This window comes from Streptomyces sp. NPDC019937 (assembly GCF_040631655.1).
Lineage (GTDB): Bacteria > Actinomycetota > Actinomycetes > Streptomycetales > Streptomycetaceae > Streptomyces.
On record NZ_JBEYAL010000012.1, the window covers coordinates 115,344 to 172,499 of the forward strand.

A 57,156-nucleotide genomic window follows, 5' to 3' on the forward strand; every position below is an offset into this window, starting at 1 on the left:
CGTATGTGGTGGCGGTGGACGAAGCGCTGGCCGCGCAGGGGTTGCTGATCGAAGCGGCGAAGCTGCTGTGGCAGGACGGCCCGCCGGAATGGACTCAGGAGTACCGCGAGTTGCAGGCGGAGGCCTTGTCGCTGTGGGTGTACTCCACGCACATCCTGCACGGGTTGCTCCAAACCGAGGACTACGCACGGGCAGTGTTCCGGTCCGTACGCCCCAGCCTGGACGAGGAGGGAGTTGAGCTCGCCGTGCAGAGGCGGCTGGCGACACAACAGCTCCTGCACCGCAAGCCTGCTCCCAGGCTGGTCTTCGTCCTGGAAGAGGCCGTGCTGCGGAAGATGACCGGCGGCCAGCAGGTCTGGGAGGGCCAGTTACGCCATCTGATGAAGTGCACCGAACTCCACAACCTCCAGCTACAGATCATGCCGAACTCCCGCGAGACAAACGCTGGCGTCGAGGGCCCGTTTGTCTTGCTGGAGACGCCAGACCACCGCACGCTTGGTTACGTTTCCGGCCAGCAGGGCAGCTACTTTCTCGCTGACCTTGAAGACGTGAGCATGCTCAGCCATCGCTATGGCACGATCCAGTCGCAAGCACTCGACCCCGAGTCATCGGTGGCCTTCATCGAGCGATTGTTGGCAGGAGACGAATGAACACCGAACTGGTTTGGTTCAAGAGCAGCTACAGCGGCGGACAGGACGAAGCCTGCGTCGAAATCGCCGTCGCATGGCACAAGTCCAGCTACAGCGGCGCCCAAGGCGAAGCATGCGTCGAGGTCGCCGCGTGCCCCGGCGCCGTACATGTCCGCGACTCCAAGGACACCGCGATACCGGCCCTCACCGTCCCCGCACCCGCCTGGGCGGCCTTCGTCGCCTTCGCCGCCGCGCGCGACGCGGACTGATTGTCAGTGGCCCCTCCTACGGTCTGAGCAGTGGGACCCGGCGGGCAAGGCCGCGGGTCCGTCCTGAGGAGGGGTCTGCCGTGTCGACGACGTATCTGGAGCTGTCGCAGGAAGGCGAAGGCGCGCACAAGTTCTACGAGGTCGCCGTCGACGGGCTGACCGTGACGGTGCGGTACGGGCGGATCGGCGCCGCCGGGCAGACGCAGACATCGACGTTCGCCACGGCGGAGAAGGCGAACGCCGCCGCCGCGAAGAAGCTCGGGGAGAAGGTCCGCAAGGGGTACGCCCCCGCCGTTCCCGGGCAGCGGGCCCCGCGCCGGGTGACCCGGCGCCAGGTGACCTCCGCTCCGTCCACCGCGCGTGCCGTGGCTCCCGTGCTGTGGCGGTTCCGTACCGGCTCGTCGGCCTTCGGCATCCACGTCGATGACGACCGGTGCTGGGTCGGCAACCAGGCGGGGGATGTCTTCACCCTGGACCACGACGGTGGCGTCCTCGCCCACTTCAACCTGCCGGACGGGGTGAAGTGCCTGGTCGCCGACGACTTCTGGATCTACGCGGGCTGTGACGACGGCAAGGTCTACGACCTGTCCTCGAAGCTGCCGTTCGCGGCGTACGACATCGCGGCCGACATCGACATCTTCTGGCTGGACATCCATGAGGGCGTCCTCAACGTCTCGGACCAGGACGGCCGGCTCACCGTCATCGACCACGAGGACGAGCACCAGTGGGCCCGCCGCAGCGTGGGCCGGGGCGGCTGGATGGTCCGCGCCGATGGCCGGGCCGTCTACCACGGCCACGAACAGGGCGTCACCGCCTACGCTCCCGACGGCGGCGGCGAGCTGTGGCACAGGCAGACGACGGGCAGCGTTCTGTTCGGCTGGCAGGAGGACGACAGCGTGTACGCGGGGACCGGGCGCCACGTGGTCCAGCGGCTGTCGAAGGCGACCGGCGTGATCGAGGCGACCTATGCCTGCGACGGCGCGGTGTACTCGTGCGCCACCTCGCCCGGTGGGCGGTTCGTCTTCGCCGGTGACTCGGCATCGTCCGTCTACTGCTTCGACCAGGACGGCACACGCCTGTGGAAGCTCGGCACGGGCGGGGGCTCGGCGCTGTCGATGCAGTACCGCGACGACCGGTTGTACCTGGTGACCACGGACGGCTCGCTGGTGTGCGTGGACGCGAGTGAGGCGGCCATCTCGGCGGCGCATCAGGGCACGGTCCCGGCGGTGCGGGACGTCAAGCTCGCCGCCGCGCTGCCGACCTACGCCCCGGCCACGGCCGTGGGATCGGTGGCCACCGTCGCCCAGCCCCCGGCCGGGTCGGTCGTCGTCGAGTGCGTCCAGGACGGTGGCCGGGTCCGGGTGCGCGTGGTGTCCGAGGGCTACGACCCGTCCTGGAAGGTCCAGTTCCCGCGCGCGATACGGGAGCCGGGGGCGCGCTATGTCGTGGACACGCTGCACGCGGCGGCCGGGGGCTTCTACCGGGTCCGCGGTGACATCCGGCGGCTGCTCTGACGGACGACCGGATGCCGGGCCCCCGTCGCCCGGTGCGGCGGAGCCAGGCGCCGGGCAGCCGACAGCCGGTGGCGCGGCGCCCTACCAAAGAACCCCGGTAGAGAACTCCCACCCACCCACCCGCCCAACTCATCACCCCATCGGGTGACTTGGGCGCGAATATGCCAAGAGTCGGGTTAGTCTCGCCGCAACAACCTCACAACGACGTCGGCCCCCGCCGGGACTGCCATCCCAAGGCGAGGGCCTGACCAAACCAGGAAGTCGAGACCTTCCCGATGGCTGATACCCAGTCTAGTGCGCCCGTGCGCGCTCGCGCCGACGCTCCCGCGTCCGGCGTCACCCACATCCGCACCCGGCACACCGCCAATTACACGGTGCTCTCGAATCGACTCGCCCAGCGGGCGGGCAGTGCGGTGACCGTCGGCGTCGCCGCGTACATCCTGTCGCTGCCCGACGGCGCCTCCATCCGCATCGACGCGCTCTGCGCCCACTTCAAGGAGGGCCGGGCCCGGATCTCCGCCGCGCTCAACGAGTTGGAGGCGGAGGGCTGGCTGGAGCGGAGGGTCGAGCGCGGACCGGGCGGGCGGATCGTGACGCGGACGTTCGTGTACGACGCGCCGGGGCGTACGGAGAGCGACGCGCCGTCGTCCGTCCCTCCGGCCGAGGTGCCGGAGCCGGCGCAGAAGCCGGAGCCGGGCGCCGCGCCCGATCCCCGGGCCGCTGCCGTCCTCGGCTCGCTGCGCCACCGGGACCGGCGCTTGGTCCTGTCCGCGCGGGAGACCGCCGCGCTGGCGCCCGCCGTCGCGGAGTGGCTGGACCGTGGCGTCGGGCCGTACGAGATCGCCGAGGCGCTGACCTCCGGGCTTCCCGACCGCATCGACCGCCGTCCGGCGCGGCTGCTCGCCTACCGCCTGGCCGCCCTGCGACCGCCGGAGCCTGCCGCCGCCCCGGCGCCGACCCGCCCGGTGCCCTTCCAGGACTGCGACGGCTGCGACCGAGTCTTCCGCGCGCCCCGTCCGGGACGGTGCCGCGACTGCCGGGAGAGAGCGGCAGCCGACCCGGCGCCGCTCGCCGCTTGACCATGACGTGAACCAACGCTCTCCAACCTGGAAAAGGTATGACCGCATGACACCGACACACGGCGGCGCCCCGCCCTCGACTGCTGCGAACGAGGGCGCACATCCGCCACGCACCATTCGCGATCTCCGCGGTGCCTTGCCGGAACACCAGCAGCACCTTTTCGACTCGGAGTTGGAAAATGCCGGGTTCGAAGCCCTGCCTGCGGTGCTCAACAGATGGATCACATTGGGGATCGACGGATTCGAAGAGTTCCTCCTGTCCACACCATTTGAAGGCCTGGAATTCGGTTCGCGCTCGTACGACACGGAAACAGGTCTCGAGTGAACCGCCCACACGCTCTGCTGTGCCTGGGCCAGCTGTCCCGGAAGGATCATGACGTCCCCTTGCGACGACGCCCTCTGGAGCCGCAGGGCGCCGGTAGGCTGGAGCGGTCCGACGAGCGAGGAGAGGCCTTCCGCATGAGCAGCCAACCTGTGAATCACGACGGGCCGATCATGCCGATGCCGGCACTCACGCTCCCCGCTCTGCGCGCCGCAGTCGCCAGCCTGGCACCTGGCAAGCTGTCGGAGCTGATCGCCGAGATGCAGCAGGCGTTCGACCGTGCCGGTCAAGATGGCAGCACCGCGCCTATTCGCTTGTTCTACCGCCGGTGGGCCACCTTCGTCGCCATCGAGAGAATCCCGGAGCGCGCAGCTCGCATGCACGCTGCGGAGCAGGTGCTGCACGCCAGCGATAGCGCGGAGGAGCGGCAAGCGGCAATCCACGAGATCGGGGCCATCGTGCACGTCGCGGAGCGCGAAGTCGAAGCGCTGGAGACCGGGTGAGCGACTGGACGTGGGAATACATCTCCCACGATCTCGGCGAGAGTCTGGCTCCTCCGGTCCGAGCAGAGGTTGAGCGAATAGCAGCCGAGCTGGCCGTGGTCAACTCCATGGTGTACCTGGAAGGGGCTTCCTGCCAAGGTCTGTCACCTGGGCTGCGGGTCGAGTACGGGAGCGCTGCGGACGGGACGCACATCATGCTGAGCTATCTGACCAACGTGCGCGGAGAACGCATTGTCATCGTCAGCGTGACATCCGTCTGACAACTGGCATCGAACCACAGGCGGCCGGCGGCGGGGGGCCCGCCGCCGGCCGTACCGGTTACCGGATGAACCGGGCTACCGGGTGAAGTGGAAGATTCCCCATGTCACGTGGTTGTTCCTGCCGCCCTCGACCCAGTTGGTGAGACCTTTCTTCATGTGGGCGAGGTAGTCGGCGCTGACGTGCTCCGCCAGGCCCTCTGTCTCCTGGCGGCGGGTCTCCTCCAGGACCCGGGCGTAGTGCGCGATCAGGTGGTCGCGGTGCTCCTCAAAGCCGCCGCCGACCTCGGTGAAGCCGAGGCGGGCCAGTTCGTGGCGGTAGAAGTCCGGGGAGCCCATGGTGTCCAGGTGGATGCGGTCCAGGATGGGGCGCAGGGTCTCGGGCGGGCAGCCGTCCGCCGCCATGGGGTCGGTGAAGATGAGGTGGCCGCCGGGGCGCAGGACGCGGGCGGCCTCCGCCAGGGGACGGGTGCGGCTGCCGCTGTGCAGGAACGCGTCCTGGGACCAGACGACATCGACGCTGTTGTCCGGCAGCGGGATGGCCTCGAAGGAACCGTCCACCACCTCGATGATCTCGCTGAGCCCGCGCTCGGCGTTGATCGCGCGGTGCCGCTCGTTCTCCACCTCGCTGAGGTTGAGCGCGGTGACGCGGCAGCCGTAGGTCTCGGCGAGATAGCGCGCCGAGCCGCCGAAGCCGGATCCGAGGTCGAGGACGCGGGAGGACGGGGTCAGGTCGAGGCGGCTCGCCATGCGGGCCACGGTGCGCCTGCTGGCCTCGGCGATCGGCTCGTCGGGCCGGTCGTAGAGACCGATGTGGATGTCCTCGCCGCCCCAGACGCGCCAGTAGAACTCGTCGGCGTCCGTGGAGTTGTAGTAGGCGCGGGCGGTGCCGACGGTCGCGGAATAGTCCGGGGTCGGCTCGTCCGTCGCGATGTACTCCTTCTCCGCGACGTGAATGAAGAAGTCGGGCCGCTCCTCCCGGTAGGTGTGCTGGAAGTCGCCGTACGTCTCGATCCGCTGGAAGCCGACCTCCTGCATGAGCCGCCGCGTGTAGTCCTTGCGGAGCGGAAACATGTTGAGGTGGTAGACGGATTCGTCGGGGAAGCTGTAGCGCATGCGGCACAGCCCCTCGTCGACGTGCTCCGGCTCGACCGCGACGTCTTCGCCGCAGTAGTAGTACACGTGCTTGCTGGTGAAGCCGTTGTCGAGCATCGCGTCGTAGTTGCGGTGGTCCAGGATGAGGATGCCGTCGTGCTTGAGCATCGCGTAGAACTCGGCGAGGGCCTTGCGCCGGTCACGCTCCGAGAAGAGGTGCGTGAAGGAATTGCCGAGACAGACGATGGCGTCGTACTGGCCGTGCACATCGCGGTTGAGCCAGCGCCAGTCGGCCTGGACGACGCGGAGGATGTGCTCGCCGTGCTTGAGCCCGTTGTCGAACGCCTGGGCGAGCATTTCGGCGCTTCCGTCGACGCTCGCGGTCTCGAATCCGGCTTCCAGGAGCCGTACCGAATGAAACCCGGTCCCCGTGGCCACATCGAGGACCGTCTTTACGCCACGCTCCCGCAGGAGGTCAATGAAGAACGTACCCTCACTTTCCGATCGCTTTTCCCAGTCGATGAGCGAGTCCCATTTTTCAACGAAGCTTGGTACGTACTCCTCGGTGTAGTGATCGGTGTCCCTGACCTCGAATGGATTGTCTCCGAATTTCTGGACAGATCGCGCAGAAATAACGAAACCTCCGGTGCTGAGACAGCGGACAACGGCACCCGTGTCCAGAAGTGCGCCTCCCCGAAGTCGCGTGATCTATGCCACCCACGAGGCCAATTGTATGTAAATACCAGGGAACACGGACGGGCCTATCTGGAATACACCGCTTTATGCTGTTCTTTAGCGTTTCGCCCCGTTACGCCTGTACGGCGGGGCGGGACCGCTCCGTCGCCGCGATGGTCGCCGAGCCCACGACGCGGGTGCCGTCGTAGAGCACGATCGCCTGGCCCGGGGCCACTCCGCGGACCGGCTCGGCGAAGGTCACCCGCAGCTCGCCGCCGACCGGCTCGGCCGTCACCTCGGTCTCGCCGCCGTGCGCGCGGAGCTGGGCGGTGTAGGTGCCGGGGCCGGTGGGCGCGGCGCCGCACCAGCGGGGCTTGATGGCGGTGAGCGCCGAGACGTCCAGGGCCTCGGCGGGGCCGACGGTGACCGTGTTGTTCACCGGGGAGATGTCCAGCACGTACCGCGGCTTGCCGTCGGGCGCCGGGTGGCCGATGCGCAGCCCCTTGCGCTGGCCGATGGTGAAGCCGTACGCGCCCTCGTGGGTGCCGAGCTTGTGGCCGCCCTCGTCGACGATGTCGCCCTCGGCGGTGCCGAGGTGACGGGCGAGGAAGCCCTGGGTGTCGCCGTCCGCGATGAAGCAGATGTCGTGGCTGTCGGGCTTCTTGGCGACGGCCAGACCGCGCCGCTCGGCCTCGGCGCGGATCTCGTCCTTGGTGGTCAGCGTGTCGCCGAGGGGGAACATGGCGTGGGCGAGCTGCCGCTCGTCCAGCACGCCGAGGACGTACGACTGGTCCTTGGCCATGTCGCTGGCCCGGTGCAGCTCCAGTGCGCCGTCCTCGCGGCGGACGACCGTGGCGTAGTGGCCGGTGCACACGGCGTCGAAGCCGAGCGCGAGGGCCTTGTCCAGCAGCGCGGCGAACTTGATCTTCTCGTTGCAGCGCAGGCAGGGGTTGGGGGTGCGGCCCGCCTCGTACTCGGCGATGAAGTCCTCGACCACGTCCTCGCGGAACCGCTCGGCCAGGTCCCACACATAGAACGGGATGCCGATCACATCGGCGGCCCGGCGGGCGTCGCGCGAGTCCTCGATGGTGCAGCAGCCGCGGGCGCCGGTACGGAAGGACTGCGGGTTGGCGGAGAGCGCGAGGTGGACGCCGGTCACATCGTGGCCCGCCTCGGCCGCCCGCGCGGCGGCGACCGCCGAGTCCACGCCGCCGGACATGGCGGCGAGGACGCGCAGGCGACGGCCGTCGCGGGGACCTGTGGGCGCACCGGGGAATTCAGTCATAACCCAGCCAGCATAATTCGCTCCGCTGGGAACGAATAACGGGTTCCGCGCTCAGCCGGCGCGGACGCTCTCCAGCACGCGTCCGGCCAGGTCAAGGGCCTGATCGGCATCCTTGGCGAGATAGGACAGCTCGACGAAGCAGTGCTCGACGCCCGCCTCCCGCTCCGCGCGCGTGATCGTGGCCGCGATGTCCTCGACCGAGGCGTCAGCGTCGGGGTTGACGCGGAGGATCGCGCCGAAACGGGCCGGATCCCGTCCCTCCCGCTCGACGGTCTCCCGCAGCCCGGCCAGGTTCCGGGCGAGGGCGGCGATCTGGTCGGTCCCGGCGTACTTCGCGCCGACGAGCGCGATGGGCAGCCAGCCGTCGGCGCGCCGGGCGACCCGGGCGAGGGCGGCGGGGGCGAAGGCGCCCAGGTAGACCGGTGGGCCGGGGCGGCCGGCGGGTTTGAGGTCGATGTGGCTGGCGGGCACGGTCCAGTGTTCGCCGCGGTACTCGACCGGGTTCGTCGTCCACCAGGCGGTGAGCACGTCCAGGCATTCGTCGAGCCGGCGGCCGCGCTCGGCCATGGGGATGCCCGTCGTCTCGTACTCCTCGGGCGACCATCCGGTGCCGAGGCCGACCAGCAGACGTCCCGCGCTCAGCAGGTCGACGCTGGTGAGGGAGCGGGCGAGCAGCGCGGGCGCGTACCAGGGGGCGTTGATGACGTTGGTGCCGAGCTGGACGCGTTCGGTGACCGCGGCGGCGGCGGCCAGCAGGGCGAACGGGTCCAGGGCGGAGCGGAATTCCGGCGGGATGACATCCGTACCGGCGTAGCCGACCTTCGGATCGACCGGGGCGAGCAGCCGGTCGCCGACCCACAGGCTGTCCGCGCCGAGCGCTTCGGCCTGCTGCGCGAACCGTGTGACGTGCTGCGGATGGTGGGCAAGATCACCGAATTGGGGAAGGGTGAACCCGACGCGCATACGGCGGCTCCTCGTCGACTCGTTGTCCTCGGGCTACGGGTGATCCTCGCCGTTGGTTCAATATTCAGCTACCCGTCGGCGTACGGTTCGCGCCATGATCCGCAAGCGGCGGAACCGCACGCGTGGGCTCGCGCGTTGAAGCCTGCGTGAGCGAAACCAACGGCGGCGTGCGCCGCCGCATGAGCCGGCGCACGCTGCTGCTGGGCGGTACCGCGGCCGGTCTCGGCGCGGCCGGGATCGCCGGGTATGCCGCGCGGGACAGCCTGGAGCACCTGTGGTGGCGGATGCCCGGTGAGCAACGGCCGCGGAAGGAGGGCGCCGTCGACCACCCGGGCGCGGACTGGGTGGCGGCCTCCGGGGCCAACTACCGGCGCGCCGACCGGCCGTACGACTACACGGTGGACCGGGTGGTGATCCATGTCGTGCAGGGCTCCTACGAGGACGCGCTCAAGGTCTTCCGGGACCCCGGGCACCGCGCCGCAGCGCACTATGTGGTGCGCCGCGACGGGCACATAGCGCAGACGGTCCGCGAGCTGGACGTGGCGTTCCACGCGGGCAACCGCTCGTACAACGAGCGCAGCGTGGGCATCGAGCACGAGGGGTTCGTCACCCGGCCGCAGGACTTCACGGACGCCATGTACCGGTCCTCGGCCCGGCTGACCGCGGCGATCTGCGAGCGCTACGGGATGGAGCGGGACCGCGAGCACATCGTGGCCCACTCGGAGGTGCCGGGTACCGACCACACCGACCCCGGCCGCCACTGGGACTGGGACCGCTATCTGGAGCTGGTGCGGGCGGTGCGGATCGCCACGTGAGCGCGGGGGTCGCGTCGCTCAGGCGATCTCGCCCGTCGGCAGCGCGGTCCCGCCGGTCAGCTGAGTCCCGCGCTGCGCGCCCGTTCCACGGCCGGGCCGATCGCCTCCGCCACCGCCTCGACATCGGCCTTGGTCGACGTATGGCCGAGCGAGAAGCGCAGGGTGCCGCGCGCCAGGGCCGCGTCGGTGCCGGTGGCCAGCACCACATGGCTGGGCTGGGCGACCCCGGCGGTGCAGGCCGAGCCGGTGGAGCATTCGATGCCCCGCGCGTCCAGCAGCAGGAGCAGCGAGTCGCCCTCGCAGCCGGGGAAGGAGAAGTGGGCGTTGGCCGGGAGGCGGCCGCCCGGATCGGGGTCGCCGCCGAGGACCGCTTCGGGGACGGCGGTGCGGACGGCGGTGATGAGCGCGTCGCGCAGCGCGCCGATCTCGCGCGCGAACTCCTCGCGGTGCTCGGCGGCGTACGCACCGGCCACGGCGAAGGAGGCGACGGCGGGGACGTCGAGGGTGCCCGAGCGCACCTGGCGCTCCTGGCCACCGCCGTGCAGGACGGGCACGGGGGCGTACTCGCGGCCCAGCAGCAGCGCGCCGATGCCGTACGGACCGCCGATCTTGTGGCCGCTGACCGTCATGGCGGCCAGGCCGGAGGCGGCGAAACCGACGTCGAGCTGACCGAAGGCCTGGACCGCGTCGGCATGCAGCGGAACATCGAACTCCGCCGCTACGTCGGCGAGTTCGCGCACCGGCTGGATGGTGCCGATCTCGTTGTTGGCCCACATGACGGTCGCGAGGGCGACGTCCGCGGGGTCGCGGGCGATCGCCTCGCGCAGCGCCTCCGGGTGGACGCGCCCGTACGCGTCGACCGGCAGCCACTCGACCCTCGCGCCCTCGTGCTCGGCGAGCCAGTCGACCGCGTCGAGCACGGCGTGGTGCTCGACCGGGCTGGCGAGCAACCGGGTGCGGGCCGGGTCGGCGTCGCGACGGGACCAGTAGAGCCCCTTGACGGCGAGGTTGTCGGCCTCGGTCCCGCCCGAGGTGAAGACGACCTCGCTGGGGCGCGCGCCCAGTGACTCGGCGAGGGATTCGCGGGACTCCTCGACGGTACGGCGGGCCCGCCGGCCGGCGGCGTGCAGGGAGGACGCGTTACCGGTGACGGCGAGCTGGGCGGTCATCGCCTGCACCGCCTCCGGAAGCATCGGGGTGGTGGCGGCGTGGTCGAGATAAGCCATGGTGAGCTCGATTCTACGAGCCGTGGGGCGAGGCCGTACCGGGTGCGTGGACGCGGAGTGCGCGCGGCCCCTTTTTTCTTCGGTAAGGAGTGTCTAGAGTTTTACTCATGACAGCCGCTGATGACTGGGAACTGGACCGCACGTATCGCAGCGCCTCCGGCGAGGTCCGCTGGGCCGTTCTGGGCGCGCCGGACGCCCCGCCGGTGGTGCTCCTGCACGGCACGCCGTTCTCCTCGTACGTCTGGCGGGCCTTCGCCCGCGCCCTCGCCGACCGGTGGCGGGTGTACGTCTGGGACATGCCGGGCTACGGGGCCTCCGAGAAGCGAGCTGGTCAGGATGTCTCACTGGCCGCGCAGGGGCGGGTCTTCGGTGAGCTGCTCGACCACTGGGGGCTGACCGAACCGACCGTTGTCGCTCATGACTTCGGCGGGTGTGTCGCGCTGCGGGCGCATCTGCTGCACGGGGTGCGCTACCGGCGGCTGGCCCTGGTCGATCCCGTCGCCCTGCCGCCGTTCGGCTCCGCCGCGTACCAGCTGTTCGGCGGTCACCTCGAGGTCTTCGAGCGGTTGCCGTCGGCGCTGCATCGGGCACTGGTGCGGGAGTACATCGGGTCCACGGGTGGGCCGGGGCTGCGGTCGGAGGTTCTGGAGCGGCTCGTCGAACCGTGGTGCGGGGAGTCGGGGCAGCCCGCCTTCTACCGGCAGATCGCGCAGAACGACCAGCGGTTCATCGATGAGATCGAGGGACGGTACGGGGAGGTTTCGGTGCCGGGGCCGGTGCTCGTGTGCTGGGGCACGGAGGATGCGTGGATTCCGGTCGCGCACGCGGAGGAGTTGGCGGCGCGGATTCCGGGGGCGCGGGTGCGGTTGATCGAGGGCGCGGGGCATTTGGTGCAGGAGGATGCGCCGGCGGAGCTGATGGCCGCGGTGTGGGGGTTTCTCGGGGAGGGGTGAGGTGGCGGTGCCGGTGCGGGTGGGGTGCGCCTGCGGCGGGCTACTCCCCCACCCCGCCCCTTCCCGAAACCGGGGCTGCGCCCCACACCCCGCCGGGGCTCCGCCCCTGGACCCCGGCCCTCAAGCGCCGGACCGGCTGGGAGCGCCGGACCCAAGCGCCGGACCGGCTGGGAGCGCCGGGCCCCCCGCCCCCGGCCGGCGGCTTCAAGCACCGGGCCGGATGAGGGCTGCGGGAGCTTCACCGCGGGGCCGGGGACTGGGCGGCCTCGCGCCGGGACGTGGGCCGAGGCGCCGGACGGCCCTGCGTGCGCCAGATGCTCGCGGCGCCGCGTGCCGCGAGATCACCCCCGCATGCGCAGCAGCTTGGCGGCCAGGAGGGCGATGTGGCGGCGCCAGGCGGTGAGGGAGCGGATCCGCTCCTGCTCCGCGTCCGGCGGGCCGGTCTGGGTGAGGATGAGGCGGGCGCCGTGGCCCGTGCCCTGGGCCAGTTCCCAGCGGACCCGGCCGGCGGGCCGCCCGGCGCGCTCCCAGTCGTAGGACAGCGTCCGGGGCGGCTCGGCCTCGGTGATCGCGCCCGCCGGGACCCCCTCGGTGCGGAATCCGAACGGCACCGGCTCCCCGGCCGTGAGCCCGGCCGCGCCGGTCTGCCCGGCCAGCGCCTGCCACACCGTCTCGGCGGGGCGGACCAGTTGGCGCTCGAAGCGCAGCCGCCAGCCGCCGTCCTCGGTGGTCTCCACCGCGCCCTCGGCCAGGCCGAACGCCTCGACGTACGACTCGTGCAGCTCGGCCATGTCGCCCGGGGCGGACTCCTCGCCGTCGAGCAGCGCGGCGAGGGTGGTGATGCAGGCGTGCCAGCCGGAGGCGAAGCTCGCGGCGCCGAAGCGGTCGCCGAAGGTGTGGGTGAGGGTCAGCAGACAGCCGTCGCCGTCGGGGCGCAGTTCCCAGCGGAGCTGGTCGTCGCCCCAGGTGAAGGCGAAGACACGGGGCGGGTCCAGCTCGGTGACCACGCCCTCCATGTCGGGGGCCTCCCGGCCGGGGAAGACGAAGCCCATCCGGCCGCCGACCTCGAGGTCCACCCGGACCTCGGAGGGGAACCAGTGGGCCAGTTCGGCCGGGTCGGTCAGGGCCTGCCAGACCCGCTCCGGGGGATGGGCGATGCGGCGCTCCAGGCGCAGGGCCGAGCGGCCGCCGCCGGACTGGCTGAGGGTGTCCTTCATGGCTCTTCTCCGTCGAGGTGGCGTTCCAGCGCGTCGAGGCGGTCGGTCCACAGCCGCCGGTACGGGGCGAGCCAGGCGTCGATCTCGGCCAGCGGCTCGGGGCACAGCTCGTACCACCGCCGCTGGGCGTCCCGGCGCACCCGCACCAGCCCGGCCTCGCGCAGCACCCGCAGGTGCTTGGAGGTGCCGGGCTGGGTCAGCCCGAGCTGGTCGGTCAGCTCGCCGACCAGGCGGGGGCGCTCCAGGAGGAGGTCCAGGATCTGCCGTCGGCTCGGCTCCGCGAGCACGTCGAACGGTATGGGCATGAAGGAGAATATAGCTTGCGCGGTATATAGCCGCAAGGGAATGTAGCCTCGGTCAGACGTCTTCGGTCGCCGTGCTGCGACGGTTCCACGCGCGCGGCGCCCGCCATCCGTACCGCATCGCCGCCAGCCGGGCGACGAAGGCCACCACGGCCGCGAGGGCGCTGGTGGCCCCGGAGAGCGCGCCGAAGTGGATGAGCAGGGCCGCTATGGACGCGCCCACGATGGCCGGGACGGCGTACAGGTCGCGGTCCCAGCGCAGCAGCGAGGGCACCTCATGGGCGAGGACGTCGCGCAGCACGCCGCCGCCGACCGCGGTCGCCATGCCGAGGGTGACGGACGAGGTCAGGCCGAGCCCGTGCTGGTGCGCCTTCACGGTGCCCTCGACGCAGAACAGCCCCAGCCCGGCCGCGTCGAAGACGCCCACCGCCCGGGTGATCCGCTCGACCTGGGGGTGCAGGAAGAAGACGATGACGGTGGCGACGAGCGGGGTGAAGAAGTAGCCGAGGTCGACGAAGGCGGCGGGCGGCACCGCGCCGATCACCAGGTCCCGGAACACCCCGCCGCCCAGCGCGGTGGCCTCGGCGAGCACCGCCATGCCGAAGACATCGAAGTTCTTGCGCACCGCGAGCAGCGCACCGGAGATCGCGAAGACGAAGATCCCGACGACCTCGAACGCGTGCTGGACGGACGGGGAGACCAGTTCGATGAGCACCCGACATTGTTATCCGACGATGCCGCCGCGCCCGCCCCGTCTCAGCTCTCGGTCTTCTTCGTCGCGCTCCGCACCGGTCCGGCGACCTGGCCGGGTGCCTGGCCGGGCGCGTTCTCGGGGTGGTGGCAGGCCACCTGGTGGCCGGTGGCGAGCGCCACCAGCGGCGGTTCCTCCCGCTTGCACACCTCGGTCGCCTTCCAGCACCGGGTGTGGAAGCGGCAGCCGGACGGCGGCGAGATCGGCGAGGGCACATCGCCCTTGAGCAGGATGCGCTCGCGCCGGGCGCGCCGCCGGGGGTCGGGCACCGGCACCGCGGAGAGCAGCGCCTTGGTGTACGGGTGCATGGGGGTCTCGTACAGGGCCTTGCGGTCGGCCAGTTCGACGATCTTCCCGAGGTACATCACCGCGATCCGGTCCGAGACGTGCCGGATGACGGACAGGTCGTGCGCGATGATCACGTACGTCAGGCCCAGCTCGTCCTGGAGGTCGTCCAGCAGGTTGACCACCTGGGCCTGGATGGAGACGTCCAGCGCGGAGACCGGCTCGTCGGCCACGACCAGCTTGGGCTTGAGCGCGAGCGCCCGGGCGATGCCGATGCGCTGCCGCTGGCCGCCGGAGAACTCGTGCGGATAGCGGTTGTAGTGCTCGGGGTTGAGGCCGACCAGCGCCAGCAGCCGCTGCACCTCCGCCTTGATGCCGCCCTCCGGGGTGACGCCCTGCAGCCGGAAGGGCGCGCCGACGATCGCGCCGACGGTGTGCCGGGGGTTCAGCGAGGAGTACGGATCCTGGAAGATCATCTGGACGTCGCGGCGCATCGGGCGCATCGAGGCGGTGCCCAGGTGCGTGATGTCCTTGCCCTCGAACTCGATCTTCCCGGAGTTGGGTTCGAGCAGCCGGGTGATCAGCCGTCCCATGGTGGACTTGCCGCAGCCCGACTCGCCGACCACGCCCAGGGTCTCCCCCTGGCGCACGTCGAAGTCGAGGCCGTCGACCGCCTGCACCGCGCCGCTCTGGCGCTGCAGCAGCCCCTTCTTGATGGGGAAGTGCTTGACCAGGCCGGACACCGTGAGCAGGGGCTCGGCGGTGGTGGTCGCCTGCTCCGGGACCGTCATCTTCGGATCCTTCACGTCTTTCGTGCCCTGGGAGTCCGTCGTCACAGCTTCGGCGCAATCTCTTCGGTCCAGATCCGCGTACGGTCCTCCCGCGCCATGTGGCAGGCGGAGAAGTGCTCGTCGCCGTCCCGCACCTGGCGCAGCTCCGGCCGCTCGGTGCGGGTGATGCCGCCTTCGGGGACGTCGGCGTACGGGCAGCGCGGGTGGAAGGCGCAGCCGGACGGGACGTTGATCAGGCTGGGCGGGGAGCCCTTGACCGGAATCAGCCGCTCGGTCTGGTCGCGGTCGATACGGGGCATCGAGCCGAGCAGCCCCCAGGTGTAGGGGTGCTGGGGCTCGTAGAAGACCTTCTCGGCGGGTCCCCGCTCCACGCACCGGCCCGCGTACATCACCAGCAGGTCGTCGGCGAGTTCGGCGACCACGCCCAGGTCGTGGGTGATGACGATGACCGCGGAGCCGAACTCCTTCTGCAGATCCCGGATGAGGTCGAGGATCTGCGCCTGGACGGTGACGTCGAGGGCGGTGGTCGGCTCGTCGGCGATGAGCAGTTCGGGGTTGTTGACCAGCGACATCGCGATCATCGCGCGCTGGCGCATCCCGCCGGAGAACTCGTGCGGATAGCTGTCCACCCGCTTGTCCGGCTGCGGGATGCCCACCCGGTCGAGCATCTCGACCGCGCGCTTGCGGGCGACGTCCTTGGCGACGTCGTGGTGGACCTGGTACGCCTCGGTGATCTGGCGGCCGATCGTGTAGTACGGGTGCAGCGCCGACAGCGGATCCTGGAAGATCATCGACATCTCGCGGCCGCGCAGCTTGCGCACCTCGTCGGGGTCGGCGCCCAGCAGTTCCCGCCCGTTCAGCCAGATCTCCCCGGAGATCCGGGCCTTGCGGCGGCCGTACTGGCCCGCGGTGTGCAGCCCCATGATGCCGAGCGAGGTGACGGACTTGCCGGAGCCGGACTCGCCGACGATGCCGAGGGTCTTGCCCTTCTCCAGCCGGAAGCTGAGCCCGTCCACGGACTTGACCAGCCCGTCGTCGGTCGGGAAGTGGACCCGCAGATCGCGCACTTCGAGGAAGGCCGTCGGGGCGGGCGAACCGGCCGCGGCCACCTCCCCCACGGCGGCGGTCCGGGTCTCCCCCGCGGCGTCGGCCGGGGTCTTGCCCGCGGCGTCGGGCGCGGGCTTGTTCAGATCGGTCATCCGAGCCTCACTCGTGGGTCGATGACGGCGTACAGGAGGTCCACGACGAGGTTGGCGACCACGATGCACAGCGCGGCGATCAGGGTGACGCCCAGGATGACCGGGAGGTCCTTGTCGCTGATGGCGTTCACCGCGAGCCGGCCGAGGCCGGGCAGGTTGTAGGTGCTCTCGGTGAGCACCGCGCCGCCGAGCAGCGCGCCCAGGTCCAGGCCGAGCAGGGTGAGGATCGGGGTCCAGGTGGAGCGCATCGCGTGCCGCCCGATGACCGTCCGTTCCCGCAGCCCCTTGGCGCGGGCGGTGCGGATGTAGTCCTCACCCATGATCTCCAGCATGGTGGCGCGGGTGAGCCGGGCGTACATGGCGGCGTAGAGGAAGGCGAGCGTGATCCACGGCAGGATCAGGCTTTCGAACCACTTGGCGGGGTCGTCGCCGAGCCCCTTGTAGTCCACGTCGACCCACTTCAGCTGGTAACTGAAGATCGCCAGCGAGAGCAGACCGGTGAAGTAGATCGGCAGCGAGACACCGGCGAGCGCGGCGGTCATCGCCGAGCGGTCCCACAGGGTGCCCCGGCGCAGCGCGGAGACCACACCGGTGGCGATGCCGCCGACCAGCCACAGCAGGCACGCGCCCGCAGCGAGCGAGAGGGTGACCGGCATGGCGTCGGTCAGCTGCGGCCACACGGCCTGCTCGGTGCGGAAGGAGTAGCCGAAGCAGGGCATCGGGCAGTGGGTGACGTCCGAGCCGTTGGCGTAGTCGCGGCCGACGAACAGCCCCTCGACGAAGTGCCAGAACTGCACCAGGAGCGGATCGCTGAGCCCCAGCTTCTGCCTGATGCCCTCGATGGCCGCGGGGTCGGCCTGTTTGCCGACGAAGAGCAGCGCGGGGTCGGAACCGGCCCACTTCGGGATCACGAAGAAGATGGCGAAGGTCGTCAGGGTGACGACCAGCAGCATCATGACGACGGCGGACAAGCGCCGGATGACGTAAGCAAGCACTGTGCGCGGCCCGGTGGCGGTCCCGTCGCCCCTCGAACCGGGGTTCCGGGACCGCCACGCGCGGCCATCACCTGCCCTTCGGGCCTATCGGATGAAGCGACGGTGGGGGTGGGGTGGCTGGTGGCCGGCCGTCACTTGACCCCGAGGGACACGTAGTCGTACCGGCCGTTGTAGGCCGAGGACGAGTAGGCGTTGGTCAGCCGCGAGCTGCGCCAGGTGATGTTCTTCTCGTAGAGGAACGGCATCGCGACGGCCAGGTCGGCGACCTTGTGGTTCATCTCCGTGTAGATCTGGCCGGCCTTGGCGGGGTCGGTCTCCTTGAGCGCGTCGTCGAAGGCCTTGTTGATCGCGGCGTCGTTGGTCTCGGAGACGTTGTAGTTACCGGTCTGCTCGATGAAGCGGCCGTCGAACAGCGGGCGGGAGAAGCCCTGGCCGGTCGGGAAGTCGGGGCCCCAGCCGGTCATGTTGAGGCCGTAGCCGCGCTTGTGCATCACGGACGGGGAGCCGGTGATGCCGGCGGACGAGCCGCCCTCGATCTCGTTGATGTCGAGCTTGATGCCGACCTTGCTCAGCGACTCCTGGAGCGCCTCGGCGGCCGCCGTCTCGTTCGGCTGGTCGGTGCGCGAGACGATCTTGGCGGAGAAACCATTCGGCTTGCCGCACTGCTTCAGCTCGTCCTTGGCCTTGGCCGTGTCCGGCTTGCCCTTGCGCTTGATGACGCCGTACGGGTCGTAGTCGTCCGAGCCCTTGACGGTCTTGGGGAGCATGTTGGGGGCGAGGTCACCACCGGCCTGCGGGCCGCCGCGGGTGGTCTGCAGCTGGGTGTAGTCGGCCGCGTAGAAGACCGCCTTGCGGCAGTGGATGTTGTCGAACGGCTTCACCTTGGTGGCGAGGTCGACGTACCGGACGAAGTTGGTGTTCATGTTGTCGACGTTGCCCTTGTGCTCCTTGAGCGCGGCGGCGCGGCCGGACTGGCCCATGCCGGTGGCGCTCAGGAAGACGTCGTAGTCGCCCTTGATGAGCAGCTTGTCGATGGCTTCCAGGTTGGAGTTGAAGGTGACCGTGACCTGGTCCGGCAGGGCGGCGCGGACCGGGTCGGACGACTTCTTCCACTTGTCGTTGCGCACCAGGGCCAGGCTCTTGCCCGGGGTGAAGGACTGCACCTTGTACGGGCCGGAGGAGAACGGCCGGTTGGTGTACTGGGCGCCGGTGTCCTTCTCCCGCTTGACCGGGGAGCCGGTGGGCATCGCGAGCATCTGCTCGAAGTCACCGTTGGGCTGGGCGAGACGGAAGGTGATGGTCTTGTCGTCCGGCGTCTCGATCGCCTTCAGCCCGAGCTTGTCCTTGGACTTGTCCTTGTACGGGCCCGGGTACTCGCCCTTGGGGTCGAGGACCTGGCGCAGATAGCCGGGGCCGCCGGAGACCACGTCCTTGGCCCAGATGCGCTCGATGCCGTACTTGATGTCCTTGGAGGTGATCGGCGAGCCGTCCTCCCAGGTGATCCCGTCGCGCAGGGTGTAGGTGTACGTCTTGCCGCCGTCGCTGATCTTGCCGGTGGAGGTGGCCAGGTCGGGGACCAGCTCGTTGGAGGCTTCACCCGGCTTCGGCGCGTACGTGATGAGTTGACGCGAGTAGAAACGGGCGAAGTCCCAGGCGAAGCCGTAGTACTGGCGCTGCGGGTCGAGCGAGTCGAAGTTCTGCTTGTTGATGAACTTGAGGGTGCCGCCCTTCTTGGTGGACTTGTTGGCGACGCCCTTCGCCCCCGCGTTGAATCCGGCACCGGAGGATTTCTCGTCGCTGCCGCCGCCGCACGCCGCGGTGGCGAGCAGGGCGCAGACGACAGCCGTCGCGCCGACGATCCGCCTGCTTCTCGACGAACGTAGGGGTTTCATGGTTCCTGCAACCTCCGGGATAGCGGTACGTGGCATGGCGCGGGGAAAGCTTCGGGGAGCCGCCTGACATCCGCGGCCGGGGCGTCTCAACGGGTGCCCTTGGGGTCGAGGGCGTCGCGGACGCCATCGCCGAACAGGTTGAAGGCCAGCACGGTGATGAAGATCGCCGCACCCGGGATGATCATGAACATGGGGTCGTCCTCGTAGGTGCCCACCGCCTTGGAGAGCATCTGACCCCAGGAGGCGGTCGGCGGCTTCACGCCCGCTCCCAGGAAGCTGAGGGCCGCCTCGGTGAGGATGTTGGTGGGGATCATCAGCGTCGCGTAGACGGTGATCGGCGCCACCAGGTTGGGCAGCAGCTCGCGGAAGAGGATGTAGCGGCGGCCGGCGCCGAGGCTGCGCGCGGCCTCCACGTACTCCTTCTCGCGCAGCGACAGCGTCTGGCCGCGCACGATGCGGCCGACGTACGGCCAGCCGAAGAAGCCGATGACGCAGACCAGTACCGCGATGCGCACCCCGCTGCCGGTCAGGCCCAGCAGGTCGTTCGGGAGCACCGAGACCAGGGAGATGATGAACAGCAGCTGCGGGAAGGCCAGCAGCATGTCCATCACGCGGCTGATCACCGAGTCCACCCAGCCGCCGAAATATCCGGCGATGATGCCGAAGACGGTGCCGAGGACGACGGCGACCAGGGCCGCGAGGAAGGCCACCAGCAGCGAGATCCGCGCGCCGTAGACGACGCGGCTGAACACGTCGCGGCCGTTGGAGGGCTCGACGCCGAAGAGGAAGTCCGAACTGATGCCGCCCAGGCTGCCCTTGGGGGTGCCGAAGAGGGGGTCGATCTCCTCCTGGTGGAAATCGTTGGGCGGGTGGCCGAGCAGACTCACGATCAGCGGCGCGAAGATCGCCACTAGCACGAGGAAGACGACCACGGCTCCGCCCGCAAGCGCCAACTTGTCGCGTTTGAGGCGTCTCCAGGCGATCTGTCGCAGCGATCTTCCCTCGACCGATGCCGTGACCGCATTCGCCGCTACATCGGCAGTCGCGACCGGCTCTGCGTCGGCGCTCGTGCCGTGCAATGGTGCCGTCATCGTGGTGGGGACCCCTCTCGACCGGTGGTGACCGGCCCACGACTCGCCGCTGTGGCGGCTTAAGTTCACAAGGTGAGCGAAAGGGGTCGTTTTATGGAACCGCGCCCCTTGGAGCGGGAGTCTTCATCGCGTTTGTGATCACCCGCCAGTACCCACGGGCAATGGATGCCTAACCGTGATGTGCGGTAAGCGGTTCCGGTATACGGACAGTTGTGACCCGTGAACGCATCAGTAACAACCGCCCCACCACGGGCGATGCGCGGTGGGGCGGTGCGGAAGCCGGCTCAGCGCGCCCGGCGGCGCGGCGGCTCAGTAGGCGTGACGCGGCGGCGGATAGCCGTACCCGTACGACGGGGGCGGCGGCGGGGGCGCGGCGTTGTAGGCGTCGCGGTCGAAGAACGGCCGGGCGTGGGCCCGCATCCACATCGCGACCGGGTCGTGCTCGTCCGACAGCTCGACCGTGGAGACCGGCAGCCCCTCCGGCACCACGCCGACCGACTGCTGCATCATCAGCCGCACCGACTCCACGGCCTGCTGGCCGTTGTCGTACAGGTCGAGCCCGATGGCCAGATACGGGGCGCCCAGCGCGGGCTGCACCCAGGCCCGGCGCAACGAGCGCACCGCGGCGGTGCGGTGCGCGTTCTGCCCCAACAGGGCGTAGAACTGCGGGATTTCGATGGCGGGCTCGGTCAGCCGCAGCGGGCCGGCGGGCAGCCGGTCCAGCCCGCCCGCGATCCGCCGCAGATCGAGCCAGGGGATGCCGACGCCGCCGCCGGGGGCGTGCGGGTTGAGCCACAGGCCGTAGTGGTCGCGGTAGAGGGAGTCGGCGATCCGGCGCGCGTCCACCACCTCGTGCGCACGATTCCAGCCACTGGCGGCGAGTTCCTGGGCGGAGGTCACACACGGTGCGTAACCATGGCCGTCCACGTCCATGTTGCCGTACTGGGCGTCGGGATCGCCGGGCGCGCCGTGCCACAGCAGCATCCAGACCTGGCCCTCGGCGAGGGCGTGCAGCAGCGCCTCGTAGGCGTCGTACCGGCCGGGAGCGACCTGCTGCAGCATTCGCTCGACCTGACCGGCAGCCGCCCCCCAATCCGCGCCCGCGCTCACCTGGGTCCGCCCCTCTCTCGGCCTTGCCCGCACCTCACCGGGACGCGCGCCGCCCCGACTGGTCATCCAACCAGCTTACGGGCCCCCGTGGCCGTCCCCGGAGTGCGTCACAGGTCACGGTCGTAGAACGGCCGAACGCGCTCCAGCATCCAGGTGGCCACGGGATCACCCTGCGCGACGTCCAGCGCGACGAGCTGAACGATCCACGGCACCGGCACCGCCCCGAGTGCCCGGCCCAGCGCCTCCACCGCGAGGGCCTGCCCCTCCGGGCCCGGCGCGTCCAGCTGCACCCCGACGAAGAGCGCAGGCTGATCGCCCTCGACGCTGGCCAGCGCGCGCCGCGCGGTGCGTACCCCGGGCTCCTTCGTGAACTCGATCCCGGCGGCGGCCAGGAAGTCGACCGGCTCCTCCTGCCAGTCGGGCTCGAACAGCCGCACCCGGCCCCCGCGCGCGGGGCCGTCCAGCTCGCTGCGCCCGGACTTGCACAGCTCCTCGACCGCGGACGGCGGCAGCGGGACGCCGACCGGCCCGTCCGGGTTCACCGCGATGCCGAGCTGCGGCGGCAGCCCGCGGGCGAACTCGACGGCCGGGGCGATCGTGAACGACATGTGGGCGCCGACGATCTGCAGGAACTGCTGCTCGGAGCTGAAGACGGGCACGTAGGCCTGGCCCTCGATCTCCAGGGTGGGCAGGTCGAGGCTGCGGCTGTCGGGGCCGCCGCCGTTCGGCAGCGGGATCCAGACAAAGCTGCGGGCGAGGGTTTCGACGATCCGCGCTCCCGCACCCGGCACCCCGATCGAGGCCGCGAGCACCTCTTCCAGCTCATTGCCGGGGAACGCCGGATAAGCGCCGTCGGGAAATCCTCCGTGAGCGGGGGTTGTGCCCTGGTGCTCCGGGATACTCATCTTCGTCCAACCGCCATCTCGTCCGACCTGCACGAGCACCCTAACGGCTGCGCGGCGGAAGGCCATGGGCCGCCCGGGCATCTCCACAGCACTTCCTCACGCCGGAAGCACGACCGGAGACGGCCTCACCACGGCGTCCTCACGCTCCGTCACACCCAGATGGCCGAATTTCGCCCGTCCGTCGGCCTGGTGCCCGACTCGTATGTCACTCGAAGGAGATGCCCCGCAGCACGCTCGCGGTTGCCCGGTCCAGCAGAACGGCCGAAGCGCAGCCCTCGGGCGGCTGCCCGCCCTCCACCCGCGCCACCAGCCGGCGCATCGCCCGCCGGTGCCGCCCGAAGGCGAAGCCGGAGACGCCCCGGCCGCGGGCGGCCTGGCCCTCCAGGGCGACCGCGGGGTCCACGTCCAGCAGCACCAGATGCAGCCCGCGGCCGGTGCGCCGGGCGTCCCGGGCCAGCCAGCGGCGCACCCAGGGCTGCGAGCCGCAGTCGTGGACGACGACGCTCGCGCCGGAGGCGAGCGCCCGGCGCAGCCCCGCGTAGTGGGCGCAGCGGACCAGCGGCCGGTAGACCGCGTACGGCAGCCAGCGCGGCATGCGTCTTTCCCACGCCTCCCGGGTGTGCTGCGAGTCCACCCGGACCACGGCCGTGCCGCTCGGGTCGGCCCCGGGGACCACCCGGTTGATCAGGGTGGTCTTGCCGCTGCCGGGCAGCCCGGAGGCGATGATCAGGTCACGTGCCGGGTAGCGCAGCTCCGCCCCCACTCCGCCGCGCAGGTCGTGCACGGAGCGCCGGTCCGGTCTGACCGTGCCTCCTGAGCGCGTCCGCTCCTGCCGCGCGGGCAGGGTTCCTCGGGTGGTCGCGAATGTTCCCTGCCCGTGCACCGTGATCGTCCTCCAAGGTCGGTCAAGCGGCTGCGTACCCCGAGAGTGTCAAGAAAAGGTAATGTCCATCAAGGAGGCCCCGGCGCGACCCCGCTCACAGTGGGGGGTTCCCTTCCGGAGCGGACATGCGATGATGGCCGCGCCAACTGCATACCGGCCGCTCGAATCCGCGCGGGAGAGTCCTTGGTCACCGGCAGTCCGCCGGTCTTCCCAAGGCGCCGAAGGAGCAAGCCCTCCCTTGAATCTCTCAGGCCCCGATACCGCACGGACGAGGCAGATCTGAAAAGCGGGCCACTCACGGTGGCTCCACCCAAGGTGCAAGCCGGCCAGCCCCGCAGCGCGGGATGGGTCACGGCGAACCTCTCAGGTTCCGATGACAGATGGGGAGGACGCTGTGCCGTCCTTGTCGTCCCATCCGCCCCACCCGTCCCGTCATCGCCGTGATCATGCCCCTGGGAGCCGCACCATGACCGACGCCCCGCCCACGCCCCGCCGCACCGCGCTGGACGCGGTCCACCGTGCGCTCGGCGCCACCATGACCGACTTCGCGGGCTGGGACATGCCGCTGCGGTACGGCAGTGAGCGCGATGAGCACACCGCGGTGCGCACCCGCGCCGGGCTCTTCGACCTCTCCCACATGGGTGAGATCGCTCTCACCGGGCCGCAGGCCGCGGACGCCCTCGATTACGCCCTGGTCGGCCATCTCTCGGCGCTCGCCGTGGGCCGCGCCCGCTACACCATGATCTGCGACGGCGAGGGCGGCATCCTCGACGACCTGATCGTCTACCGGCTCGCCGAGCAGGAGTTCCTGGTCGTGGCGAACGCCTCGAACGCCCAGGTGGTGCTGGACGCGCTGACCGAGCGCGCCACCGGTTTCGACGCCGCCGTACGCGACGACCGCGACGCGTACGCGCTGATCGCCGTCCAGGGGCCGCAGTCCCCCGGGATCCTCAAGGGGCTGACCGACGCCGACCTGGACGGGCTGAAGTACTACGCGGGGCTGCCGGGGACCGTCGCGGGCGCGTCCGCCCTGATCGCCCGCACCGGCTACACCGGCGAGGACGGCTTCGAGCTGTTCGTCGCGCCGGACGACGCCGAGCGGGTCTGGCAGGCGCTGACCGAGGCGGGCGCCCCGGTGGGCCTGGTGCCGTGCGGGCTGTCCTGCCGGGACACGCTGCGTCTTGAGGCGGGGATGCCGCTGTACGGGCATGAGCTGAGCACCGACACGACCCCGTTCGACGCGGGGCTCGGCCGGGTGGTGAAGTTCGGCAAGCCCGGTGACTTCGTCGGCCGCGGGGCGCTGGAGGCCGCGGCGCGCGAGGCCGAGGCCCGGCCGCCGCGCACGCTGACCGGCCTGGTCGCCGCAGGCCGCCGGGTGCCGCGCGCCGGGTACGCCGTGGTGGGCCCCGACGGCTCGGAGATCGGCCGGGTCACCTCGGGCGCCCCGTCCCCGACGCTGGGGAAGCCGATCGCCATGGCGTACGTGGACGCGGAGCACGCCGCGCCCGGCAGCCCGGGGGTGTCGGTGGACATCCGCGGTACCGGGGAGCCGTACGAGGTGGTCGCGCTCCCCTTCTACCGCCGCGAGCGCTGAAGCCCCCGTCTCACCACTGAAGACCCGTTTCCCAAGCACTCCCCCCCATCCAGGAGAATCGGACCATGAGCAACCCCCAGCAGCTGCGCTACAGCAAGGAGCACGAGTGGCTGTCGGCCGCCGACCAGGACGGCGTGTCGACGATCGGCATCACCGAATACGCGGCCAACGCGCTCGGCGATGTCGTGTACGTCCAGCTCCCGGATGTCGGCTCCACCGTCGCCGCCGGTGAAACCTGCGGCGAGCTGGAGTCCACGAAGTCGGTCAGCGACCTGTACGCGCCGGTCTCCGGCGAGGTCACCGACATCAACGAGGACGTGGTGAACGACCCGGCGCTGGTGAATTCCGCCCCCTTCGAGGGCGGCTGGCTGTTCAAGGTGAAGGTGACGGACGAGCCGGGCGACCTGCTCTCCGCCGAGGAATACGCCGCCTTCTCCGACAACTGACCCTCCTACTTCGATCGGGACCCTGATGTCGCTTCTCAACAGCTCCCTGCACGAGCTCGACCCTGACGTCGCCGCTGCTGTCGACGCCGAACTCCACCGCCAGCAGTCCACCCTCGAAATGATCGCCTCGGAGAACTTCGCCCCGGCCGCGGTCATGGAGGCCCAGGGCTCGGTCCTGACCAACAAGTACGCCGAGGGCTACCCCGGCCGCCGCTACTACGGCGGCTGTGAGCACGTCGACGTGGTCGAGCAGATCGCCATCGACCGGGTCAAGGAGCTCTTCGGCGCCGAGGCGGCCAACGTCCAGCCGCACTCCGGCGCCCAGGCGAACGCCGCCGCGATGTTCGCGCTGCTCCAGCCCGGCGACACCATCCTGGGTCTGAACCTGGCCCACGGCGGCCACCTCACCCACGGCATGAAGATCAACTTCTCCGGCAAGCTGTACAACGTGGTGCCCTACCACGTGGACGCCGAGACCGGTCTGGTCGACATGGACGAGGTAGAGCGCCTGGCCAAGGAGCACCGCCCCAAGCTGGTCATCGCGGGCTGGTCGGCGTACCCGCGCCAGCTGGACTTCGCCGCGTTCCGCCGGATCGCGGACGAGGTCGGCGCGTACCTGATGGTCGACATGGCCCACTTCGCGGGCCTGGTGGCGGCCGGGCTCCACCCCTCGCCCGTCCCGCACGCCCACGTCGTCACCACCACCACCCACAAGACCCTCGGCGGTCCGCGCGGTGGCGTGATCCTCTCCACCGCCGACCTGGCCAAGAAGATCAACTCGGCGGTCTTCCCCGGTCAGCAGGGCGGTCCGCTGGAGCACGTCATCGCGGCCAAGGCGGTGTCCTTCAAGGTCGCGGCCGGCTCCGCCTTCAAGGAGCGCCAGGAGCGCACGGTCGAGGGCGCCAAGATCCTCGCCGAGCGGCTGACGCGGGCGGACGTGACCGAGGCCGGCGTCTCCGTCCTCTCCGGCGGCACCGACGTCCACCTCGTCCTGGTCGACCTGCGCAACTCGGAGCTGGACGGCAAGCAGGCCGAGGACCGCCTCCACGAGGTCGGCATCACGGTCAACCGCAACGCCATCCCGAACGACCCGCGGCCGCCCATGGTCACCTCGGGTCTGCGGATCGGCACCCCGGCGCTGGCCACCCGCGGCTTCACCGCCGAGGACTTCCGCGAGGTCTCGGACATCATCGCCGAGGCGCTCAAGCCCGCCTACGACGCCGACGCGCTGAAGGCGCGGGTCACCGCCCTCGCCGACAAGCACCCGCTGTACCCGCACCTGTCGAAGTAACCCGGTCCCTCCCGGCCTCCCGGGATCAGGACCCTGGGGGGCGCGCCCACCCGGCGCGCCCCCCGCACCGCACCACCCGCACGCACCCCCGTGCAGACGAAGGAGTCCCCGGTGGCCATCTCCGTATTCGATCTCTTCTCGATCGGCATCGGCCCGTCCAGCTCGCACACCGTCGGCCCGATGCGGGCGGCCCGGATGTTCGTCCGCCGGCTGAAGAACGAAGGGCTGCTGGCCCCCACCGCCTCGGTGCGGGCGGAGTTGTTCGGCTCGCTCGGCGCCACCGGCCACGGCCACGGCACCCCCAAGGCCGTGCTGCTCGGTCTGGAGGGCCACTCCCCGCGCGATGTCGACGTCGAGGCCGCCGACGGCGAGGTGGAGCGCATCCGCGCCACCAAGCGGCTGCGGCTGCTCGCCGCCGAGATCGACGGCGGCCACGAGATCGACTTCGACGAGTCCGACCAGCTGATACTGCACCGCCGCAGGTCCCTGCCGTACCACGCCAACGGCATGACCCTCTTCGCGTACGACGAGACCGGCCATCCGCTGCTGGAGAAGACCTACTACTCGGTCGGCGGCGGCTTCGTCGTGGACGAGGACGCGGTCGGCGAGGACCGCATCAAGCTCGACGACACCGTCCTGAAGCACTCCTTCCGCACCGGCGACGAACTCCTGCGGATCTCCCGCGAGACCGGGCTGTCCATCTCCGCGCTGATGCTGGAGAACGAGAAGGCCTGGCGCACGGAGGAGGAGATCCGCGCGGGCCTGCTGGAGATCTGGCACGTCATGGAGTCCTGTGTCTCCCGCGGCCTCACCCAGGAGGGCATCCTGCCCGGCGGCCTCAAGGTCCGCCGGCGCGCCGCCAACGCCGCCCGCGCGCTGCGCTCCGAAGGCGACGCGCCCGCCCGCGCGATGGAGTGGGTGACGCTGTACGCGATGGCGGTCAACGAGGAGAACGCGGCCGGCGGCCGCGTCGTCACCGCGCCGACGAACGGCGCCGCCGGGATCATCCCGGCCGTTCTGCACTACTACACCCGCTTCGTGCCGGGCGCCGACGAGGAGGGCGTCATCCGCTTCCTCCTCGCCGCGGGCGCCATCGGCATGCTCTTCAAGGAGAACGCCTCCATCTCCGGCGCCGAGGTCGGCTGCCAGGGCGAGGTCGGCTCCGCCTGCTCCATGGCCGCCGGCGGCCTCGCCGAGGTGCTGGGCGGCACCCCCGAACAGGTCGAGAACGCCGCCGAGATCGGCATGGAACACAACCTGGGCCTGACGTGCGACCCGGTCGGCGGTCTGGTCCAGATCCCCTGCATCGAGCGCAACGGCATGGCGGCGGTCAAGGCCGTCACCGCCGCGCGGATGGCGCTGCGCGGCGACGGCCGCCACCATGTCTCCCTCGACAAGGTCATCAAGACGATGAAGGACACCGGCGCCGACATGAAGGTCAAGTACAAGGAGACGGCACGGGGCGGGCTCGCGGTCAACGTCATCGAGTGCTGAGGGGAAGCCCGTGACGTCGGCCGATCCGCCCGCGCTGCGGGTGCCGGTCGGGCAGGGCGCGGACCGCTGGGCCAGCCGTGCGACGAGCCGGCGCGTCCTCCTCGTGGTGCACAACGTCACCGCCGCCGGACGCCTGCTGGACGTACTGCCGCTCTTCCACGACGACTTCCGGGTGCAGCTCCTGGTCACCTCGACGGGGTCGTCCGCGTTCCAGGGCGGGATACGCGAGCTGTTCGCCGATCTGGAACTGCCGGTGCTCCCGTGGGAACAGGCGCTGGCGACACCGGTGGACCTGGCGATCTCGGCGAGCTTCGGGGGTCAACTGCACGGATTGCGGGGCAAGTTGACCGTTTTGTCCCACGGGGTGGGATACACTAAGAGGCTGGCAAACCAAACCAAACCAAACCAAACCGGACAGGGCGGGGCGGGGACGGACGGGGAGCCGACCTTCGGCCTGTCGCCGGAGTGGCTGCTGGAGGACGGCGAGCCGTTCGTGGACGGGCTCGTCCTGTCCCACCCGGAGCAACTGGAGCGGCTGCGGCGCGCCTGCCCCGCGGCCGCGGCCGCGTCCGTGCTGGCCGGTGACCCCTGCTTCGACCGCATGCTGGCCGCCGTGCCGCACCGGGAGCGGTTCCGGCGCGCGCTGGGGGTGCGCCGGGGTCAGCGCCTCGTCGTACTGAACTCCACCTGGAACCCGGAGGGCTTCTTCGGCAACGGCGGCGACCAGGACGTCCTGCCCGGTCTGCTGCCCCGGCTGGCCGCCGAACTGCCCGCCGACGACTACCGGCTGGCGGCCGTGCTGCACCCCAACATCTGGTACGGCCACGGACCGGGCCAGATCCGCGTCTGGCTGGACCGGGCCCTGCGCAGCGGGCTGACCCTGATCGACCCCGTGCACGCCTGGCGGCAGGCCCTGCTCGCCGCCGACGCCGTCGTGGGGGACTTCGGGGCGGTCTCGTACTACGGCGCCGCCCTGGGGACTCCCGTACTGCTGGCGTCCGCCGCGCGGGACCGGCTCGATCCACAGGCTCCGGTGGCGGCGTTCGTCCGGGACGCGCCACGGCTCGATCCGCACGGCCCGCTGCGGGATCAGGTGGAACGGCTGCTGGCGCGGCACCGCCCCGCCGCGGGCCCGGCCGAGTTCACCAGCTCCGCCCCCGGCGCGTCGGCGGCGCTGCTGCGGCGGCACTTCTACGCGCTGATGGACCTGCCCGAGCCCATGGGCCCCGCGCTGCTGGAGGGGCTGACCCTGCCGCGGTACGACCCGCCGCGGCGTACGGCGCCCCTGACCGTCCGTACGCGGGTGAGCGGGGCCGACGTCCGGATCGAGCGCACCACGGGCCACCCGTACGGGGCGGACGGCGAGGCCCACCTCGCCGTCCACGAGGACACCCGCGACCCCGGCGACCTGACACGGGCCGACGTGATCGTGCGCGAGGGCCCGCCGGACGATCCGCGCCTCGGCGGCGCGGAGGGCTGGACGGCGGAGGTGCTGCGCCGGTACCCGGGCTGTGCGCTGGCCGCGTACGTGACCGGGCCGGACCGGTGCGTCGTGCGGGCGCGGGGCCGCGATGGCGTGCTCCGGTTGTCGGCCGTCGCGGACACGGACGCGGATCCCGCGGCGTACGCGTCGTCGCTGTACGCGTGGCAGGCGGGCGGGGTCTCCGTGCCGACGACGTTGCGGGTGCACGCGGCCGGTGGGGTGCACACGGTGCGGGTGGTGCGCGGGTGAGGGCAGGGGGGTGCCCCCGGCCCGCTTTCGCTGAGGGGAAGCCGCTCGCTACGTCGCGCAGCGCGTGCGCAGGCGGGCCAGGTAGCCGAGGTGAGGGGCGGCCTGCTCCGGGGTGAGGAGGCGTTCCGCCTCGGCGATCTTCATCAGGGCGTCGGCGTCGTCTCCGGCGTCGTGCAGCGTCTCGGCGAGGTCGGTGAGGGTGCGGGCCAGGTTGTACGCCTCGCCCCGCTCCGCGAAGAAGTCCCGCGCGGCCTCCAGCCGGAGGCGGGATTCCGCCGGGTTCCCCATGCCGCGCAGGGCGCGGCCCTGGTGGCGCCGGATCAGGGCGAGGGCGCGCAGCAGGTCCCGGGCGCCCTCCCCGCCCGCGCCGATGCGCCCGTAGACGCGCTCCGCCTCGGCGAACCGTTCGTACGCCTCCTCGTACCGCCACTGGTACAGGCACAGCAGGCCCAGCATCTCCACGGACGACGCCTCGCCCCGCGCGTGGCCGGCCGCCCGCTCACCGGCGACGGCGGCGCGCACCGCGCGTTCGGCCCGTTCCCACTGCCTCAGCTCGCCCAGGCAGTGGCCGAGCTGGAAGTGCAGGGCGCCCGCCAGGCGGGTGCCGGGGTGGTGCTCGTCGGCGCAGCGGGCGGCGATGCGGAGGGCGGGCAGCGCCTCGTCCACCTTCCCGGCCTTCAGCTGCAGCGGCCACAGTGTGCGGGCCAGGCGCAGCGCGGTGTCGATGTGCTGGTACTCCTCGGCGACGGAGACCGCCTGGACCAGGTTGGCCGCCTCGGCGAGCAGCACGGTCATGCCCTCACCCTCGCTCCCGTACGGGGTGCCCTCGGTGGGGGCGGGCTCGGTGCGCCAGCTCTGCGCCAGGGCGGCGTGCGCGGCGTGCAGCGCGCGGTTGAGCAGGCCGTCGAGCGCCCGGGACACCGCAGCGGTGCACTCCGGGATGCCGTGCTCCGGCCCCGCGGCGTCGGCGAGGTGGCGGCGCACCTCGGGCCGGAAGCGGTAGCGGCCGTCCGCCACGGGGTCCAGCAGCTGGACGTCCGCCGCCTCGGCGAGCATCCGGGCGGCGTCCTCCGGGGCCGTGCCCGCGGCGTCCGCGGCCAGACGGGCGTCGATCGAGGGCCAGCCGCCCAGCGCGGTCAGGCGGCACAGCCGCGCCGCCTCCGGCCGCAGGCGGCGGCAGGCGTCCCGGGCCGTGCCGCGCACCGGGTGCCCTCCCGGTGCCGCGAGGGGCGGTTCACCGGTGAGCAGGTGCCTCGCGGCGGCCTTGAGCGCGAAGGCGTTGCCCGCGCAGCCGTCCAGCAGCGCGGGCATGTGCGGCTTGGCCCGCGCGACCGGCTCCGGCCCGGCCACCGTGCGCAGCAGCCGCACCGCGTCCCGGTCCTTCAGCGGGGGTACGGCGATCCGCTCGGCCTCCAGCAGGAACGCCGGGCCGGACACGACGACCAGCAGGAACACCTCCGGGGTGGCCGGGATGAGGCCGCGGACCTGCGCGGCGGAGGAGGCATGGTCGATCACCACCAGCGCCCGGCGGCCCGCCGTCAGCCGCCGGTACGCCTCTTCGCGCCCCGCCTCGGTGGGCGGCATGCTGCCGGGCTCGACGCCCATCTGCCGCAGCAGGCGCAGCAGGACGGTGGCCGGTTCCAGTCCGTTCTCGCCGGGGGCGTCGCGCACGTCGACGTAGAACTGCCCGTCGGGGTACCGCGCGATCCGGTCGGCACCCCAGTGCAGCGCCACCGCGCTGGTGCCGATCCCGGGCGGCCCGTACAGCAGCGCGACCCGCGGCCGCCCCGCGGCGGCCCGGGTCGCCTCGCGCCGCAGCTGCCGCAGCACGCCCTGACGGTCGGTGAAGTTCCGCGTGGCGGGCGGCAGTCCGGGCCCGGGCCGCAGCGCCACCTGGGGCAGACTCCGCGACAGCTGCGCGAACTCTTCGCTCCGCCGGGGGTCCTCGCTCAGCCGCGGATGCATCTGACGCGCCAGCAGCTCCCAGCCCTCCGGGGTGCTCGGCAGCGGCGTCTCCCGCCCCAGGGTCCGCCGCACCAGCGCGCCCGTCGACACGAGCACCTGCTTGCCGACCTCTCCGGCGGCCCCGTTGCCCACCGCCGTGAGAAACGCGGTGAGCGCACTCACCGTCACGATCTCGAACACACCAGCCCCTCCCCTGGTACCTGGCCGTGGCCCCTGCCGGACTGTATCCCCCAAGGCATCCCGCGCGCGGCGAGGACATGATCAACACCCTATCCACGGCCGCGACTCCGCTCCGGTACGGCAGGGGCGGTCAGCCGGAGTCGGTCCCTTGCCGGGGGTTCGCGGAGTCGAGGAGGACCTGGAGGTCCAGTACGAGAAGCAGGGAGTACCGCTCCAGGGAGGCCAGGTTTCTGAAGATCGTGCGCGCGAGACTCTCCTGCCGCGTCACGTCCGACGCGAAGTCCCGGATCGACAGCAGCGAGTCGTACTTCTCGAACGGCATCCCGCGGTCTTCCTCATACTCATGCGAGAGTTCGACCTCGACTGCCGCATGCCCGAGGTGAGCGGAATAGTCGATGAACTCAGAGTCCACTGCCCGGAGATCAGCACCGCAGGCGAACGAAATATCCGAGATGAGACGCTGTTCGGGCCGACCCGGATGAATGAAGATGTAGTGATACTCGCTCATGACTTCCCCTATGGCCACCTGAGATCGAATCCGTCACCAATGATCCGAATGGAATTCATCCGGTCAGGCGGATTGTTGCGCAGGAACTTTCCCATCCCCTCTCGCGCCCCGCCCTCGCCCAGCCCGCTCCCCCGTGCGTCGACGACAGCATCCCTGGACTGCTTCTTCGCTGTATTGAGAGTATTCTTCACGGCATTAGGAGCGGCGCCCGGCTGGAGGGTCTTGAATTCCGTCGGCACTCCATCCACGAGAGCATCGGGGGTCTTGACACCGTCCACAGGTGACTCTTTGAGCGCCTTGACGTTCCTGCCCTCGGACTGCAATGTCTCGGCTATTCTACGCTCCTTGGGACTGAACGCCTTTTCGGTCTCATCGATGGTTCCCTCACCTGGCCCCTCCGGGCCCTGGGAGCCTTCGCCTTCTCCCCCGGTGCCGCCCGAAGACGCCGCGGCCATCAGCACGATGCCCAGGGCGCCGTAGACGGCCGCGTGGACGGCGGCTTCCCGGGTGATGGCGAATGCTCCCGCTCGGGCGCCGCCCACCAGCGCGAGGCCGAGGCCGCCGCCGGAGGGCAGGAGGGCGAGCAGGGACAGCAGGAGGAGGGCGAAGCCCAGGTAGGTGGTGAAGTCGTTCAGCGCGTCCAGGAGGTGGAGGTTGTGGATGAGCGGGGTGGACGGGGACGCACCGTCCGCCAGCCTCAGCAACAGCAGCGCGCCCGTGACGCAGCCGCCCACCGCGGTCCAGATCCGGAGGCGGATCAGGGCGAGCACCTCGCCGTGGGGGAACCCGCGGGTCGTCCGCCAGGCGCGCAGCAGGCGGGCGAGCCGCCAGGCGGTCCAGAGCAGGCCCGCGATCCCGAAGCCGATCAGGACGTACGGGCCGTCGCCCGAGGTGAAGTACCCCCGCACGGCGGCCCCGGCGGGGAAGGAGCCGACCGCCAGGAAGAGCAGCGCCGGGAGCGTCAGGGCGAGGGAGATGAGCACGAGCCAGGCGCGCCGCGGGTCGCGCAGGCCACGCGCGGCCCGCGCCACGGTACGTAAGCCGACGCCCCGCCAGGCGTGTTCGCGGTCGGAGGCGTCGATCTGCGCGGCGGACCAGGCGACCGTGCGGTGCAGCGACTCGGCGCCGGGGTACGGCGGGCCGCCCGCCAGCCCGTAGAGCAGCGACCGCCGCAGCCGGGCGAAGCGCAGCGCGATCAGCGTGGACCAGGGCACGCACCACGCCCCGTACGCCGCGAGCGCGCCCGGCCCCGACCGCCCGGCCCGCTCCGCGGGCAGCAGGACGTCCGGCGCGTACCGCTTGCCGCGCCGCACCTGCCGCAGGTCGGCGGCCATGGCGACCGCCAGGCACCCCAGCGGTACGGCCCACAGTGCCCCCTCGAACGCCTCGACCCGCGAGGCGGCGTCCCGGTCGGCCGGGTGCGCGGCGGCGTAGTTGGTCAGCATGTGCAGCACGGACGCGGCGACCGGCGGCAGGAGGCCGAGAAGACGCGCCCAGCCCCGCCCGCGCAGCAGCACCCCGACGCCGAGTGCCGCGAGGGCCGTGTAGACGAGGTGGGGGCTGGTGGCCGCGCCGGGGGTGCGGTCGCCGAGTTCCAGCACCCCCTGCGGGGCGGGGAACCAGGCGGAGAAGACCTGCCCGGCGCCCGGGATGTACGGCGCCCGGAGGCTGTCGGGGATGGCCCAGCCACCGGCCGGGTGCGGAATGGCCCGCCCCGCGTCCAGCCCGTACCGCGCCACCGCCTCCAGCAGCCCGAACCCGGCCCCCAGCGCCGCGCCCAGCACGACGTAGTCGGTGAGCCCTGCCTGCCGGCGGATCCTGACGTTCCACGCCATGAGCAGCAGCGGCGCGAGCTTGACCAGCTCCTCGATGACCGGGTCGGCCGTATAGCTCGCGGCCTTCACGACCTCGGTCAGCGACTCCCCGGTCGCCCCGGCGACCCCGCGCGTGTACGCCACCTCCAGCAGCGCCGCCGCGACCCCGCACCCGTAGACGCCGACCGCGATCGCCGGCAGCCCCGTGGACACCCGCATCGACCGGGCCGGCGAGGACAGCACCAGCAGTTGCGCGACCCCGTACACGGTCGCGGCCACCATGAGCAACGCCACGCCCAGCCCCCCAACGGATGGTCGATCCGGAGAGCGAGGCTAGGGGTTGATCATGAGCGCGACAAGGTCATTTCCGGGCCGCGCTCACCAGGTGAGAGGCGCCGCTGAGGGGGAACCCCTAGCCCAATGAACGGCAAGACGAGCGCAGACGGTGGACATGACGAGGGGCGGACGGAGCAGGGGCGGCGCAGGGTGGGGTGGTCCGGGCGGCTGCGGGAATGGGGGCGGCGGGCGGCGGGCACGCACGGGCCGGAGCGGGAAACGCTGCTGCTGATCGGCAAGAGCACGCTCGCGGCCGCCCTCGCCTGGTTCACGGCGAAGGATCTGCTGCACGCCCAGTCCCCCGCGTTCGCCCCCTTCTCCGCCGTCCTCATCATGAACGTGACGGTGTACCAGTCGATCGCGCAGTCCCTGCGCTATGTCGCCGCGGTGGTGACGGGGGTGGCGGTCCAGGCGGCGCTGGGGTTTCTGGCCGGTCCGGATCCGGTGACGTTCGTCCTGGTCGCCGCGATCGCGCTGACGATCGGGCAGTGGAAGGCGCTGGGGGCGCAGCGGTCCCAGGTGGCGACGGCGGCGTTCTTCGCGTTCTCCACGTACGTCTCCGCGACGGGCAACGAGGAGCGGGCCACCCAGCTGGGGCAGATCATCCTGCTGGTGCTCATCGGCTGTTCGCTCGGGCTGCTGGTCAACGTCGTGCTGGTACCGCCGCTGCGGTACCGCAGCGCGGAGTACGGCATCCGGGCGCTGGCCGGGGCGCTGGAGACGCTGCTGGCCGACATGGGACCGGCGATGCGGGACGGGGAGTTCGCCGAGGAGCACGCGCGGCACTGGCGTGCGCAGTCCAACCACGCCCAGGCGCTGGTCGCGCAGGCGAGGTCGGGTCTGCAGACCGCGGAGGAGAGCGTTCCGTTCAATCCGCGGCGGCTGCTGCCCCGGCACCGGGGGCGCACGTCGTTCGCGAACTACCGCGCCGTCCTGGACGCGCTGGAGCGGGCCGCGTATCAGCTGGCGTCGCTCACCAGGAGCCTGGAGCGGTGGCGCGAGGAGGAGCGGGACGACTCCTACCGGCGGTTCCTCCGGTGCCACGGCACGTTCCTGGGGTCGGTGGAGGAGATCGTACGGGTGCTGGCCCAGCTGGACGATGAGCGTCTGTCGGACCAGGCCACGCAGTTGTGCGAGCTGGCCGACGAGATGCAGCGGCAGCTGCGGGCCGTCACCGAGCAGGCGGAGAGCGACAACCTGCCGCTGGGCGATCCCGCACGGCCGTACGGGGTGCTGGTGGTCGAGGCGAACCGGTTGACCGAGGAGTTCCAGTACACCTGCGACGTGCTGCACACTCATGTCCAGGGTGAGCCAAGGCCGGGGGCATAGCACGGCGGCGCTGGAAAAACACGAATTTCCCTACCAAATCAGTCGCTTGTGCAAATACCGTGCGTGACGCCCACAGCGTTGCGTAGGGTTCTGGACCGGGCATGACAAGGGAGACGCCCGTCCCTTTTTCAACCTCCCCTTGAGGCAGGAACCATGCTGCACGGCATCGACGTGAGTTCGCACCAGTCCAGCTTCGACACGGACGGACTGGCCTTCGTCTTCATCAAGGCCACCGAGGGCCGGTCGTACATCAACCCGAAGCAGTCCTCCCAGGCCGCCCGGGCGCGGAAGGCAGGGTGCGTCGTCGGCTTCTACCACTTCCTGTGGCCCGGGAACATCGCCGCGCAGGCCCGGTATTTCGTCGAGAAGTGCGCCTCGGAGAAGCACGACCTGCTCGCCGTGGACTGGGAGACCACCGGCTCGGGGACGCGCGCCAGCAACGCGGAGAAGGACCGGTTCATCCGGGAGGTCAAGAAGCTGCGGCCTACGCACCGCGTGATGCTGTACTGCAACCGGAACTTCTGGCTCAACCACGACACCACGTCGTACGCCGGGGACGGGCTGTGGATCGCCGACTACGTCTCGGCGGGCAAGCCGCGCATCAAGGCCAAGTGGCGGATCCACCAGTACGCCGACCGGCCGGTGGACAAGAACGTGGCGGACTTCTCCAGCAAGGCCTCGCTGAAGACCTGGGCCACGGTCACCCGGGTGGCGAACGCCATCGAGGATCTCGTGGACGGGGACGACGAGGAAGAGCGCCAGGAGGGCGAGGCGACGGCGCGGCCCGAGACGACGGGGCAGGCCGAGGCGAAGGGGCAGCAGCCCGAGGCGGAAGGGCAGAGCCAGGCGTAAGGGGCGAGTGAGGGCGGGCGCGAAGGGGTGGCCGCCGGGGCGTTGTCAGTGGGGGCGCCTACGCTGCCGGGTATGAGCTACGCAGACCTGCGCGAACTCCGCAGCGCGCTCACCACCGCGTCCGACATCGCCTTCTCCCTCGACGAGGCGCCCTCGGGCCAGGAGACCGAGCTGCTCACCGACGCCCTGCGCCGGGCGCTCGCCGCGGCCGGCGCGCTGACCACCGAGCAGGGGACGACCGGCTGCGCCCAGCATCCGCAGGGCGCCGTCGACCCGCTGTACGGGGACCCGGAGGATCCGCTGCCGCCCGGCTACGGCCGCTGCCTGCTGTGCAACGACCGCAGGCGGCGGGCAAGCGCACGGCGGCGCGGCTGGCGCTGACGCGCCGGCGGCGCCGCCGTGCGGCCCGGGCCGGACCCGATGGGTCAGCCCTTGTTCTGAGCGGCCCAGAACTCGTCGAAGTTGAGCAGCCCGTCACCGTTGCCGTCGTGGGCGTTGATCACGGCCTGGGCGACGGGCTCCGTGACATACGGGTCACCCAGCTGCGCCATCACGCTCTTGTACTCGGCCGCCGTGATCAGCCCGTCCCCATTGAGGTCGTACCGCTCGAACGCCTTGCGCGCCGCCTCGATGTCCGCCACCTGTTCCGCCCCTTTCGTGCGTGAGTCTGACCCGCACAGATTAGCGGCCCCCGGCCGGCGGCCCGCCCGGCGTCCACAGGTCAGCTCTGGCTGACCAGCTCCATGTAGCGGTCCCAGTCCCACAGCGGACCGGGGTCGGTGTGGTCGGCGCCGGGGACCTCGCTGTGGCCGATGATGTGGTCACGGTTCCTCGGGATGCCGAAGCGGTCGCAGACGGCGGCGGTGAGGGCGGCGGACGAGGCGTACATCTCATCGGTGAACCAGGCCGGGTCGTCCACCCACCCCTCGTGCTCGATGCCGATGCTGCGGTTGTTGTAGTCCTTGTTGCCCGCGTGCCAGGCGACGTCCTTCTCGCGGACGAACTGCCCGATGTAGCCGTCGGCCGAGGCGACCATGTAGTGGGCGGAGACCTGCTTGGCCGGGTCCTGGAAGATCTTCACCGCGTCCGGGAAGGTCTCCTGCGTCACATGGATGACGACGAAGTCGATCGGATAGGTCGTGGGGCGGCTGGAGACGCGGTAGTTGGAGGTGGAGGCGGGGATCCAGTGGGTGGGGGGATAGGCGGCGGCGCGGCGGGGGCGTCTGTCACCGGCGTGGGCGGTGGCGGCGGTCGCGGCGAGTCCGAGGGCGGCGGCGCCGAGACCGGCGCCGGTGCGGAGGAGGGTGCGTCGGGTGGGGGCAGGGCCGTGCGCTTCCATGGGGGGCTCCCGAATGCAGTGCCGGTACAAGGAATCTGACGGGATGTGACGCGCGTAGCGCGGTTCCATGGTGAGGCGTCGGCAGGGCCATGCCAAGAACCGACAGGCAAAGAAAGAATGCGCGTCTCGGTCTGAACCACTGGCAATTCCGCGCTGTCACCATCAAGAGATGAACAGCAAGGGAAACTCACACCTTTACCCGCCATTAACAAGGCAAGTGTCACAGCTCACCTTGGATTGAGTTGGAGGTGTTCTGCCGGTTCTGCAATAGTCAGGGCAGCGACCCCCATTGACCCGGGCCAGGTCGTTCCCCCGAATGCCGCGGAGCCACACCCCTTCCGCTCCGCGGCGGGGCGGACAGAGGTCCCCGAACCGCCGCACACGGCGGTGGGGACCTCTGCCCTTTGTCTCCCGGTTCACCGGATCACTTCACGCGCCCTCGGCCACCCGCATCTCGAACCAGGTGGTCTTGCCGCACGGCAGCAGGTCCACGCCCCAGCGCTGGGAGAGCTGATCCACCAGCATGAGGCCGCGCCCGCTGGTGTCGAGCGCCCCCACCGGCAGCAGACACGGCAGCCCGCGCGACGGATCGCGCACCTCGACCCGGATCCAGCCGCGACGGCGCAGCATCCGCAGCCCGAAGGTGCGGGCGCCGGTGTGGCGTACGGCATTGCCCACCAGTTCCGAGACGAGCAGCACCGCGTATTCGGCGAGCTGACAGGCGAGCCCCCAGTCGCGCAGCACCACGAATTCGGTCAACCGGCGGGCGGTGGCCGCGGATTCGGGCCGGGACGGCAGCCGCACCTCTTCGTCCGCAGGATTCCCGAACAGTTCGAGCGCCCTGAGAGCCGGATCCTCCTCGGCGGACGGAAGCCGCCGAACCGCAGCCGTACCCGTGCGCTGCTGCGGCTGCCCCATTCCCTCCAAGCCCGCCATGCCCCCCATGATGGCCGCCCGAAAGGCCGTCCGGGGCGGAACCAGGGGATTCCGACCACCGGAGCCCCAGGCTCCACAAACCGATCCCAGCTATGCCATTGACAGCGCAGTGAGCCAAAACACCCCACCTGACCAGCGATGTCACCGCGCGTATAGGTGATCACCCAGCGTACCGGAACCGGCCATCGGGCGGCCGCGCGGCAGGCGAAGAAATTCGCCCGCACGGGGCATACCGGCGCGGCCGGGAAATCCCCGTCAGGAGAACCGGGCCTTGCCCGGGCCGTCCTCGACGAAGCTCCGCATCCCGATCTCCCGGTCCTCGGTGGCGAACAGCCCGGCGAACCAGTTCCGTTCGATGGCGAGCCCGGTGTCGAGGTCCGTCTCGAGACCCGCGTCCACCGCCTCCTTGGCGGCGCGCAGCGCCATCGCCGGGCCCTTGGCCAGCTTCGCCGCCCAGGCGTGGGCCTGCTCGTACACCTCCTCGGCCGGTACGACCCGGTCGACCAGCCCGATGGCGGCGGCCTCGTCGGCCTTGACCTGACGGCCCGTGAAGATGAGGTCCTTGGCCCGGGACGGGCCCACCAGGCGGGCCAGGCGCTGGGTGCCGCCCGCGCCCGGGATCAGCCCGAGCAGGATCTCGGGCTGGCCGAGCTTGGCGTTCTCGGCGGCGATCCGGAAGTCGGCGCACAGCGCCAGCTCGCAGCCGCCGCCGAGGGCGTAGCCGGTGACGGCGGCGACCACCGGCTTGGGGATGCGGGCGACGGCGGTGAACGCGTCCTGGAGGTCGCGGGAGCGGGCCACCATCGCGGCGTGGTCCATGTCCCGCATCTCCTTGATGTCCGCGCCCGCCGCGAACACCTTCTCGCCGCCCCAGAGGACCACGGCCCGTACGTCGTCCCGGCGGGTCACCTCACCGGCGAGTTCCCGCAGCCGGTCCTGGGTGGCGACGTCGAGCGCGTTCATCGGGGGGCGGTCGAGGCGGAAGGTGGCCACGCCGTCGGCGACCTGGAGATTCACAGTCATGGGCCGCAGGTTAGTGGGCCGCGGACGGGGAGCGCCCCGGTGCGCTTGGTCACAACCGCTTGGTCACAACCGGGGCGCGGCCGGGCCTACGCCTTCCACTTCTCCCAGGACATGTTCCAGTCGCTGAGCCCGTTGCCCGGCTGGATGGTCTCGTCGTCCGAATGCTTCACGATGACCACGTCCCCGATGAGCGACTGGCCGAAGAACCAGGCCGCCGGGGTGGACGGATCGCCTCCGCCGCGCTGGTCGAAGAGGCCGACGCAGCCGTGGCTGACATTGGCCGAGCCGAAGGTGGGACGGCCCGCCCAGTAGTTGCCGTGGAGGAAGGTGCCGGAGTCCGACAGCCGCATCGCGTGCGGCACGTCCTTGATGTCGTACTCCCCCTTGAAGCCGACCGTCGCGCCGTCCATCCGGGTCACGACGAGCTTCTCGCTGATGACCATGATGCCGTTGTACGTCTCGTGGCCGGGCGCGCCCGCGGTGATCGGGAGCGTCTTGAGGGTCTTGCCGTCCCGCTTGATCTTCATCGTGTGGGCCTTGGCGTCCACGACGGATATCTGGCTGCGGCCGATGGTGAACTTCACCGTCTTGTGCTGCTCCCCGTACACCCCCGGGCGGCCCTCGACGCCGTCGAGGTCCAGCTTCAGCGTCACCTTGGTGCCGGGCTTCCAGTACGTCGAAGGCCGGAAGTCCAGCCGGTCGTTGCCGAACCAGTGGCTCGCGATCGGCACCGACGGGGAGGCGCTGACCTCGACGGCCTTCTCGACCGCGGCCGGGTGGGTGATGCCCCGGTTGAAGCGGAGCGAGACCGGCATGCCGACGCCGACCGTGGAGCCGTCCTCGGGGCTGTAGACGCCGACGAACGTCTCCTTGGGCTTGAGCGTGGTGAAGGTGGTGCGCTTGCGCGCGGCGCGGCCGTCCGCGTCCTTCGCGAGGGCGTCCACCGTGTACGTCGTGGCGGCGCGCAGACGGCCGTCCGGCTGCCAGCTGGTGCCGCCCCCGGTGGTCTTCCCGGCGACCGCGTGGCCCTTGTCGTCCTCGACCTTCACGGACGTCAGTGTGCCCTTGGCCGCGGTGACCTTGAGCGCGCCGCCGGTGTCGACGCCCTTCGCGCCGTCCCCCGGCTCGACCGACACCTTGGCCCGGGACGGCCGCGGCTTGGCGGCCTCGGTGTCCTTGGCCTTGCCGTCGTCGCCCGAACCACCGCCTCCGCCGCACGCGGTCACCAACGCCAGCAGCGCGCCGAGCAGCAGCGCGAGAAGTCCCCTGCGACCCCGCACGGGCGCCACCCCCGATATCCGCCGCATCTTCACCACAGCAATCTCCCCTCTGCGGAGCCGCAGTCCCCCGCGGCGGCTCCGACACGCCTGACGCGCGCGAGGCGCGCCTGCCGATAGGTAATCACATCGCACCGACAGCGGGATCGTTTGCGAGGGTTACGGTTCTGTCCCAGGTGGGAGCGGTCCCGTGACCGGCCGCAGGACCGGTGACGGGCACACCCGGCGCGGACACGTGAGGGCCGGCGGGATTGCGGGCACAACAGGGTAGGGGGTGTCTTGTGGATCAGGCCGGATCAGCGAGCGGCGTCTGGTGCGGTGCCTCGCAACCCGCGTGAGGAGAGCGCAGCGGCGCTGCGTGCGACGAGCGCGGGGCCGCGAGGTGCCGCCAGCCGCGGGAGCGGCTGATGTCACAGCGGCGTCGGGAGTCCGGCATGATCCGCAAGGCACCCCCTGAACCGGGCACAGCCGGACGCGGTCGGGACGCCGCGGGGCGGTACCGCCCGGTCCGTCGGGCTCCGGACGGGAGGTGCGGAGCCCGGTCCCGTGCGAGCCGCCGGAGGCGCATGTGTCGAAAGCAGCCGAGCAGCACACCCTGGAGCCCTCCGACGGCTTACCCGACCCGCCCGCCGCCGGGCCCGCGCTCCGCCGCCCCACCGCGCCCGCGCCGCTGCCCGCCCCGCGCGGCGGCACCCCGGCGGCCGGGCCCGCCGTCTGGCCGGGCAGTCCGCAGCCGCTCGGCGCGCGCGTGCACCGGGGGCCCGGGGGCGTCCCCGGCACCAACTTCGCGCTGTGGGCGGGCGGCGCGGAGGCCGTCGAGCTGTGCCTGTTCGACGACGACGGCGCGGAGACCCGCCACCCGCTGACCGAGCGGACCCATGAGGTCTGGCACGGCTTCGTGCCCGGCGTACTGCCCGGCCGCCGGTACGGCTACCGCGTGCACGGCCGCTGGGACCCGTGGACCGGCGCCCGCTGGAACCCGGCGAAGCTGCTGCTGGACCCGTACGCGCGCGCGGTGGACGGCGACTTCGGGCCGCCCGGCGGTCCGCTGCCCGCCGAGGTCTACGGCCATGTGCGGGACTGGCCGCAGCAGCACGTCGCCGACACCGTACGGGACGAGCGCGACTCGGCCCCGTACGTCCCCAAGGGCGTGGTCGTGGACGACGACGCCTGGGGCGGGCCGCCGGACGAGTGGACCGACGACCGCCGGCCCAAGACCCCCTGGGCGGAGTCGGTGATCTACGAACTCCATGTGCGCGGCTTCACCATGCGCCACCCCGGCGTCCCGCCCGCGCTGCGCGGCACGTACGCCGGGCTCGCCCACCCCGCCGCGGTCGAGCACCTGACCCTGCTCGGGGTGACGGCGGTGGAGCTGCTGCCGGTGCACCAGTTCGCGCACGAGGACCATCTGCTGCGGCGGGGCCTGCGCAACTACTGGGGCTACAACTCCATCGGCTACTTCGCGCCGCACGCCGGGTACGCGGCCACCGGCACCCGGGGCCAGCAGGTGGGCGAGTTCCGGCGGATGGTGCGCGCCCTGCACGCCGCCGGGATCGAGGTGATCCTCGACGTCGTCTACAACCACACCGCCGAGGCGGGCGAGCTGGGCCCGACCCTGTCGCTGCGCGGCATCGACAACCGCGGCTACTACCGGCTCCAGCAGGACCCGCGCCGCTACGCCGACTTCACCGGCTGCGGCAACACCCTCCAGACCTTCCGGCCGCACGTCCTCCGGCTGATCACCGACTCGCTGCGCTACTGGGTCACCGAGATGGGCGTGGACGGTTTCCGCTTCGACCTGGCGAGCGCGCTGGCCCGCTCCCCGCACGGCGGCGGCACGGGGGTGGACATGCTGTCCCCCTTCCTCGCCGTGATCGCCCAGGACCCGGTGCTGCGCCGCGTCAAGCTGATCGCCGAGCCCTGGGACGTCGGCTCCGGCGGCTACCAGGTGGGCGCGTTCCCGCCGCTGTGGGCCGAGTGGAACGACCGCTACCGCGACGCCGTACGGGACTTCTGGCGCGGCGCCCTGCCCGATGCGCGCGACCTCGGCTACCGGCTCTCCGGCTCCAGCGACCTGTACGGGCACGGCGGCCGCGGCCCGTGCGCCTCGGTCAACTTCATCACCGCCCACGACGGCTTCACCCTGCGCGACCTGGTGAGCTACGAGCGCAAGCACAACGAGGACAACGGCGAGGGCAACCGCGACGGCACCCACGACAACCGCTCCTGGAACAGCGGCGCCGAGGGCGAGACCGACGACCCGGACATCCGCGCCCTGCGCCGCCGCAGGCTGCGCGGACTGCTCGCCACCCTGCTGCTGTCCACCGGCGTCCCGATGCTCGTCGCGGGCGACGAGATGGGCCGCACCCAGGGCGGCAACAACAACGCGTACTGCCAGGACAACGCCACGGGCTGGGTCGACTGGTCGCTGCTGGACGACCCCGGCTGGCAGGCGCTCACCGACCTCACCGCCCGGCTGATCCGGCTGCGCCGCGCCCACCCGGTGCTGCGGCGGCCCGACTTCTTCTCCGGCCGCGCCCGGACCCCGGACGGGGTGCGCGACCTCGCCTGGTTCACGCCGCGCGGCGAGGAGATGACCGAATCCGACTGGTACGCGCCCACCACCGCCCTCGGCGTCCACCTCTCCGGCCGCGACCTGCCGCAACGGGACGCGGGCGGGGCGCCGGTGACCGACGACACCTTCCTCACCCTGCTCCACGCGGGCCCCGCACCGATGGCCTTCCGCCTGCCCGGGCCGCCGTGGGCCGCGGGCTACGAACTCCTCCTGGACACCTCGCGCGAGGAGCAGGACGCCGCACCCGGCGCACGGTATCCGGCGGGTGCCTCGATCGAGCTGCCGGAGCGCTCGGTTCTGCTGCTGCGCGCCCTTGCCTCCGCGGACCTACGCCGAAAAACCGAGTGAGCACTGTCAGTGGCGGACCGTAGTCTCGCCACTGATGGCTGCGACGACGACACCACCCCGGGACCAGGAGAGCGGAGCCGCCCCGCGGCACCGCTCCACCACCCGTTCCCTGCTGCGGCTGTGGCCGTATGTGCGCCCGGTGCGGGCCCGGCTGTTCACTGCGGCCGCGGCCGCGGTCGTCGCCTCCTGCCTGGGCCTGGTCATCCCGCTCGTCCTCAAGTGGATGGTGGACGGCCCGGTCGCCGGCCGCGACCCGGGCGGGGTGTGGCTCGGCGGTGCGCTGCTGCTCGCCCTCGGGGCGGCCGAGGCCGGGCTGTTCGGGCTGCGGCGCTGGCTGGTGGCGCGGCCGCTGGCGTCCGTCGAGGCCTCGATGCGGGCCTCCCTCTACCGCCACCTCCAGCGGCTGCCGGTCACCTTCCACGACCGCTGGGCCTCGGGCCAGCTGCTGTCGCGCGCCACGACCGATCTGATGCTGCTGCGCATGTTCCTGGCCTTCCCGCTGACCTTCCTGGTGGTCAACGGGGTCACCATCCTGGTCGGCTTCGCGATCCTGCTGGCGCAAGCGTGGACGCTGGGGCTGGTGCTGCTGGTCCCGGCCGTGCCGCTGATGATCCTCTGTTCGCTGTTCGAGACGCGCTATTCGGCCATCGCCCGCAGCGTGCAGGACCAGACCGGCGATCTGACGACGGTCGTCGAGGAGGGCGTGCTCGGCATCCGCATCGTCAAGGGCTTCGGCCGCCACCGCAGCCAGGCGCGGGCCTTCCGCGCCCTGGCCGAGCGGGTGCGGGCCACCGAGCTGCGCAAGGCGGGGCTGCTGGCCACCATCTGGGCGCTGATCATGACCCTGCCGGAGCTGGCGATCGGCGCGGCCCTGGTCCTCGGCACCATCCAGGTCGCCGACGGCGACCTCTCGGCGGGCACGCTCGTCGCCTTCCTCTCCACGGCCCTGGCCCTGCGCTGGCCGGTGGAATCGCTGGGCTTCCTGCTGGCGATGAGCCAGGACTCGGCGACGGCCACCGACCGCTTCTTCGAGGTCATCGACGCCACCCCGGCGGACGCCGGCGATCGCCCGGTGGAGGACACGGCGTCCGTGCTGCCCCGGCAGCGGCGCGAGGGCGGGCTGCGGTTCGAGGCGGTCGAGTTCCGGTACGGCGACGCTCCCCCGGGCACCCCGCCCGTGCTGCGCGGAGTGGACCTGCACATCCGGCCCGGCGAGACCATGGCGCTCGTCGGCGCGACCGGCTCCGGGAAGACCACGCTGACCGCGCTCGTCCCCCGGCTGCACGAGGTGACGAGCGGGCGGATCACGCTCGACGGGCGGGACATCACCGCGCTCCCCCGCGAGGAGTTGCGCGCCCTGGTCGCCGTCGCCTTCGAGGAGCCCACGCTGTTCTCGGCGACGGCCGGTGAGAACGTGCTGATGGGCGCGGACGGCGCCGGCCGGGCCGCGCTGGCGCGGGCCCTGAAGGTGGCCCAGGCCGAGTTCGTGCACGCCCTGCCGCGCGGCACCGACACCGAGGTGGGCGAGCAGGGGCTGAGCCTGTCCGGCGGGCAGCGGCAGCGGCTCGCGCTGGCCCGCGCCGTCGTCGGCGCACCGCGCTTCCTGGTGCTGGACGACCCGCTGTCCGCGCTGGACGTGCACACCGAGGCGCGGGTGGAGGCCGCGCTGCGGCAGGTCCTCGCGACGACGACCGCGCTGGTCGTCGCGCACCGGCCGTCGACGGTGCTGCTCGCCGACCGGGTGGCGCTGCTGGAGGAGGGCCGTATCGCCGCCGTCGGCACCCACCACCAACTGCTGCGGGACAGCGCCGCCTACCGGGCGCTGATGTCGGGACAGGACGGCGAGGACGACCACGAGGGCGGAAGCGGAGAGGACGGCCCATGACGACGGCCGAGGACGCCGGGGAGACCGAGGACGCCGAGAAGAGCACGGCCCCGGAGGAGCGCCCGGCGCCGGAGGATCCCTTCGACCACGATGTGCTGCCCGCGCCCAAGGGCGCCTCCCTGTCCCTGCTGCGCTCGCTGCTCGCCCCGCGCCGCGCCCGCGTCTGGCTCGCGGCCGTCCTCCTGCTGCTGCAGCAGGCCGCGGTGCAGGCGGGCCCGCTGCTCGTCGCGTTCGCCATCGACCGCGCGGTGCCCGCCTTCCGGGACGGCGACCACGGGCCGCTCATCGCCGTCGGCGCCGGCTACCTGGGCTGCGCGCTCGCCTCCGGCGCCCTCCAGTTCGCGTTCATCCGCGCCTCCGCCCGCATCAGCCAGGACGTGCTGCTGGACCTGCGGGGCCGGATCTACCGCCACGCCCAGGTCCTCAGCGTGGACTTCCACGAGCGGTACACCTCCGGGCGGCTCATCTCCCGCGCCACGACGGACGTCGAATCGCTGCGGGAGCTGCTGAACGAGGGCCTCGAGGAACTGCTCGGCATCGCCCTGTCCGTCGTCTACATCGCCCTCACCCTGCTGTACCTGGACTGGGGGCTCGGCGGCGCGGCGGTGCTCTCGTTCTGGCCGCTGTATCTGCTCATCCGCTCCTTCCGGCGCCGGTCGGCACGCGTCTACCGCGCGCGGTCGACGGCCACCGCCGCGGTCATCGTCGCCTTCACCGAGACCATGAACGGCATCCGCCCGGTGCAGGCCTTCCGCCGCGAGCGCGCCAACGACGCCCGCTTCGACGAGCTGAACGGCCGCCACCAGCGGATCAACGGGACCGCGATCCTGGAGATGGCCCGCTATGTGGTCGGCTCCCGGCTGATCGCCAACACGGCGGTCGCCGCGATCGTGCTGTGGGGCGCCTACCGGGTCGCCGCGGGCGGTCTGGAGCTGGGCGTGCTGGCCGCGGCCGCGCTGTATCTGCGCAGGCTGTACGACCCGATCGACCGCCTGGGCATGTTCCTCAACTCCTACCAGTCCGCCGCCGCCTCCCTGGAGAAGATCGCGGGCCTGCTGGCCCAGCGCCCCTCCGTCCCCGAACCCGCCGACCCCCGGCCCCTGCCGCCGCGCCCCGCCCGGGCGCCCGGCCGCGAAGTCGTCTTCGACGGGGTGCGCTTCGCGTACCGCACCGGCGGCGAGGTGCTGCCCCGCTTCGACCTCACCCTGCCCGCCGGGCAGACGGTCGCCGTGGTGGGCGCGACCGGCGCGGGCAAGTCCACGCTCGCCAAACTGCTCGCCCGCTTCTACGACCCCACCGACGGCCGGGTGCTGCTCGACGGCGTCGACCTGCGCGACCTGGCCACGCCCGAACTGCGCCGCGGGGTGGTCATGGTGACCCAGGAGGCGTTCCTGTTCTCGGGCACGGTCGCCGACAACATCACCATCGGCCGCCCCGACGCCACCCGCGCCGAGGTCGAGCAGGCCGCCAAGGCCATCGGCGCGCACGACTTCATCGCCGCCCTGCCCGACGGCTACGACACCGACGTGCGCAAGCGCGGCGGCCGGATCTCCGCGGGCCAGCGCCAGCTGGTCGCCTTCGCCCGCGCCCTCCTCGCCGACCCCGCCGTCCTCATCCTCGACGAGGCCACGTCCTCCCTCGACATCCCGGGCGAACGCGCCGTCCAGCGCGCCATGGACACGGTGCTGCGCGGCCGCACCGCCGTCGTCATCGCCCACCGCCTCTCCACGGTGGAGATCGCCGACCGGGTGCTGGTGATGGCCGACGGCCGCATCGTCGAGGACGGCGCCCCCGGCGCCCTCATAGCGGGCGAGGGCCGCTTCGCGGCGCTGCACCAGGCGTGGCGGGACAGCCTCGTGTGACGCGGGAGCGGGCGGCCGTCCGGCGCGAGGAGCCGCTGCAGTCCGTCTGCCCCGTCCTTGTACGGACCGCCCCTCCGGCTCTGCGACGCCGGCGCGCATCGTGCAGGCGTCGGGCGGCTCGGGGATGAACAGCTTGCCGGGCGGGCGGAAGGTCCGGCCGCCGTCATGGGAGACGGCGCAGGCGACCGGCTGGCTCCAGCGGTCCTGGCGGTACGCGGAGTAAAAGGCGACCAGCCGGTCGCCGTCGGAGACGGCGTTGCGGGAGAAGCAGCCGTCGGCGTCCTCGCCGCCGGGGGGCGACAGGGGCTGTCGGCAGCGGCTCCCAGCGCAGCAGGTCAACGGGCGTGGTGGACGTACACGTGCCTTTCGGAGTGTCGGAGAGCGTGTGGGGCACGGTCGGGGCAACCGGCCACGAACGCTGCGGCGACGTGGCACCGGGCTGCGGTGACGATCGCTGCTGAGGGGATGAGAGCGGTGGTCGCTCCGGCGAGCGCGGCGGAGAGGCCGATGGTGCCGAGGCGGTTACTCGGCTCCGAAAAGGCCCAGGTCCTTCAGGAGCGTCGCGGTCTGCGCGCCGGAGATCCACAGGTAGGCGTTCCAGCCTGATTCGAGCGCGGCGCTCACGTTCACCTGGCGGTCGTCGATGAACACGATCGTCCCAGCGGGAAGTCCCAGCACGTTCGTCACCTGCCGGTAGAGCGCGGGATCAGGTTTGGCCAGGCGAAGCTCGGACGAGAAGAACCAGTCGGTGATGTACCGGGCCCATGTCGCCTTCCGGGCCGCCGAGGCCATCTCACGTGTCGCGTTGGACAGGATGCCCACCCGGACGCCCCTCGCCGACAAGGCTTTGAGGAGGGACAGGGCGTCCGGCCGGATGGTTGTCCACGCTTCGGTGTCGATGCGTGTCAGCTCGTTGATGGTGCTTCGTACCGCGGGCAGACCGAGCTCGGCAAGGACCGAGCTCCAGAAGCTCTGCGCCGTCCCACCGCGGTCGTATGCGTCCCGATGGGCCCAGTAGGCAGCTTCCACCGCTTCGGGCGGATGCGACAGACATGCCGCGAGGGACGGGTAGAGCCCTGGTGGGGTGGCGAGCACCTCACCGAGGTCGAAGAGGACGACGCGGGGAGTGACATGGGTTCCGGGGCGGGAGTCCGGCCCTGTGGAGGTGCCGGCCGAGGGCCTCACCTGACCTCCCACGAGTGGAGGTGGCGCCACGACATGTTCTGCCACCAGTGGCCGCTCCAGTCGGCCTGGAACTCGAACAGCGAGTACCACCGGGCGACGAAGGAGGCGGGCGGCTGGAGGGGAAGGCCTGCCAGGAATTCCCCCACCTCGTCCGTGAGCCGGTTGTCGACCAACAGGTCGTGCGATGCCAGGCTGAGGTGCGCGGCGAACGTGTTCTCGGCCACCGGCGTCACCAGGAAGTCATCGACGGGGACCGAGAGCGGCGCGACCGCCTCGGCGACCGCACCGGCGACCCGGCCGAGCGGTTCGTTCGGCTTGGTCCCGGTGGCGTCGAGATTGATGTTGTAGTCGTACGTGCCCGGCCCCGTCCGGGCGATGCCGCTGTTGTAGACGGGGAACGGCTCGACGTTCGCGAAGACCGGGTCGAGCCCGGAGATGAGCTCAGCCTCCGTGGCGTGGGTGAACAGATTCCCGATGAGGGTGGCGTGCGGAGGGAACGCTCCCGCCGACACGAGTCCGAACTGCTTGTTCAGAGCGTGCGTCACCTGGGTGACGGTCCAGCAGGTCGCCGGGTCGGGACGGAGGTAGATTCCGTAACGGATCTCGGTCGAGGTCGCTGTCAAGGTCGCTTCTTTCTGTTCTGCTCAGTGCCGGTGTGAGGGCGCGGCCGACTACTGGCCGACCTGCTCCTGGTACTTCTTGATCGCGCTTTTCGCGTCGGCCGCGGCCCGGTCGAGTGCTGCGCCGACGGACTTCGAACCGGAGAAGGCGGCCTGGAGCTGGTTGATGTTGCTGGTGCGGATCGCGGTCATCGCACCGGTCACGCAGCCGGCCGTGGCCGACGTGGTCGGTGTGTTCTCGACCTGGCCGGCGAAGCTCTGGAAGTCCGGGTTCGCCTTGAGGTACGCCTTCTGCCCCGCGGACACGTCGGTCCTGGTGTTGATCGGCACGTAACCGGTCGCGTGGCTGAACTCCTCTTGCGCGGCAGCCGAGGCGAGGAAGGTCTCGAGCTTCCAGCCGGCCACCTGCTGCGTCCGCGTGGCGGTGCTGCTGAGCCAGAGGGCCGAGCCCCCGATGACGGCCCCCGAGGAGCTCTTCGGCCCGGACGTGGGGAACGGCAGGGCCTGATAGTCGAAGGGGGTACCCGTCTTGAGGACCCCGAGGACGCCCGAGCTCTGCAGCAGGAAGCCGACCTTGCCCGCCTGGAAAGCGGAAATGGCAGCGGAGCCGTCGGGGGCCCCGTCCACTGCCACACCCGTGCGGTAGAGCTTCGCGACCTTGCTGATGGCCGACTTCGCCGCGCCGGTGTTGATGGTGATGCCGGTGGCCGCAGTGCCCTCGCGCCCGTTGTCCGGAGTACAGAAGTCCTGGCCCGCAGTCGACGTGAGCTGTTCGATGTACCAGTCGTCGTCGGGCATGGTGAAGCCCTTTTGCCCGGTCTTCTTGGCTACGGTCCGAGCAGCGGCCACCACGCCGTCCAGCGTGCTCAGGTCCGTCTTCTTGGATATGCCGGCCTTCTTCAGCAGGTCCCGGTTGACCCAGAGCATCGGCGTGGACATGTTCATGGGAACGGCCTGCAGCTTGCCGTTGACGGTGTAGTAGTTCCTGCTGGCGGGCGAAAGCTCGTCGAGCTTGAGATCGCCGGGGTTCGCCTTCGCCATATCCTGAGCCGGGATGTTCTTCTTCACATCGGTCATGAACCCGGTGGCGATGTCACCGGCCAGCAGGACCGTCGGCGTGGAGTTGCTGCGCAGCCCCGCCGTGTACTTCGCCAGGAGGTCGGCGTAGGCACCCTGATAGGTGGCCTTGACGTGGATCTTGCCCTTGTTGGCGGCGTTGAACTCGTCGATCAGCTTGTTGAACGCGACACCGTTCGCGGCGCCGAGACCGTGCCAGATCGTGATATCGGTGACGCCCTTGGCGTCCTTCAGCGCGGAGGGGCCGGGCGCGGTGGCACCGGTGCCACTGCTCGAGGTGGAACTGCAGGCCGTCGCGCCTGCCATGATCGTCACCACGATTGCCGTGGTCAGGGCTCTCTTCTTCATGAAAGTTCCCTCGGAATAGATGCGGGCGGAGCAGGGGGAAGGGCCTAGCGGAGGACTCCGCGGGTCAGGCCGTTGATGAGGAAGCGTTGCGCGAAGATGACGAGGAGCATGGTCGGGACGACCACCAGAACGGCCCCAGCGAAGATCACCGACGGGCTGCCCGCCTCAGAAGCGGCAAGCTGGGAGATTCCCACCTGGATGGTCCGGGCGGCGGCTGTCTCGGTAATCAGCAAGGGCCAGAAGAAGCCGTTCCAGGCGGCCAGGGCGCTCCAGATGATGGCGTTCGTGACCTGGGGCCTGCAGGCCGGCATGATGATCGTGAACAGGGCCCGGATGTCGCCGGCGCCGTCCAGCCTGGCCGCTTCCCACGTTTCGACGGGGACGGACGCGAAGGCCTGTCGCAGCAAGAAGATCGGGTATCCCGCGGCCAGGTACGGGAGCACGACCCCGAGAACGGTGTTCCGCAGACCGACGGCGCTGACCAGCTCGTAGTTGGGGATGACGATGCTCTCGCCGGGGATCGCCAGCGTGACAAGGACGAGACCGAAAGCGATCCGGCGGCCGCGCCAGCGAGGGAAGACCAGGGCATACGCGGCCAGCGCACCGGTCAGCAGCTGTCCGAGGGTCTGCAACGTGACGACGCCGATACTGACGAGGTACTCCCGCAGCAAGGGGATGGCGGTCGTCGCTTCGCGGAAATTTCCGAGTGTCACATGGGTGGGATTCGGAACGATGCCGCTCCGTGCTATTTCTCCGTTCGGGGTGAAGGCGCTCACGAAGGAGACATAGATGGGAAGGAAGACGATGGCTGCGAGGGCCAGCACGACGACGAATCTGACGATCGTCCCGACGCTTGGAAACCGCGGGCCACGGCGGCGTCCCCGGCGCGGGCCATGGCGGGTCCGCATCGACTTGTGGACACCGGGATGCGCCGGCGCCGGCCTGACGTCCATAGAGATCACGCTGTCTTCTCCCGTCCGAACAGTCGGAACTGGAGCGCCGTGATCGCAGTGACAATGAGGATGAGAATGATTGCGATGACCGATGCGCGGCCGAAGTCCGGTGTCCCGTTTCCGAAGGCCGACTGATAAATGCGGTAAACGAGGGTGGTAGTCGCACCGGCGGGCCCGCCCCTGGTCAAGACCTGGATCTGGGCGAAGGACTGAAGCCCCGTGATCGTCTGCGTCACCAGGAGAAAAAGGATGCTCGGGCGCATGAGCGGCACGAGAATGCGAGCCGAAAGACGGAAACCGCCGGCCCCGTCGAGTTGCGCCGCTTCGATGACCTCGGGAGGAACGTCACGCACGGCCGCGGTGAGCACCAGAAAGGCGAACCCGAACTCATACCATGCGGTCGCGATGGAAATCGCCCACACGGCGGTGAATGGATCGGACAGCCAATGCGGACCCCCGACTCCGAGACCACCGAGAATGACGTTCAGCACACCGACCGAGGGAGCGAAGAGACCCGCGAACACAGCGGAGGCCGACGCCGCCGAATATGCGAACGGGAGCGAAAAGATCACGTTGAAGATCCCGCCACCCAAAAGCCGCCGGCGCAGCAGAATGGTCACACACAGCGCACCGAAGGTCGCCATGAACATACCCAGGAGGGAAATGACGATCGAGATCATGACCGTGTGGATGAAATCGGAGTCCGTCAGCAGGGACACATAGTTGTCCAGACCGACGAACCGGGTCGGATTTCCGATGAGGTCGCTGGCATAGGTGCTGAGCTGCACGGTCCGGATGAGGGGCCTGAAAACAAAGACCACCAGCAGGGCAAGCCCTGGGACTATCAGCCACGGGCCGACGCCGTTCCGGTGCCACCTGACCACCGGACGCGACGACGCGGTTGTGCGCATATCTACTCCTTTGCCCGCCGCTCTCCATGCCCGCCACGCTACGGGAACGTTCCCGGACTGGCAATGGCGCGAAAGTAGCAGAGGCGCGGGAGACCGATCAAGCAACGAACAGGCGAACGGCAGGTTGCCGTAAAAGTCCGGATGTACAACCAGACACCTTGCCCAGAAAGGGGCGTTCGGCGTAGCGTGTCGCGCCGGGAACGTTCCCGGTCCGTCGGCGTGCTGGGAGGCCTGGTGACCCCACCGCGAAAGGACCGCCTCGTGACAGACCCCGGCACTCTCTTCGGTCTCTCGTTCAGGATCTTCGTCGCGATGGCGCTGGGTGCGGCGATAGGGCTCGAACGCCAGTGGCGCCTGCGCACCGCCGGCATCCGCACCAACGCCCTGGTCTCCGTGGGCGCCTGTCTCTTCGTCATCATGGGAGCCGTCGGACTGGGTCGGGACGCCGGCGCCGACCCCACCCGCGTGGCAGCCCAGGTCGTGTCCGGGATCGGTTTCCTGGGGGCCGGGGTGATCCTGCGGGACGGGTTCAACATCCGAGGGCTGACCACTGCCGCGACCCTCTGGTGCGCCGCCGCGATCGGCTCTCTCGCCGGAGCCGGGATGGAAGTCATGGCGCTCATCGGCTGCTTCGCGATCATCGCGACGAATACGCTCCTGCGGCCGCTGAGCAGGTTCGTCAACGGGCGCCAGCGGCGCGACAGTCCTCCACCGGTACCGGCGGAGGACGACGACGCCCCCACCGATTACATGCTCGAGATCGTCACCACGGACAAGAGTGAGTCACGGATCAGGGTGATGATTCTGCAGGCCGTCGATCGCCCGGAGTACACCCTGCGGTCGCTCGACATACGCCCCGGGAAGAGTTCGCGGACCAAGGTGCTGGCCGGCGTCTCGGCGCACCACGCCGGTGACACGGCCGGCCTGGAGACCGCTGTCCACCGGATCGGCCTGGATCCTCAGGTGACGTCCAGCCGGTGGTGGCCGGCCGAAGCCGACGACTGACGGCGGACGATCAGGACGGGCGGAGAACCCTCGCCGCCGTCCTGCCCTCGACGAGACTGCCCCTGAGCTCGACCAGCCGGTCCTGGTCCGTCTTCCGCTCGACCCTGTCCAGCAAGAGGTCAATCGAAGTCCTGCCGATTTCTTCCACCGGCTGACGGAAGGTGGTGAGCCCCAGATAGGGAGTGGACAGCGGGCCGAACCCGTCATACCCGGTCACGGCGAAGTCTTCGGGGGCCGACTCACCCCGCCGCCGCAGAAGCTCCAGCACGTCGACCGCTGCGGCATCCGTGGGACACATGATGGCCGTGACGCCGGCGCCGTCGATCCTGGAGGCAATCACGCGAGCCGCTTCCCTGTCCGAGGCGGCCTCCCACACAACGGGCGTTCGTCCCGCCGCTCGTATGCGCTCGACCATCGCAACACCCCGGGCGTACTGGCTCAAGGAATACGACTGCCCGACCAGAACGACCGCGATGCGCTGGTGCCCGAGATTCAGCAGATGATCCGCCAGCACGTCGCCGCCGTCGGCATCATCGCAGAACACACTGGTAATGCCCCGGCTCGTCTCACGGCGCCCCGCCACCACGATGGGAACGCGGTCGATGAACGGGACGATCTCCTCCGAGGGCAAACGGGCCGACGACACGACGAGCCCGTCCACCTGCAGGGAGACAAGATTCTTCAGCGCCCGCAACGCGCCGGCGACCCCCAGATCGCCGGCGCTCGTCACGGTGACGATCTGGTAGCCGCGATTCTCGGCCGCGTGCTGCATCGCGACCTGCAGCCAGGCGTAGAACGGCCGCGTCACGTCCCGGAGCAGGACACCGACCGTCTTCGTCCGTGAGCTGACAAGCCCCCTCGCCATGGCATTGGCCACATACCCGAGCTTTCGCGCGGCGCGCTCGACCCGCTCCCGCGTTTCCGCGCTCACTTCGCCCTGACCCGACAGAGCACGCGATACGGCCGACTTGGAGACGCCCGCCTCCGCGGCGATGTCCACGATCGTAGGAGCCTTTCCACGGGCCCTCGCCATCCGTTCCAGCTCCCAACCGCGCCGCTGCCGATGATTCCGGGAACGTTCCCTGTCATGACTATAACCGCTGGCCGAAGCGATACGCCTGGGCTGCGGCGCGCTCCCGGCGACCGGCTGAAACGGGACGCCGCGACGTTCGACGAGATCTTCGCGGCCATGGGCGACCGCGCAGCGGTCCGTCACCGCGGAGGGCCGAGCGGTCGCGGTCACTCCCCGACCGCGCCGTCGGCCAGCTCCCGTACGACATCGAGCTGTCCGGCGTGGCGCGCGTACTCCTGGAGCAGGTGGAAGAGGATCCAGCCCAGGGCGGGCGCCTCGGCCTCGGTGGCGAACCGGCCGCCGGTGCGCGCCCGCCGCTCCAGCGGTACGCCCGCGACGGCTGCCCGCGACCACGCGTACTGCTCCTCGAACCGCGTCCGGACCTCGGCCGCCGGGAGGCCGTCGGGCACCTGCCAGCGGTCGTCGGGGCCACGGTCGCCCCAGGGGGCGTCCACCGGCTCCCCCAGGAACCCCCAGCGCAGCCAGCGTCGTTCGACGAAGGTGAGGTGGCGCAGCAGCTCCAGCGGGGTCCAGCCGGAGGGCAGCCGGCTGGTGCGCAGCTCGGCCTCGGAGAGCCCGTCGAGCTTCCGCAGCACCACGGCCCGGTAGTAGTCGAGGTAGGCGTCGAGCATGGCGCGGGTGTCGGTGAGGGTGTGGGGCGGCTCGTCGATGGGGTTCGCGGGTCCGGTCATGCGATGAGGGTACGGATCACCGCCGACAGCGGACGTGGCTCGGACCGGACTCCCCTATCCGATATGCGGATACAGCACACGTGTCAACGGACACTTTCCGGTCAAGTTGTTGTCGCGCTCCTGACAGGTTGAGTCCAATGATGGCACGCTACCCCCGACCGAGGTGCAGCAACTCCACAGCTCATCACCGCCCTCGGGCCACCCCCACACCCCCCACACCCCCCGGTCGCACCGCGGCCTCGCCTCGTCGTTCATCTGCGGCCGGGCGGACCCGGTAACACCGGACGCGCCCCGGTCGCACCGCGGCCTCGCCTCGTCGTTCATCTGCGGCCGGGCGAACCCGGTAACACCGGACGCACCCCGGTCGCACCGCGGCCTCGCCTCGTCGTTCATCTGCGGCCGGGCGAACCCGGTAACACCGGACGCACCCGTACCACGTGCTCCGCCATGCCCTGCCCGGGTGGCGAACCAGCCGTCCGGTCGTCCCGGCCGCGTCACCGCGCGGCCAGCGCAGAAGGAGTCAGCGTGAGACCCTTCCCCCAACGGCACCTCAGACCTCACAGACCCCACCGACGCGGCGCCGCGGCCGGCGCCCTGGTGGCCGCCGCCGCGATGATCGTCGTCGGTGTCCAGACCGGTCCCGCGACCGCACGCGCGGGCGACGCCGCCACCGCCGCGGGCGGCACGATGGCCGCCAAGGCCCGCCCCGGCGCGCTGCCCGCGCAGCTGTCCCCCGCGGCCCGCACCGCGCTGATCCGCGCCGCCGACACCGCCTCCGCGAAGGCCGCCACCGCGAAGGCCCTGGGCCTCGGGTCTCAGGAGAAGCTGGTCGTCAGGGACGTCATCAAGGACGCCGACGGCACCACCCACACCCGCTACGAGCGCACCTACGCCGGGCTTCCCGTCCTCGGCGGCGACCTGGTCGTGGACCGCGCCAAGGGCGGCGCGGTGGAGACGGTCGCGAAGGCCACCAAGGCCCGGCTGACGGTCCCGACGACCACCGCGGCCGTCAAGCCCGCCACCGCCGAGAAGGCCGCCGTGAAGGCGGCGGACGCGCAGGGCTCGCGGAAGACCGCGGCGGAGCGGGCGCCGCGCAAGGTGGTCTGGGCGGCGGACGGCAGGCCGACGCTCGCGTACGAGACCGTCGTCGGCGGCCTCCAGGAGGACGGCACGCCCAACGAGCTGCACGTCATCAGCGACGCGGCCACCGGAAGCAAGCTGTTCCAGTACCAGGGCGTCAAGAACGGCACCGGCAAGAGCCAGTACAGCGGGCAGGTCGCCCTCGGCACCTCGGGCAGCGCGGGCTCGTACAACCTGACCGACACCGGGCGCGGCAGCCACAAGACGTACAACCTCAACCGCGGTACCTCGGGCACCGGCACCCTGTTCACCGACGCCGACGACGTCTGGGGCAGCGGCACGACCGCCGACGCCGCCACCGCAGGGGTCGACGCGCACTACGGCGCCGCCGAGACGTGGGACTACTACAAGAACGTCCACG

The 57,156-nt window shown here is 71.0% G+C and carries 51 protein-coding genes, 1 pseudogene and 1 riboswitch (2 of these 53 running past the window's edge); of the genes and pseudogenes, 22 read left to right on the forward strand and 30 right to left on the reverse strand.

Going from position 1 to position 57,156, the window contains the following annotated elements; translation table 11 throughout:
* The 7 genes from ABZ562_RS14680 to ABZ562_RS14710 all read left to right on the forward strand — a co-directional run.
* On the forward strand, window positions 1-650 hold the 3' portion of the coding sequence (locus tag ABZ562_RS14680; RefSeq protein ID WP_361478224.1) for a helix-turn-helix transcriptional regulator. It extends 169 nt beyond the left edge of the window; only the last 650 of its 819 coding nucleotides appear in the window; its start codon lies beyond the left edge, outside the window; it ends in the stop codon at window positions 648-650.
* On the forward strand, window positions 647-898 hold the full coding sequence (locus ABZ562_RS14685; protein ID WP_361478227.1) for a DUF397 domain-containing protein: 252 nt from the start codon (window positions 647-649) through the stop codon (window positions 896-898). The genes ABZ562_RS14680 and ABZ562_RS14685 overlap by 4 nt, the downstream gene beginning before the upstream one ends.
* An 80-nt stretch (window positions 899-978) precedes the next feature.
* Window positions 979-2,412 (forward strand): WGR domain-containing protein, encoded by a 1,434-nt coding sequence (locus ABZ562_RS14690; protein WP_361478230.1) that lies wholly within the window; start codon window positions 979-981, stop codon window positions 2,410-2,412.
* A 275-nt stretch (window positions 2,413-2,687) separates the two neighbouring features.
* On the forward strand, window positions 2,688-3,491 hold the full coding sequence (locus tag ABZ562_RS14695) for a hypothetical protein (RefSeq protein WP_361478234.1): 804 nt from the start codon (window positions 2,688-2,690) through the stop codon (window positions 3,489-3,491).
* A gap of 46 nt (window positions 3,492-3,537) precedes the next feature.
* On the forward strand, window positions 3,538-3,816 hold the full coding sequence (locus ABZ562_RS14700; protein WP_361478237.1) for a hypothetical protein: 279 nt from the start codon (window positions 3,538-3,540) through the stop codon (window positions 3,814-3,816).
* A gap of 134 nt (window positions 3,817-3,950) precedes the next feature.
* Window positions 3,951-4,316: a hypothetical protein gene (locus tag ABZ562_RS14705; protein WP_361478240.1), complete on the forward strand. Its 366-nt coding sequence runs from the start codon at window positions 3,951-3,953 to the stop codon at window positions 4,314-4,316.
* Entirely contained in the window at window positions 4,313-4,576 is a 264-nt protein-coding gene (locus ABZ562_RS14710) for a hypothetical protein (protein ID WP_361478242.1), read from the forward strand. The genes ABZ562_RS14705 and ABZ562_RS14710 overlap by 4 nt, the downstream gene beginning before the upstream one ends.
* Before the next feature lie 75 nt (window positions 4,577-4,651).
* On the opposite strand, the gene ABZ562_RS14715 is transcribed toward ABZ562_RS14710, so the two are convergent.
* From ABZ562_RS14715 to ABZ562_RS14725, 3 genes are all read right to left on the reverse strand, one after another.
* Complete coding sequence (locus ABZ562_RS14715) at window positions 4,652-6,139, reverse strand: methyltransferase domain-containing protein (RefSeq protein WP_361478479.1); 1,488 nt, start codon at window positions 6,137-6,139, stop codon at window positions 4,652-4,654.
* A gap of 337 nt (window positions 6,140-6,476) precedes the next feature.
* Window positions 6,477-7,628 (reverse strand): tRNA 2-thiouridine(34) synthase MnmA, encoded by a 1,152-nt coding sequence (mnmA, locus tag ABZ562_RS14720; RefSeq protein ID WP_361478245.1) that lies wholly within the window; start codon window positions 7,626-7,628, stop codon window positions 6,477-6,479.
* A gap of 51 nt (window positions 7,629-7,679) precedes the next feature.
* Complete coding sequence (locus ABZ562_RS14725) at window positions 7,680-8,591, reverse strand: TIGR03619 family F420-dependent LLM class oxidoreductase (protein ID WP_361478248.1); 912 nt, start codon at window positions 8,589-8,591, stop codon at window positions 7,680-7,682.
* Window positions 8,592-8,770: 179 nt separating this feature from the next.
* On the opposite strand from ABZ562_RS14725, the gene ABZ562_RS14730 reads away from it, so the two are divergent.
* A complete protein-coding gene (locus ABZ562_RS14730; RefSeq protein ID WP_361478482.1) occupies window positions 8,771-9,406 on the forward strand; it encodes an N-acetylmuramoyl-L-alanine amidase in 636 nt (211 codons plus the stop codon).
* A gap of 56 nt (window positions 9,407-9,462) precedes the next feature.
* On the opposite strand, the gene ABZ562_RS14735 is transcribed toward ABZ562_RS14730, so the two are convergent.
* On the reverse strand, window positions 9,463-10,632 hold the full coding sequence (locus ABZ562_RS14735; protein WP_361478251.1) for a cysteine desulfurase family protein: 1,170 nt from the start codon (window positions 10,630-10,632) through the stop codon (window positions 9,463-9,465).
* Window positions 10,633-10,739: 107 nt separating this feature from the next.
* Between ABZ562_RS14735 and ABZ562_RS14740 the strand changes: the two genes are divergently transcribed.
* Window positions 10,740-11,585: an alpha/beta hydrolase gene (locus tag ABZ562_RS14740; protein ID WP_361478254.1), complete on the forward strand. Its 846-nt coding sequence runs from the start codon at window positions 10,740-10,742 to the stop codon at window positions 11,583-11,585.
* Between the two features lie 341 nt (window positions 11,586-11,926).
* On the opposite strand, the gene ABZ562_RS14745 is transcribed toward ABZ562_RS14740, so the two are convergent.
* The 11 genes from ABZ562_RS14745 to ABZ562_RS14795 all read right to left on the reverse strand — a co-directional run bounded on the left by ABZ562_RS14745 (window position 11,927) and on the right by ABZ562_RS14795 (window position 23,006).
* The gene (locus tag ABZ562_RS14745; RefSeq protein ID WP_361478257.1) at window positions 11,927-12,802 is read right to left on the reverse strand and encodes an SRPBCC family protein; all 876 of its coding nucleotides are present in this window, start codon (window positions 12,800-12,802) and stop codon (window positions 11,927-11,929) included.
* Window positions 12,799-13,107 carry a metalloregulator ArsR/SmtB family transcription factor gene (locus tag ABZ562_RS14750; RefSeq protein WP_361478259.1) on the reverse strand — a complete coding sequence of 103 codons (309 nt, stop codon included), beginning with the start codon at window positions 13,105-13,107 and terminating at the stop codon, window positions 12,799-12,801. The genes ABZ562_RS14745 and ABZ562_RS14750 overlap by 4 nt, the downstream gene beginning before the upstream one ends.
* A 52-nt stretch (window positions 13,108-13,159) precedes the next feature.
* Window positions 13,160-13,819, reverse strand: a complete 660-nt coding sequence (locus ABZ562_RS14755) for a trimeric intracellular cation channel family protein (RefSeq protein ID WP_361478262.1) — start codon at window positions 13,817-13,819, stop codon at window positions 13,160-13,162.
* 41 nt (window positions 13,820-13,860) lie between these two features.
* Complete coding sequence (locus ABZ562_RS14760) at window positions 13,861-14,931, reverse strand: dipeptide ABC transporter ATP-binding protein (RefSeq protein WP_361478265.1); 1,071 nt, start codon at window positions 14,929-14,931, stop codon at window positions 13,861-13,863.
* 41 nt (window positions 14,932-14,972) lie between these two features.
* A complete protein-coding gene (locus ABZ562_RS14765) occupies window positions 14,973-16,130 on the reverse strand; it encodes an ABC transporter ATP-binding protein (RefSeq protein WP_361478268.1) in 1,158 nt (385 codons plus the stop codon).
* Complete coding sequence (locus tag ABZ562_RS14770) at window positions 16,127-17,125, reverse strand: ABC transporter permease (protein ID WP_361478271.1); 999 nt, start codon at window positions 17,123-17,125, stop codon at window positions 16,127-16,129. The genes ABZ562_RS14765 and ABZ562_RS14770 overlap by 4 nt, the downstream gene beginning before the upstream one ends.
* 131 nt (window positions 17,126-17,256) lie before the next feature.
* On the reverse strand, window positions 17,257-19,017 hold the full coding sequence (locus tag ABZ562_RS14775) for an ABC transporter substrate-binding protein (RefSeq protein ID WP_361478274.1): 1,761 nt from the start codon (window positions 19,015-19,017) through the stop codon (window positions 17,257-17,259).
* Between the two features lie 86 nt (window positions 19,018-19,103).
* Complete coding sequence (locus ABZ562_RS14780; RefSeq protein ID WP_361478277.1) at window positions 19,104-20,108, reverse strand: ABC transporter permease; 1,005 nt, start codon at window positions 20,106-20,108, stop codon at window positions 19,104-19,106.
* Window positions 20,109-20,417: 309 nt separating this feature from the next.
* Window positions 20,418-21,170 (reverse strand): enhanced serine sensitivity protein SseB C-terminal domain-containing protein, encoded by a 753-nt coding sequence (locus ABZ562_RS14785; RefSeq protein WP_361478280.1) that lies wholly within the window; start codon window positions 21,168-21,170, stop codon window positions 20,418-20,420.
* A 155-nt stretch (window positions 21,171-21,325) separates the two neighbouring features.
* A complete protein-coding gene (locus ABZ562_RS14790; protein ID WP_361478283.1) occupies window positions 21,326-22,123 on the reverse strand; it encodes an enhanced serine sensitivity protein SseB in 798 nt (265 codons plus the stop codon).
* Window positions 22,124-22,328: 205 nt separating this feature from the next.
* Window positions 22,329-23,006, reverse strand: a complete 678-nt coding sequence (locus tag ABZ562_RS14795) for an AAA family ATPase (RefSeq protein ID WP_361478286.1) — start codon at window positions 23,004-23,006, stop codon at window positions 22,329-22,331.
* A gap of 162 nt (window positions 23,007-23,168) precedes the next feature.
* Window positions 23,169-23,279, forward strand: a riboswitch (glycine riboswitch).
* A 193-nt stretch (window positions 23,280-23,472) separates the two neighbouring features.
* On the opposite strand from ABZ562_RS14795, the gene gcvT reads away from it, so the two are divergent.
* The 5 genes from gcvT to ABZ562_RS14820 all read left to right on the forward strand — a co-directional run bounded on the left by gcvT (window position 23,473) and on the right by ABZ562_RS14820 (window position 29,563).
* Entirely contained in the window at window positions 23,473-24,600 is a 1,128-nt protein-coding gene (gcvT, locus tag ABZ562_RS14800) for a glycine cleavage system aminomethyltransferase GcvT (RefSeq protein ID WP_361478288.1), read from the forward strand.
* Between the two features lie 65 nt (window positions 24,601-24,665).
* Window positions 24,666-25,046 carry a glycine cleavage system protein GcvH gene (gene gcvH / locus ABZ562_RS14805; RefSeq protein WP_055547469.1) on the forward strand — a complete coding sequence of 127 codons (381 nt, stop codon included), beginning with the start codon at window positions 24,666-24,668 and terminating at the stop codon, window positions 25,044-25,046.
* Window positions 25,047-25,071: 25 nt separating this feature from the next.
* Entirely contained in the window at window positions 25,072-26,337 is a 1,266-nt protein-coding gene (gene glyA, locus ABZ562_RS14810) for a serine hydroxymethyltransferase (RefSeq protein WP_361478291.1), read from the forward strand.
* Between the two features lie 111 nt (window positions 26,338-26,448).
* Window positions 26,449-27,831 carry an L-serine ammonia-lyase gene (locus ABZ562_RS14815; RefSeq protein WP_361478294.1) on the forward strand — a complete coding sequence of 461 codons (1,383 nt, stop codon included), beginning with the start codon at window positions 26,449-26,451 and terminating at the stop codon, window positions 27,829-27,831.
* A 10-nt stretch (window positions 27,832-27,841) separates the two neighbouring features.
* Entirely contained in the window at window positions 27,842-29,563 is a 1,722-nt protein-coding gene (locus ABZ562_RS14820) for a hypothetical protein (protein WP_361478297.1), read from the forward strand.
* 48 nt (window positions 29,564-29,611) lie between these two features.
* On the opposite strand, the gene ABZ562_RS14825 is transcribed toward ABZ562_RS14820, so the two are convergent.
* From ABZ562_RS14825 to ABZ562_RS14835, 3 genes are all read right to left on the reverse strand, one after another.
* On the reverse strand, window positions 29,612-31,708 hold the full coding sequence (locus ABZ562_RS14825) for an ATP-binding protein (RefSeq protein WP_361478300.1): 2,097 nt from the start codon (window positions 31,706-31,708) through the stop codon (window positions 29,612-29,614).
* 130 nt (window positions 31,709-31,838) lie between these two features.
* Window positions 31,839-32,216, reverse strand: coding sequence for a hypothetical protein (locus ABZ562_RS14830; RefSeq protein WP_361478303.1), 378 nt, complete (start codon window positions 32,214-32,216; stop codon window positions 31,839-31,841).
* Between the two features lie 8 nt (window positions 32,217-32,224).
* On the reverse strand, window positions 32,225-34,324 hold the full coding sequence (locus ABZ562_RS14835) for a PrsW family intramembrane metalloprotease (protein WP_361478306.1): 2,100 nt from the start codon (window positions 34,322-34,324) through the stop codon (window positions 32,225-32,227).
* Window positions 34,325-34,450: 126 nt separating this feature from the next.
* Here ABZ562_RS14835 and ABZ562_RS14840 point away from each other — a divergent pair, with 126 nt between their 5' ends.
* The 3 genes and pseudogenes from ABZ562_RS14840 to ABZ562_RS14850 all read left to right on the forward strand — a co-directional run bounded on the left by ABZ562_RS14840 (window position 34,451) and on the right by ABZ562_RS14850 (window position 36,928).
* Complete coding sequence (locus ABZ562_RS14840) at window positions 34,451-35,695, forward strand: aromatic acid exporter family protein (RefSeq protein WP_361478309.1); 1,245 nt, start codon at window positions 34,451-34,453, stop codon at window positions 35,693-35,695.
* 153 nt (window positions 35,696-35,848) lie between these two features.
* Window positions 35,849-36,391: pseudogene (locus ABZ562_RS14845) on the forward strand (glycoside hydrolase family 25 protein); the annotation flags it as partial.
* Window positions 36,392-36,619: 228 nt separating this feature from the next.
* Window positions 36,620-36,928: a hypothetical protein gene (locus tag ABZ562_RS14850; RefSeq protein ID WP_361478312.1), complete on the forward strand. Its 309-nt coding sequence runs from the start codon at window positions 36,620-36,622 to the stop codon at window positions 36,926-36,928.
* Window positions 36,929-36,972: 44 nt separating this feature from the next.
* Here ABZ562_RS14850 and ABZ562_RS14855 read toward each other — a convergent pair whose 3' ends face one another.
* From ABZ562_RS14855 to ABZ562_RS14875, 5 genes are all read right to left on the reverse strand, one after another.
* A complete protein-coding gene (locus tag ABZ562_RS14855; protein ID WP_179936886.1) occupies window positions 36,973-37,188 on the reverse strand; it encodes an EF-hand domain-containing protein in 216 nt (71 codons plus the stop codon).
* An 80-nt stretch (window positions 37,189-37,268) separates the two neighbouring features.
* Window positions 37,269-37,886 (reverse strand): peptidoglycan recognition family protein, encoded by a 618-nt coding sequence (locus ABZ562_RS14860; protein ID WP_361478316.1) that lies wholly within the window; start codon window positions 37,884-37,886, stop codon window positions 37,269-37,271.
* 429 nt (window positions 37,887-38,315) lie between these two features.
* Window positions 38,316-38,822 (reverse strand): ATP-binding protein, encoded by a 507-nt coding sequence (locus ABZ562_RS14865; protein WP_361478319.1) that lies wholly within the window; start codon window positions 38,820-38,822, stop codon window positions 38,316-38,318.
* 255 nt (window positions 38,823-39,077) lie between these two features.
* Window positions 39,078-39,845, reverse strand: a complete 768-nt coding sequence (locus ABZ562_RS14870; protein ID WP_361478322.1) for an enoyl-CoA hydratase-related protein — start codon at window positions 39,843-39,845, stop codon at window positions 39,078-39,080.
* 86 nt (window positions 39,846-39,931) lie between these two features.
* Window positions 39,932-41,152, reverse strand: coding sequence for an Ig-like domain-containing protein (locus ABZ562_RS14875; RefSeq protein ID WP_361478485.1), 1,221 nt, complete (start codon window positions 41,150-41,152; stop codon window positions 39,932-39,934).
* Window positions 41,153-41,792: 640 nt separating this feature from the next.
* Between ABZ562_RS14875 and glgX the strand changes: the two genes are divergently transcribed.
* Genes glgX through ABZ562_RS14890 form a run of 3 tightly spaced genes read left to right on the forward strand, consistent with a single transcriptional unit; the run spans window position 41,793 to window position 47,792 of the window.
* Window positions 41,793-44,045, forward strand: a complete 2,253-nt coding sequence (gene glgX / locus ABZ562_RS14880) for a glycogen debranching protein GlgX (RefSeq protein WP_361478488.1) — start codon at window positions 41,793-41,795, stop codon at window positions 44,043-44,045.
* Window positions 44,046-44,079: 34 nt separating this feature from the next.
* On the forward strand, window positions 44,080-45,930 hold the full coding sequence (locus ABZ562_RS14885) for an ABC transporter ATP-binding protein (RefSeq protein ID WP_361478325.1): 1,851 nt from the start codon (window positions 44,080-44,082) through the stop codon (window positions 45,928-45,930).
* Entirely contained in the window at window positions 45,927-47,792 is a 1,866-nt protein-coding gene (locus ABZ562_RS14890) for an ABC transporter ATP-binding protein (protein ID WP_361478327.1), read from the forward strand. Before ABZ562_RS14885 ends, ABZ562_RS14890 begins: the two co-directional genes overlap by 4 nt.
* 522 nt (window positions 47,793-48,314) lie before the next feature.
* Here the strand turns inward: ABZ562_RS14890 and ABZ562_RS14895 are convergent.
* The 5 genes from ABZ562_RS14895 to ABZ562_RS14915 form a co-directional block, all read right to left on the reverse strand.
* Window positions 48,315-49,067, reverse strand: a complete 753-nt coding sequence (locus tag ABZ562_RS14895) for an HAD family phosphatase (protein ID WP_361478330.1) — start codon at window positions 49,065-49,067, stop codon at window positions 48,315-48,317.
* Window positions 48,974-49,600, reverse strand: coding sequence for a 2'-5' RNA ligase family protein (locus ABZ562_RS14900; RefSeq protein ID WP_361478333.1), 627 nt, complete (start codon window positions 49,598-49,600; stop codon window positions 48,974-48,976). Before ABZ562_RS14900 ends, ABZ562_RS14895 begins: the two co-directional genes overlap by 94 nt.
* Before the next feature lie 48 nt (window positions 49,601-49,648).
* Entirely contained in the window at window positions 49,649-50,992 is a 1,344-nt protein-coding gene (locus ABZ562_RS14905) for an extracellular solute-binding protein (RefSeq protein ID WP_361478336.1), read from the reverse strand.
* Window positions 50,993-51,066: 74 nt separating this feature from the next.
* Window positions 51,067-51,846 (reverse strand): carbohydrate ABC transporter permease, encoded by a 780-nt coding sequence (locus ABZ562_RS14910; protein WP_361478338.1) that lies wholly within the window; start codon window positions 51,844-51,846, stop codon window positions 51,067-51,069.
* Between the two features lie 134 nt (window positions 51,847-51,980).
* The gene (locus ABZ562_RS14915; protein ID WP_361478341.1) at window positions 51,981-52,886 is read right to left on the reverse strand and encodes a sugar ABC transporter permease; all 906 of its coding nucleotides are present in this window, start codon (window positions 52,884-52,886) and stop codon (window positions 51,981-51,983) included.
* Window positions 52,887-53,105: 219 nt separating this feature from the next.
* Here ABZ562_RS14915 and ABZ562_RS14920 point away from each other — a divergent pair, with 219 nt between their 5' ends.
* Window positions 53,106-53,891 (forward strand): MgtC/SapB family protein, encoded by a 786-nt coding sequence (locus tag ABZ562_RS14920; protein WP_361478344.1) that lies wholly within the window; start codon window positions 53,106-53,108, stop codon window positions 53,889-53,891.
* Between the two features lie 10 nt (window positions 53,892-53,901).
* Here the strand turns inward: ABZ562_RS14920 and ABZ562_RS14925 are convergent, their stop codons facing one another.
* Entirely contained in the window at window positions 53,902-54,891 is a 990-nt protein-coding gene (locus ABZ562_RS14925; protein WP_361478346.1) for a LacI family DNA-binding transcriptional regulator, read from the reverse strand.
* A 239-nt stretch (window positions 54,892-55,130) separates the two neighbouring features.
* Window positions 55,131-55,655, reverse strand: coding sequence for a DinB family protein (locus tag ABZ562_RS14930; protein WP_361478349.1), 525 nt, complete (start codon window positions 55,653-55,655; stop codon window positions 55,131-55,133).
* Window positions 55,656-56,267: 612 nt separating this feature from the next.
* On the opposite strand from ABZ562_RS14930, the gene ABZ562_RS14935 reads away from it, so the two are divergent.
* Window positions 56,268-57,156, forward strand: partial view of a M4 family metallopeptidase gene (locus tag ABZ562_RS14935; RefSeq protein ID WP_361478491.1) — the beginning only. 1,343 nt of this gene lie beyond the right edge of the window; the window shows 889 of its 2,232 coding nt (coding positions 1-889); its start codon is at window positions 56,268-56,270; the stop codon falls past the right edge of the window.

Bases quoted from the DNA above. Each gene is read 5' to 3' on its own strand.
- ABZ562_RS14685 (WP_361478227.1), top strand. From the start codon at position 647: ATGAACACCGAACTGGTTTGGTTCAAGAGCAGCTACAGCGGCGGACAG.
- ABZ562_RS14695 (WP_361478234.1), top strand. From the start codon at position 2,688: ATGGCTGATACCCAGTCTAGTGCGCCCGTGCGCGCTCGCGCCGACGCT.
- ABZ562_RS14700 (WP_361478237.1), top strand. From the start codon at position 3,538: ATGACACCGACACACGGCGGCGCCCCGCCCTCGACTGCTGCGAACGAG.
- ABZ562_RS14705 (WP_361478240.1), top strand. From the start codon at position 3,951: ATGAGCAGCCAACCTGTGAATCACGACGGGCCGATCATGCCGATGCCG.
- mnmA (WP_361478245.1), bottom strand. From the start codon at position 7,628: ATGACTGAATTCCCCGGTGCGCCCACAGGTCCCCGCGACGGCCGTCGC.
- ABZ562_RS14725 (WP_361478248.1), bottom strand. From the start codon at position 8,591: ATGCGCGTCGGGTTCACCCTTCCCCAATTCGGTGATCTTGCCCACCAT.
- ABZ562_RS14730 (WP_361478482.1), top strand. From the start codon at position 8,771: ATGAGCCGGCGCACGCTGCTGCTGGGCGGTACCGCGGCCGGTCTCGGC.
- ABZ562_RS14735 (WP_361478251.1), bottom strand. From the start codon at position 10,632: ATGGCTTATCTCGACCACGCCGCCACCACCCCGATGCTTCCGGAGGCG.
- ABZ562_RS14740 (WP_361478254.1), top strand. From the start codon at position 10,740: ATGACAGCCGCTGATGACTGGGAACTGGACCGCACGTATCGCAGCGCC.
- ABZ562_RS14745 (WP_361478257.1), bottom strand. From the start codon at position 12,802: ATGAAGGACACCCTCAGCCAGTCCGGCGGCGGCCGCTCGGCCCTGCGC.
- ABZ562_RS14750 (WP_361478259.1), bottom strand. From the start codon at position 13,107: ATGCCCATACCGTTCGACGTGCTCGCGGAGCCGAGCCGACGGCAGATC.
- ABZ562_RS14760 (WP_361478265.1), bottom strand. From the start codon at position 14,931: ATGACGGTCCCGGAGCAGGCGACCACCACCGCCGAGCCCCTGCTCACG.
- ABZ562_RS14765 (WP_361478268.1), bottom strand. From the start codon at position 16,130: ATGACCGATCTGAACAAGCCCGCGCCCGACGCCGCGGGCAAGACCCCG.
- ABZ562_RS14775 (WP_361478274.1), bottom strand. From the start codon at position 19,017: ATGAAACCCCTACGTTCGTCGAGAAGCAGGCGGATCGTCGGCGCGACG.
- ABZ562_RS14780 (WP_361478277.1), bottom strand. From the start codon at position 20,108: ATGACGGCACCATTGCACGGCACGAGCGCCGACGCAGAGCCGGTCGCG.
- ABZ562_RS14785 (WP_361478280.1), bottom strand. From the start codon at position 21,170: ATGCTGCAGCAGGTCGCTCCCGGCCGGTACGACGCCTACGAGGCGCTG.
- ABZ562_RS14790 (WP_361478283.1), bottom strand. From the start codon at position 22,123: ATGAGTATCCCGGAGCACCAGGGCACAACCCCCGCTCACGGAGGATTT.
- gcvT (WP_361478288.1), top strand. From the start codon at position 23,473: ATGACCGACGCCCCGCCCACGCCCCGCCGCACCGCGCTGGACGCGGTC.
- gcvH (WP_055547469.1), top strand. From the start codon at position 24,666: ATGAGCAACCCCCAGCAGCTGCGCTACAGCAAGGAGCACGAGTGGCTG.
- glyA (WP_361478291.1), top strand. From the start codon at position 25,072: ATGTCGCTTCTCAACAGCTCCCTGCACGAGCTCGACCCTGACGTCGCC.
- ABZ562_RS14830 (WP_361478303.1), bottom strand. From the start codon at position 32,216: ATGAGCGAGTATCACTACATCTTCATTCATCCGGGTCGGCCCGAACAG.
- ABZ562_RS14840 (WP_361478309.1), top strand. From the start codon at position 34,451: ATGAACGGCAAGACGAGCGCAGACGGTGGACATGACGAGGGGCGGACG.
- ABZ562_RS14850 (WP_361478312.1), top strand. From the start codon at position 36,620: ATGAGCTACGCAGACCTGCGCGAACTCCGCAGCGCGCTCACCACCGCG.
- ABZ562_RS14860 (WP_361478316.1), bottom strand. From the start codon at position 37,886: ATGGAAGCGCACGGCCCTGCCCCCACCCGACGCACCCTCCTCCGCACC.
- ABZ562_RS14865 (WP_361478319.1), bottom strand. From the start codon at position 38,822: ATGGCGGGCTTGGAGGGAATGGGGCAGCCGCAGCAGCGCACGGGTACG.
- ABZ562_RS14870 (WP_361478322.1), bottom strand. From the start codon at position 39,845: ATGACTGTGAATCTCCAGGTCGCCGACGGCGTGGCCACCTTCCGCCTC.
- ABZ562_RS14875 (WP_361478485.1), bottom strand. From the start codon at position 41,152: ATGCGGCGGATATCGGGGGTGGCGCCCGTGCGGGGTCGCAGGGGACTT.
- ABZ562_RS14885 (WP_361478325.1), top strand. From the start codon at position 44,080: ATGGCTGCGACGACGACACCACCCCGGGACCAGGAGAGCGGAGCCGCC.
- ABZ562_RS14890 (WP_361478327.1), top strand. From the start codon at position 45,927: ATGACGACGGCCGAGGACGCCGGGGAGACCGAGGACGCCGAGAAGAGC.
- ABZ562_RS14915 (WP_361478341.1), bottom strand. From the start codon at position 52,886: ATGCGCACAACCGCGTCGTCGCGTCCGGTGGTCAGGTGGCACCGGAAC.
- ABZ562_RS14930 (WP_361478349.1), bottom strand. From the start codon at position 55,655: ATGACCGGACCCGCGAACCCCATCGACGAGCCGCCCCACACCCTCACC.